The organism is Micromonospora hortensis (genome assembly GCF_022230935.1).
Lineage (GTDB): Bacteria > Actinomycetota > Actinomycetes > Mycobacteriales > Micromonosporaceae > Micromonospora > Micromonospora hortensis.
Genome location: NZ_JAKKFE010000071.1, coordinates 171,414 through 227,370 on the forward strand (window position 1 = coordinate 171,414; position 55,957 = coordinate 227,370).

The window sequence follows — 55,957 nt, forward strand, 5'->3', positions numbered from 1 at the left end:
ACCACCTCGTTCCGGGACATGCAGAGTCTGCTGGACCGGTTCAAGGCGACGGGGCGGCTCTCGACCAAGGCGCACAAGCAGCTGTCGAACAAGCTCGACGCTGTTCGCGCGTCCGAGGCGGCCGGCGACGACAAGGCTGCCGTCCGGCAGCTGACCGCGTTCCGGACGCTCGCCAGCGACGCCACGCTGGTGCCCGAGGCGGAGGTCCGGGACGTCCTGATCCGGGACGCCGACGCCATGATCGTTCGGCTCGGCGGCGCGGCCAGCAAGGCCGGGGTCAAGGCGAACGGCGGCGACTCGGTAAAGGGCACCGGGCGGCTCGGTGGCGATGCCACCCGGCTGGCACCCGGTCGTCAGCTCTGATCCGACGAGGCCCCTCCCCGGCGCTACGGCGTCGGGGAGGGGCCTCCCTCATCGGTAGGGAGGAGATGTCCGTGACGGGTATCCGCAAGATCCTGGCCGCCGTGTTCGTCGGACTGGCAGTGACCCTGTCCGCCGCCGCCCCGGCGGCAGCGCAGGCTGCTCAGGCCGCCCCGGCGGCGCAGGCTGCCCCGGCGGCGCAGGCTGCCCCGGCGGCGCAGGCTGCCCCGGCGGCGCAGGCTGACAAGCTCAAACTCACTGTGGCCGGCGACGGGGCTCAGGGCGTCACCATCCAGGCCACCTACGCCGATGGTCGCCGGCTGGAGCAGGTGGTGCGGTTGGTCCTCACCGCCACCGGCCCGGACGGGCAGCGGGTCGGGCCGGTGCAGCTCGAACCGCAGCCCGAGGGGCACGGTTTCTACAGCAGCGGCCCGGTGCTCTCCACCGGAACGTGGAAGGTGTCGGTGAACTCCCCCGCTCCACTTCAGAGCAAGGCCACCGCCACGGTGCAGGCGAAGGCGGCGCAGTCACCGCCGGCGCCCAAGCCGGTCGCGGTGACCGAGCCGGCGGACGGCGGCGGAGCGGACTGGTGGCCGTTCGCGGCGGCCGGTCTCGTGCTCATCGCCGCCGCCATGGGCGTGGCCATGCTGTTCGGCCGCCGCCGCACCAGCTAGACCGACCGGCGCACCAGCTGGTAGCCCGGCGCTCCGGCGCCCACGCACAGGACCGGGCCGGGCCGCGACGAGCGGCCCGGCCCGGTGTCGTTCGATCGGCTGGTGATCGACTCGGCCTCCTTGAAGTCGGGGCTTCCCGGACTGCAGGTCACCCCGACTTCAAGGAACGCGAGTGGATCATGCGCAACGCACGCGCGCGCGACGCAGCGCACGCACGCGCGACGCAGCGCACGCCCGCGCGCGACGCAGCGCACGCCCCGCAGCGCTCAGAGGACGGCGCGCAGCGCCGCCAGATCGTCGTCGCTGGGCTCCCAGACGCCAGCGGCGGCGTTGGCACGCACCTGCTCGGGCGTGGTGGCACCGGCGATCACCGAGGTCACCGCCGGCTGGGCGGCCAGCCCGCCGATCGCCACCTGGAGCATCGTCAGACCCCGCTCGGCCGCGTACGCCTCGATCGCCTCGATGGTGTCCCAGTCGGCTGCGGCGAGCCGCTCCGCGTACCGGCCACCGCCGGAGAGCCGGCTGCCGGCCGGCGGCTGAGCCTCGCGCTTGTACTTGCCGGTGAGCAGACCGTTGGCGAGCGGGAAGAACGGCAGCATGCCGAGGCCGAACCGCTCACAGGCAGGGATCACCTCGGCCTCCACCGAGCGCTCCACCAGGCTGTAGTGGTTCTGCGCGCTGATGAAGCGGGACCGACCGTTGGACGAGGCGACCCAGTCCGCGTCGGCGATCTGCCAGCCGGTGAAGTTGGAGTTGCCCAGGTAGCGCACCTTGCCGTCGCGGACCAGGTCGTCCAGGGCGGCGAGGGTCTCGTCGATCGGCGTGCCCGGGTCGGGCTCGTGCATCTGGTACAGGTCGATGTGGTCGGTGCCGAGCCGGCGCAGCGACGCCTCCACAGCGCGGGCGATGTAGCGCCGCGCACCCCGCGCGCCGTAGTCCGGCCCGTTGAGGCCGTTCATGTCCATGCCGAACTTGGTGGCCACCACCACGTCGTCCCGGCGTCCCTTGAGCGCCTGCCCGAGCAGTTCCTCGGAGCTGCCCTGCGGCTCGCCGTAGATGTCGGCGGTGTCGAAGAGGTTGATCCCGGCGTCCAGCGCGGCGTCCACCACCGCCCGGGTGCCGTCGAGGTCGAGTTTGCGGCCGAAGTTGTTGCAGCCGATGCCGACCACGGACACCACGAGCCCGGAGTCGCCCAGCCGGCGATAGGTCATTTGGTCGTTCATGAGACACCCTCGTCTTTAATCAGGTTGAGGTGCGGAATCAATGCACACGTTGCGCTGGTTATCGACATAACGTTGACCACCTCTGAGATCGTGCCGCCGGTTGTGGCGACGAAATGGCCATTGCTCCAAAAGATTGGCAGTCTGGATTTCCACCTCGAACGTCCCGGCACTATCTGCCGTCGAGATTTATAGTGATTGTTGTGATGGAGGTAGTGCGCTACACCTACCGGCTGCGCCCCGCCGCGACCGCGACGGCCGCACTGCTCGCCGAATGGGGCCGCTGCCGATTCCTATGGAACGAAGCCGTGCACCAGCAGGAGGTTGGCGCGAAGCCCACCTTCGGCGGGCTGTCCAAGATGCTCACTGAAGCCCGCGCCAGAAACGCTTGGCTGCGCGCCGGCTCGCAGGTCGCTCAGCAACAGACCCTGCGCACGTACGCGGCTGCGCCTTGCCGGTGGCATCAGCATGCCCGTCGTCTGGTCCCGGGACCTGCCGTCTCCGCCGACCAGCGTGCGCGTCTACCAAGACAGCCTTGGCCACTGGTACGCGTCGTTCGTCGTCCGCCGCGAGGCCGCCGCCACACCCGAGGCGTCCAAGTCGATCGGCGTTGACTGGGGCGTGAAGACCACCGCCACGACCACCGATGCCCGATTCGATTTGCCGCACCTCGGGCATCGCAAGCGGTGCGCCGCTGAGTTGGCCAGGGCGCAGCGGAAGATGGCCCGCCGACGCCGCCCGCAGGGCCATGCGCAGTCCAACGGCTACCGAAGGGCCAAGCGCGCGGCGGCGAAGTTGCACAAGAAAGCTGCCCGACAGAACATCCACGACTCCCGCCAGTGGGCGAAACGAGTCGTCGACCACCACCAGGTGATCGCCGTGGAAGACTTCAAACCGACGTTCCTGACCAGGTCCACGATGGCACGTAAAGCCGCTGACGCCGCGATCGGCACGGCGAAGCGGGAACTGATCCAGCAGGGCACGCGGGCGGGCCGAAAGGTGGTGCTGGTTCCGCCCGCCTACACAACCATGACGTGTTCCTCGTGCGCGGCGAGAGCCAAGCAGCGCATCGGTTTGAATGTCAGAATTTTCGAGTGCGCTGCCTGCGGTTTCACCGCCTGCCGCGACCTCAACGCCGCGAGGACGATCCTCGCCACGGTAGAGCGCGACCGTGCCGGTGCTGACGACGTAAGGCATGTGACCACCTCCCTTCGGGATGCGGGGTCGAATGCGGTCCGAGCCGGAAATCCCCTGGATTCATCCGTGGGTAAGCGTTAACTCAGTCACGAGATCCACCCTATGTCCACCGAGCGCAGGCCACCTCGGCGGCGGCTCAGCCGACCACCTCGGTGACCAGCTCACGGGCGGCTCCGACGGTGGCGGCCAGCTCGGCGGGGCGGCGGCCGACGGCGCCGAGCAGAGCCTGCGCCCGCTGCTCGAAGTGTGGCGGGGCCCCGGGCAGCCGCCCTGCGGCGGCGATCATCCCCTTCTCGTTGACCAACCACCGGCCCGCCCGGGCGTGCAGCACCTGGGCGAGCACCCCGATCGTCCGGAACAGGCAGCCGGCGACGTACCCGCTGTCCCCGCCGACGGCGGCCTTGGCCGCGCCGCTGAGCAGAAACCCGGCCTCCCAGCCGCCGGCCACCAGCGCGTCGGCCAACGCGGGCGGATAGTCCCGGGTCTGCTCCTTCAGCCGGGTCAGCTGGCCGGCCGGATCCGCCAGCACCTGGCACAGCGCCACTTCGCCGACGTAGGCGGACGAGTAGAAACCGAGTGGGTGCCCGGCCTGCACGCCGACCTCGTACCGGCCGACCTGGCAGTCCGTCCAGGTGCGGTGCACCCGGTCGAGATCCCGGTAGATCCAGTCCACGGCGACGCCGCCGATTCGCAGCCAACCACCACCGTCGACCCAGGGGCCCCAACCACCCGGGGCGGTGAGAACCACTTCGGGGTCATCCGCGACGGTCGCGGCCACCGCCCGCAACGCCGGCACGTCCAGCCCGTCCTTGTAGTACAGGCCCAGGTCCCAGTCGGAGTCGGGGCGGTGCTCGCCGCGGGCCCGGCTGCCACCGAGCGCCACGGCGACCACCCCCTCGACGCCGCAAAGGCGGTCGGGCAGGTCGGTGGGGATCACCCGACGTCCCAGACCGGTTCCGGGGTCTCCACCACCTCGCTGTCGCCCCGGAACAGCACGAACCTGTCGAACGAGCGGGTGAACCAACGGTCGTGGGTCACCGCGATGACCGTCCCCTCGAAGGCGTTCAGGCCCGTTTCGAGCGCTTCCGCGCTGGCCAGGTCGAGGTTGTCGGTGGGCTCGTCGAGCAGCAGCAGTGTCGCCCCGGACAGCTCCAGCAGCAGCACCAGGAATCGGGCCTGCTGTCCGCCGGAGAGCGTGCCGAAGCGCTGGTCGCCCTGCGCGGCCAGCTCGTAGCGACTGAGCACCCCCATCGCCGCGTGCCGGTCCATTCCGGTGCGGTGCTCGTCGCCGCGCCAGAGGATCTCGACGAGCGTCTTCGACATCAGCTCCGGCCGGTCGTGGGTCTGGGAGAAGTGCCCGGGGCGGACCCGGGCGCCAAGGCGGGCCATGCCCTCGTGCGTCACCGGCGTGAGCGCGCCCGCCCCGTCGACCGGTCCGTTCGCCGGGTCGGGGTCGGTGCCGCCACGGGCCAGCAACCGCAGGAAGTGCGACTTGCCGGTGCCGTTGGCGCCGAGCACCGCCACCCGGTCGCCGTACCAGATCTCCAGGTCGAAGGGGAATGTCAGGCCGTCGAGCTCCAGCTGCTCGCAGACGACCGCGCGCTTGCCGGTCCGCCCGCCGGACAGGCGCATCCGGATGTCCTGGTCCTTGGGGGGTACGGGCGGTGGCCCGGCCTCCTCGAACTTGCGCAGCCGGGTCTGCGCGGCCTGGTAGCGCGAGGCCAACCCGTCGTTGTACGCGGCCTTCTGCTTGTACATCAGCACCAGGTCACGCAGCTTCTGGTGCTCTTCGTCCCAGCGTCGGCGCAGCTCGTCGAGGCGGGCGTGCCGGGCCACCCGCGCCTCGTACCAGCTGGCGAAGCCGCCCGGGTGCACCCAGGCGCTGCCGCCCTCGACGGCGACCACCCGGTCGGCGCTCTGGGCCAGCAGCTCACGGTCGTGCGAGACGTAGAGCACCGACTTCGTCGACTCGCGCAGTCGCGCCTCCAGCCAGCGTTTGCCGGGCACGTCGAGGAAGTTGTCCGGTTCGTCGAGCAGCAGCACCTCGTCCGGGCCGCGCAGCAGCAGCTCCAGGGCGAAGCGCTTCTGCTGACCGCCGGAGAGGGTACGCACCGGACGCTCCCGTACGGCGTCCCACGGCTGGCCGAGCACTATTGTCGCGACGGTGTCGAAGAGCACCTCGGCGTCGTACCCGCCGGCCTCGCCCCAGGCACCGAGCGCATCGGCGTACGCCAGCTGGGCCTTGCCCGCGGCGTTGCTGAACTTGCCGTGGGCCTCGGCCGCCCGCATGGCCGCCTCGGTCTCGGCGAGCCGCCGGCCGGCGTCGCGAAGCGCCGGCGGGGCCAGCGACAGCGCCAGGTCGGCGAGGGTCGACTCGTCGCCGATCATGCCGATGAACTGGCGCATCACTCCCAGCCCACCGGCCCGTGCGACGACGCCGCTGCGTACCGGCAGGTCGCCGGCGACCATCCTCAGCAGCGTCGTCTTTCCCGCGCCGTTCGGCCCGACGAGGGCGACCTTGCTGCCCTCCCCGACCCGGAACGACACGTCGGCGAAGAGTTCCCGACCGTCGGGCAGGATGTGCCCGACCGCTGCCACGTCCACGTATCCCACGCCGGGATCCTGCCCCAACGAGGGTCGGGGGGTACATCCAATTACCGGGTGACGCGCAGCACCCGGAAGCCCTTTTGGCTGGCGTACCGCTCGACCTGCCAGCTCTGCTCGGTGAGCCAGCGTTGCAGCGAGTCGCCGCCGAGGTGCCGGGCGACTACCAGCCAGCCGACGCCGTCCGGGGCGAGTCGGGGCAGCCACCGCAGCAACAGGTCGTGCAACCCGTCCTTGCCGATTCGGATGGGCGGGTTCGACCAGATCTGGGCGAAGCGGAGGCCGTCCGGAACATCGTCGGGCGTGCTGACCCGGACCCGGTCGGCGGCGCCGACCCGAGCCGCGTTGGCGGCGGTCAGCTCGCGGGCCCGGGCGTTGACGTCGACGGCCCAGATGGTGCTGGCGGGCGCGAGGTCGGCCAGCACGCAGCTGATCGGCCCGAACCCGCAGCCGAGGTCGAGCAGGTCGCCGGTGGTGTCGGCGGCGGGCAGCTCGGCCTTGCGCAGCAGCACTGCGGTGCCCGGGTCGAGCCGGCTGGCGGAGAAGACCCCGCCGGCCGAGGCGAGCCGGTAGTCGCGGTCGGCGACGGAGAACTCGACCTCGCGCGCCGGGGCGTCGCTGGTGGGCTGAGCGGTGAAGTAGTGGTCGCCGGTCACCCGGCAATTCTCGCACCGGTCCGGGGCGGACCTGACGCGGCCCACAGGCACATTTCCCCAATATTACCCCCTAAAGGGACAATGGCTCCTACTCTAGGCGATATGGTGTATCGGTACCAGTCCGATGAGGACGCTTTCGAGGAGTACCCGGAGCCCGGGTCCGACCTGTCGGTGCTCGGCGCCGGTCCGCCCCCGGCGGCCGGGCCCTCTCCGTCGCGCTTCCCCACGCCGTCGCTGCCCCGGCCGAACCAGCTCTCGCTGCCCTCGTCACAGCCGGCGCCGGCTCGTGCCGATGTGCCGCAGCACGGGCCGGCCGCCCGCGCCGATGCGCCCCAGCCACTGCCGACACGCGCCGACATCCCACCCGCCCCACCGCGCAGCCAGATCTACACCTCGGCGACGTCGGCCGAGCCGCCCACCCGGCGCGGCGGCGGCCGACTGTGGCAGGTACTGATCGGCGGCGCAGCCGTCCTGGTGCTGCTCGCCCTCTGCGGCCTCGGCGCCGCCGCGCTGCTCAGCAACCGCAACGAGCAGCCGCAGAGCAACCCGACGTACCAGCCGAACGCCGCCCCGACGTCGGCACCGGCGGAACGGCTGGCCCTCGACTCCCGGGACACCGACCAGGCCCCGCTCACCGCAAAGGAACTCTTCCCCGGCAGGGAGTTGAAGCTCACCGCCGACCAGCCGAGCTACCAGGTGCTCAAGACACAGTCCAGCGGCAGTTGCGCCGTCGCCGCCACCGACGAGGTAGCCGACCTGCTGGTCCGGCTCGGCTGCAACCAGGTCGTCCGGGCGACGCTGAGTACGCCCGACGACAGCCACCTGGTCACCGCCGGCCTGTTCAACCTCACCGACAAGGTCAGCGCCGAACGAGCCCGAGACCGGCTCCGGCAACTGCTCGACGATCGGCAGGGCCGTTTCCGTGGCCTCACCGCCGACGACGGCGACGGCACCGACGTCCTGGCCAACGCTCCGGCACGCGTCGGCTGGCAGGTCCGAGGCCACTACCTGGCGTACGCGCTGGTGGTCCGCAAGGACGGGGCTGCGGTCAAGGCGGGTGACGCCAAGGTCCGCGAGATCCTGTTCGACATGATCGAGCTGCACCTCAGCCGGGGCGTGCTGCAGAGCCGGGCCGACGGTGGCACCGCCGCGCAACCGACGGCGGCACCTACCGGCAGCAACGCCAACCAGGGCGATCTGCCGGGCAACTGACAGTGCGGACGGTCAACCCTCGATCGGCACCCGCAACCGGCGGGTGAGGGTGGCGCGGTGGGCGTACTCGGCCGGATCTGCCGGGTAGCCGACGGCGACCAGGGTCAGCCCGCGCGCGGGGGCCACTGTCACCTCGCTGGACCGCTCCCGCTGGGTGAGCAGAGTTCCCGGCCACTCGACCGGGCGGCGGCCGTCCCCGGCCACCAGCATGGCCCCCACCAGGCTGCGCACCATCGCCTGGCAGAACGCGTCGGCCTGCACTGTGGCGACCAGGATGTCGTCCGGGTCGCGACGCCAGTCCAGCCGGGTCACCTCCCGCAGCGTGGTCGCGTGCTCCTTGCGCCGGCAGTACGCGGCGAAGTCGTGCTCCCCCACCAGCCCGGTCGCGGCGGCGTTCAGCGCGGCCAGGTCCAACGGCTTCGGCCAGGCCAGCACCTCGTGGCGGCGCAACGGCTCGGCACCGAAGGGCGCATCGGTGACCCGGTACTCGTAGCGCCGGAAGGTGGCCGAGAACCGGGCGTCGAAGTCGGCCGGCACCTCGGTCATCGCCCGTACCCGCACGTCGGTGGGGAGCAGCCGGGCCAGGCGACGCAGCAGCCGTCCCTCGTGCTGCCGCCACACGTCCACGGGCAGGTCCACGTGGCACACCTGCCCCGTGGCGTGCACACCCGCGTCGGTGCGCCCGGCCACCGTCAGGCCGGTGGCCGTACCGGCGCCCAGGACCAGGTCCAGGGTTTCGACGAGCACCCCCGCGACGGTGCGCCTGGTCGGCTGGGCTGCCCAGCCGGAGAAGTCGGTGCCGTCGTACGAGACATCCAGCCGCAGCCGGATCCGCTCGTCCACCTCGTACCTCCTGTTACGGGTCGGGCCCGACACCCCGATGGGGTGCCGGGCCCGACAATGCCCTTGATCAGGCCTTGTTCTCGGTGGCCTCGTCGCTGTCCTCGCGGGCGGCGTCGGTGTCACCGGACGCCGACACCGGCGCCTCGGAGTCCTGGTCGGCCGGAGCCGACTTCGGGGACTCGTCGGCCGGGGCGAGCGCCTCGACCTTGTCCTGCTGCGCGGCCTTGCGGGCGGCGGTCTTCTTGTTCACCTTCGGCTCGGCGACCTGAAGCTCCTCCACCAGCTCGATGATGGCCATCGGCGCGTTGTCACCCTTGCGCGGACCGGTCTTCACGATCCGGGTGTAACCGCCGGGGCGGTTGGAGTACCGGGGCGCGATCTGGTCGAACAGGGCGTAGACCACGTCCTTGTCCTTGACGACACCCAGCACCCGACGCCGCGAGGCGAGGTCACCGCGCTTGGCCTTCGTGATGAGCTGCTCGGCCAGCGGGCGCAGCCGCCGGGCCTTCGTCTCGGTGGTCTGGATCTTCCCGTGCTGGAACAGCGCGGTCGCCAGGTTGGCCAGCATCAGCCGCTCGTGCGAGGGGCTGCCGCCGAGGCGGGGGCCCTTGGTGGGCGTGGGCATTTTTGGTGCTCCTCAGTTGTGGCGGCAGCGCGGACTAGAGCTGCTCGGTCTCGCGGTAGTCGTCGGTGTCGTAGTCGGCCTCGCCGAAGGTGTCCACGACGTGCGCCGGGTCGAAGTTCGGAGCCGAGTCCTTCAGCCCGAGACCCATCCCGGCGAGCTTCATCTTGACCTCGTCGATCGACTTCTGACCGAAGTTGCGAATGTCGAGGAGGTCGGCCTCGGTACGCCCGATGAGCTCACCAACGGAGTTGATGCCCTCGCGCTTGAGGCAGTTGTAGGAGCGGACGGTGAGGTCCAGCTCCTCGATCGGCAGAGCGAGGTCCGCCGCCAGCTGGGCGTCCTGCGGGGACGGCCCGATGTCGATGCCCTCGGCGGTCTCGTCCAGCTCCCGGGCGAGCCCGAACAGCTCCACGAGCGTCGAACCGGCGGAGGCCAGCGCGGTACGCGGACCCATCGACGGCTTGGTCTCGACGTCGATGATCAGCCGGTCGAAGTCGGTGCGCTGCTCGACACGGGTCGCCTCGACGCGGTAGGTCACCTTCAGCACCGGCGAGTAGATCGAGTCGACCGGGATGCGGCCGATCTCGGCGCCGGACTGCTTGTTCTGCGCCGCCGTCACGTAGCCCCGGCCCCGCTCGACGGTCAGCTCCATGTCGAGCCGGCCCTTGCCGTTCAGGGTGGCGAGCTTGAGATCCGGGTTGTGCACCGAGACGCCGGCCGGCGGCTGGATGTCGCCCGCGGTCACGTCGCCCGGGCCCTGCTTACGCAGGTACATGCTGACCGGCTCGTCGTGCTCGGAGCTGACGCACAGCTCCTTGATGTTCATGACGAGCTCGACCACGTCCTCCTTGACACCGGGGATCGTGGTGAACTCGTGCAGCACACCGTCGATCTTGATCGAGGTGACGGCCGCGCCCGGGATCGACGACAGCAGCGTACGCCGCAGCGAGTTACCCAGGGTGTAGCCGAAGCCCGGCTCCAGCGGCTCGATGGCGAACCGGGACCGGGTCTCGTTGATCGACTCCTCGGAGAGGGAGGGTCGCTGGCTGATGAGCATCTTTTCTCTTCTCTTCCGGGGCGCCCGCTATTTGACGCCCACGACACAAACTGTTCCGGTGGCCCGCCCCGAAGGGCGGGCCACCGAACGAGCTCGGACTACTTGGAGTAGAGCTCGACGATCAACTGCTCCTGGACCTGCGTGTCGATGACCTGCCGGGCCGGGAGGGAGTGCACGAGCACCTTCATCTGGCTCGGGATGGCCTCAAGCCACGCCGGAACCGTCTTCGAGCCGGCCTGAGCCTGCGCGACGATGAACGGGGTGAGCTCCTTGCTCTTGCCCCGAACCTCGATGATGTCGTGCTCCTTGACGCGGTACGACGGGATGTCGACCTTCTTGCCGTTCACCGTGAAGTGACCGTGCTTGACCAACTGGCGGGCCATGTCCCGCGAGTGGGCGTAGCCGGCCCGGTAAACGACGTTGTCCAGCCGCGACTCGAGGATCTGCAGGAGGACCTCACCGGTCTTGGCCTGCTTGCCAACGGCTTCCTCGTAGTAACCGCGGAACTGCTTCTCCAGCACGCCGTAAACCCGACGGGCCTTCTGCTTCTCGCGGAGCTGGAGCAGGTACTCCGTCTCCTTCGTGCGGCCGCGGCCGTGCTGCCCGGGCGGGAACGGCCGGGACTCGAACGGGCACTTCGGACCATCGCACTTGCTGCCCTTGAGGAACAGCTTCATCTTCTCCCGCCGGCAACGGCGGCAGTCTGCACCGGTGTAACGAGCCATCTCTCTCTACCTCTCAGACCCGGCGACGCTTCGGCGGACGGCATCCGTTGTGCGGCTGCGGGGTGACGTCGGCGATCTGGCCGACCTCGAGGCCCACGGCCTGCAGCGAACGGATGGCGGTTTCCCGGCCGGAGCCGGGGCCCTTGACGAACACGTCGACCTTGCGCATGCCGTGCTCCATGGCGCGACGCGCGGCAGCCTCGGCGGCCAGCTGCGCAGCGAACGGAGTCGACTTGCGGGAGCCCTTGAAGCCGACCTGGCCAGCGGAGGCCCAGGAGATGACCGCACCGGTCGGGTCCGTGATGGACACGATGGTGTTGTTGAACGTGCTCTTGATGTGCGCCTGCCCGTGGGCGACGTTCTTGCGTTCCTTGCGCCGGACCTTCTTTACAGCGGCTCCGGCACGAGCCTTCGGTGGCATAAGTCTGTGCGCTCCTAGTTGACTTTCCGGATTGGGTTGCGGCCTGACCCACCTCGGCGGCGGCCGACCCCGTCATCCGGTCAAGAACTACTTCTTGCCGGGCTTCTTCTTGCCGGCGACGGTCCGCTTCGGGCCCTTGCGGGTCCGGGCGTTGGTCTTGGTCCGCTGGCCACGCACGGGCAGGCCCCGGCGGTGCCGGATGCCGGCGTAGCAGCCGATCTCAACCTTGCGGCGGATGTCAGCGGCGACCTCGCGGCGCAGGTCGCCTTCAACCTTGTAGTTGCCCTCGATGTGGTCGCGGAGCTGCACGAGCTCCTCGTCCGTGAGGTCCCGAGCGCGCTTGTCCGGCGAGATGCCGGTAGCGGCGAGTGTCTCCAGGGCGCGGGTGCGACCGACCCCGAAGATGTAGGTGAGCGCGATCTCCAACCGCTTTTCGCGGGGGAGATCCACGCCGACTAGACGTGCCATGTGCGGGCGTACTCCTTGTGATGTGTGGCGGAGGTGTGGACCCGTCCCACCCCGCTACCGGCCGTCCCGTCTTTCCGACGCCGTGAGCGCCGGCGACCGGGATCGGTCGCTGCCCGAGCGGGCCCCGGCCTCCGACCGGGGGTCAGCCACGCAGAGGTACGTCTGGCGTACCGCTCGCGGCTGGGACGAGCATGTGTGATGTGTGTGTCGCTGGGGATCCACCTGGACCAACGCCACCCGGCCGTGCTCCGGCCGGACGGGCTGAGTCAGCCCTGGCGCTGCTTGTGGCGCGGGTCGCTGCAGATGACCATGACCCGGCCGTGCCGGCGGATAACCCGGCACTTCTGGCAGATCCTCTTGACGCTCGGCTTGACCTTCACGGTTGCCTTACTTCCCATCTGGCCCGGGGACGCGCTACGCGACACCGGACGTCGAAGACGGACACGGGACTTCCCGGCCGTCGTCAGGACTACTTGTAGCGGTAGACGATGCGCCCGCGGGTCAGGTCGTACGGCGAAAGTTCGACGACGACCCGGTCCTCCGGAAGGATGCGGATGTAGTGCTGCCGCATCTTGCCGCTGATGTGAGCCAACACCTTGTGGCCGTTCGCGAGCTCCACCCGGAACATGGCGTTCGGCAGGGGCTCGATGACCCGACCCTCGATCTCAATGGCTCCGTCTTTTTTCGGCATGTCCTCCGCTGTCCTGACGTCGATTGCTCCGGGCGGCCCACAACGTCTTACACGGAATTCTGATCAGAATCAGAAGCCCGCGCCAGCCGCGGCTCCAGCTCCCACCGAAGCGCAGGGTGGGCATGCCGGAGTGGACGCTGTGCGCCGATCTGAAAGTGTACGCCGGCCTGCAGTCCCCCGCCAAACCGACCACCCACCAACCCGCGCGGCGCCCCGAACGGCCCCATCTCCACCGCCGTTGATCATGAAGTTATTGTCACGACACGCCGGGATCGGCGGCAATGACTTCATGATCAACAGGGGTCAGGGGGGCCCGTGCGGTCCGGGGTCAGGAGATTTCTGGGGGGCCGTCCGATTTGCGGGCGCGCTTTGCCTGCTTGCGCTCTCGGCGGCGTTGGCGCTTGACGGCCTGGCGTTGAGGCTCCTTCGCGGCCAGCCCTCCCACCGTGCGGACCAGCAGCACCGCGCCCCACGGCCCCGCCACCCAGGCCGGCCAGAAGTAGAGCAGGTCCTGGCTGAGCACCGACGTCACCGCCCAGATGGTCACCACGATGGGGATCACCCACAGGTACGGGGACCACACCTCGGCCAACCAGCGGGCGGTGACGCCCCTGCTGAAGGCCGGATCGAGCTCGTCGCCCAGCAGGCTCACCGTCGGCCCGGCAGCCGGCGCCAGGCTCGACCGCTGCGCCGGCGTCACCGGCGGCAGATCGGTCAGCAGAGCCTCAAGGTCGGCGTACGTGCGTGCCGCGTAGGCCCGCTGCAACCGCTCGTCGTACTCGTGCAGATCCAGTCGGCCCTCGTCGAGGGCGACCCGCAACCTGTCGGCGACCGCCGCACGGTCCGAGTCCGCGGCTCGCATCCCGTCGCGCCCGTCCATGCCGGCAAGCATGCCACCGTCGCGCCACTCCCGTCCGACCCCGGACGCCGGTCGATCATGAAGTTGTTGCCAGCCTCACCGGCGTGTCAGGGCAACAACTTCATGATCACCGGATCGCGGCGGGGCCGGGGCGGGGCTAGGGGGTCTTGGTGGCCGCGGGTTGGCGTGCCGTTACCAGGTCACCCAGGCGGGCCCGACCACCGTCGAACGCGGTGAGCACCCAGACGCCGTCCGGCAGCAGCGCCATCGAGTGCTCGACGTGCGCGGCCACCGAGCCGTCCCGGGTGACGACAGTCCACCCGTCGGCCAACTCGGCGGTACGTGGGGACGCCATGGTGATCATCGGCTCGATGGCCAGGGCCATCCCGGGGACCAGCCGCGGACCCTTGCCCGGCCGACCGTGGTTGAGCACGTGCGGGTCCTGATGCATCTCGGTGCCGATGCCGTGCCCGCCGTAGCCGTCGACGATGCCGTACCGGCCGCCCTTGCGGACAGCGGTCTCCACCGCGTGCGAGATGTCGGTGAGGCGGCCCTTGCCGCTGGCCGCACCACGCGCTGCGGCGGCGATGCCGGCCCACATCGCGTCCTCGGCGACCTCCGCCATCTTCAGCAGCGCCGGATCGACGTCACCGACCCCGACCGTGATCGCGGAATCGCCGTGCCACCCGTCCAGCACCGCCCCGCAGTCGATGGAGATCAGGTCACCGGCCTGGAGCACCTGCTTCGGCGACGGTATGGCGTGCACGATCTGCTCATTGACCGACGAACAGATCGACGCCGGAAAACCGTGGTAGCCCTTGAACGACGGAACGCCGCCCGCCTCGCGGATGGTCGCCTCGGCGATGGCGTCCAGATCGGCGGTGCTCACACCGGGGGCGACAGCCTCCCGCATCCGACGCAACGCCTCGGCCACCACCAGCCCGGCGGCCCGCATCTTCTCGATCTGGTCAGGGGTCTTCAGCTGGATGTCCAGCTGGGGACGACGCATGGAGCGGTTACCTTTCGTTGCCGAACAGCGGGGCACATAACGCGTACCCCGCTGTTCGCACTCTATCCGCCGTGGCCCGGCCGGACCTCAGCCGCCGTACGACCGCAACGCGTCGATGGCCCGGGTGGTGACGTCCTCCACCGGCCCGGTGGCGTCGATCCCGACCAGCTTGCCCTGAGCGCCGTAGTAGTCGACCAGGGGTGCGGTCTTCTCGCTGTATTCGCGGAGCCGCGTGGCGATCGTCTCCGGCTTGTCGTCGTCGCGCTGGAACAGCTCGGCGCCGCACCGGTCACAGATGCCGGGCCGGGTGGTGGCGTCGAACTCGACGTGCCAGATCTTGCCGCAGCCCCGGCAGGTACGCCTGCCGGAGAGCCGCCGGATCACCTCGTCGTCGTCGACGACCAGCTCCAGGACCAGATCCAGGGCGGTGCCCAGATCGGCCAGGAGCTTGTCCAGAGCGGCCGCCTGCGGAGTCGTTCGCGGGAAGCCGTCGAGCAGGAAACCCTCGCTGGCGTCGGGCTCGGCCAGCCGGTCCCGGACCATGTTGATGGTGACCTCGTCCGGAACCAGCTCGCCCGCGTCCATGTACCGCTTCGCCTCGACACCGAGCGGCGTGCCCTGGGTGACGTTCGACCGGAAGATGTCTCCGGTCGAGATCTTCGGCACCGAGAGGTGCGCGGCGATGAACTCGGCCTGCGTGCCCTTGCCCGCGCCCGGCGGGCCAACCAGAACGAGTCTCATCTACCGCAGGAACCCTTCGTAGTTCCGCTGCATGAGTTGGCTCTCGATCTGCTTCACGGTCTCCAGACCGACGCCGACCATGATGAGCACAGCGGTGCCGCCGAACGGGAAGTTCTGGTACTGCTGGTTGTCCAGCCAGATGAAGAAGAAGTTCGGCAGGATCGAGATGACGCCGAGGTAGAGCGCGCCCGGCAGGGTGATCCGGCTGAGGATGAAGTCCAGGTAGTCGGCGGTCGGCTTGCCCGGGCGGATGCCCGGCACGAACCCGCCGTACTTCTTCATGTTGTCAGCGACCTCGGTCGGGTTGAACGTGATCGAGACGTAGAAGTACGTGAAGAAGATGATCATCAGGAAGTAGACCGCGATGTAGATCGGGCTACTCGGGTTGACCAGGTTGTTCTGGATCCACGACTGGGTCTTGCCCGGGTCGGTCTGGTCGAAGAACTGCAGCGCCAACTGCGGCAGGTAGAGCAGCGACGAGCCGAAGATGACCGGGATCACACCCGCCTGGTTGACCTTGAGCGGGATGTAAGTCGAGGTGCCGCCGTACATCCGCCGACCGATCATCCGCTTGGCGTACTGCACCGGGATCCGGCGCTGCGCCTGCTCGATGAAGGTGACAGCGGTGATGACCACCAGGACCAGCGCGATGACCAGGGCGAACATGTCCCAGCCCTTGCTGGTCTTGATCTGCCAGCCCTCGCTGGGCAGCCGCGCCGCGATCGAGGTGAAGATCAGGACGGACATGCCGTTGCCGACGCCGCGGTCGGTGATCAGCTCACCGAGCCACATGACCATGCCGGTGCCGGCGGTCATCGTCATCACCAGGATGGTCAGGGTCAGCCAGTCCGGGATGCCGGTGCCGGTGGGGATGATCGGGAACTGGTCGCAGCGGTTCTGGAACAGCTGGCCCGAGCGGGCCAGGGCCACGAACGCCGAGGCCTGCAGCACACCGAGACCGAGGGTCAGGTAGCGGGTGTACTGGGTGATCTTCGCCTGACCGGCCTGGCCCTCCTTGCGGAGCTGCTCCAGGCGGGGGATCACGACGGTCAGCAGCTGCAAGATGATCGACGCGGTGATGTAGGGCATGATGCCCAGCGCGAAGACCGAGAGCTGTAGCAGCGCTCCGCCGGAGAAGAGGTTGAGAAGGTTCACCACCCCGGTGGTGTCACCCTGGATGGTGTCGAGGCACTTCTGCACGTTGCCGTACGAGACGCCCGGGCTGGGGAGCGTTGCACCCAGCCGGTAGACCGCGATGATGCCTACTGTGAACAGCAGCTTCTTGCGCAGGTCAGGCGTACGGAACGCACTGAGAAAGGCGGACAGCAACTTCTTCCTCCTGCGCGAGGCGGGCCGCCGGTGATCCCTGGCGGGTCGGGGTGGATCACGGGCGAGTGCCCGCAATCCATGGCTGGGATGGGACTCTAACAGCCTCACCCCGGTCCGGGCAGATGCGCCCGACTACATAAATCGAAACCGATGTTACCGGGCGCTCAGGCCCCAGGTAGACCACGGCGCCCGCCAGTTGCTCTCAACTGGACGGGCGCCATGGTCGTACGCCTTACAGCTCGGTGACGGAGCCACCGGCGGCAGCGATCTTCTCCTTGGCCGACGCACTGAACGCGTGCGCAGACACCTGGAGCGCCACACCGCCGAGGTCCCCGGTGCCGAGGACCTTGACCGGGTGACCCTTGCGGACGGCGCCGGACTCAACGAGCTCCAGCGGGCCGACCTGACCACCATTCGGGAACAGCTCAGCGAGTCGGTCCAGGTTGACAACCTGGAAGACCACCTTGAACTTGTTCTTGAAGCCCTTCATCTTCGGCAGGCGCATGTGGATGGGCATCTGCCCACCCTCGAACGCCGCCGAGATGTTCTTGCGGGCCTTGGAACCCTTGGTACCGCGACCAGCGGTCTTGCCCTTGGAACCCTCACCGCGACCCACACGGGTCTTCGCGGTCTTGGAACCGGGCGCCGGGCGCAGGTGATGCACCTTGATCGTCATTACTCGACCTCCTCGACCTTCACGAGGTGGCTCACAGTGAAGATCATGCCGCGGATCTCGGGCCGGTCCTCCTTGACCACCACGTCGTTGATCCGCTTGAGACCGAGCGAACGCAGCGACTCACGCTGGTTGTGCTTGGTCCCGATACCGGACCGGAGCTGGGTGACCTTCAGGCGTGCCATCAGTGCGCCACCCCCGCACGCGACGCCAGCATGGCGGCCGGCGCGACGTCCTCCACCGGCAGACCACGACGCGCCGCGACCTGCTCGGGGGACTCAAGCCCCTTCAGGGCCGCCACTGTGGCGTGCACGATGTTGATCGGGTTCGACGAACCGAGGCTCTTGGAGAGCACGTCGTGGATCCCAGCGCACTCCAGCACGGCACGCACCGGTCCACCGGCGATGACACCCGTACCGGCCGAGGCCGGCTTGAGCAGCACCACACCAGCGGCGTCCTCACCCGTCACCGGGTGCGGGATCGACTGACCGATCCGCGGGACCTTGAAGAAGTGCTTCTTGGCCTCCTCGACACCCTTGGCGATGGCCGCGGGCACCTCCTTGGCCTTTCCGTAGCCCACGCCGACCGTGCCGTCGCCGTCGCCCACGATCACCAGGGCGGTGAAGCTGAAGCGACGACCACCCTTCACGACCTTGGCGACGCGGTTGATCGCGACGACCCGCTCAAGGTGCGGGGTCTTCTCGACGGGCGCGTTTCCGCGGCCGCCCTCACGGCGGTTGTCGCGGCGACCACCCTCGTTGCCACCGGACCCGCCGCCACGGCGCTGTTGACCTGGCATCAGCAGCCTTCCTTCTCTCTCGTGACGGGGTTGTTAGAACTCGAGCCCGGCTTCGCGGGCGGCGTCGGCAAGCGCGGCGACTCGCCCCGCGTACCGGTTGCCGCCGCGGTCGAAGACGACCTTGGAGACGCCGGCGGCCTTGGCCCGCTCGGCGAGCAGCGCGCCCACCTTGCCAGCCAGGGCGCTCTTGTCGCCCTCCGCACCGCGCAGCGAGGCGTCCAGGGTCGACGCCGACGCCAGGGTGTGACCCTTGGTGTCGTCGACGACCTGGGCGACCATGTGCCGCAGCGAGCGGGTGACGACCAGGCGCGGACGCTCGGCCGTACCGCTGACGTTCTTGCGGACGCGGAAGTGTCGACGCGCACGCCCAACGGCGCGCTTGGCGGCGACACCGCGGCGGCGCTTGAGCAGCGTGGCGCTCACTTCTTACCTGCCTTTCCAGCCTTGCGGCGGATGACCTCGCCCTGGTACTTGACGCCCTTGCCCTTGTAGGGCTCCGGCGGGCGGATCTTCCGGATGTTGGCGGCGACCTCACCGACCTGCTGCTTGTCGATGCCAGCCACGTGGAACAGGGTCGGCCGCTCCACCGTGAAGGTGATGCCCGCCGGGGCGGGGACGACCACCGGGTGCGAGAACCCGAGCGCGAACTCGAGATCCGAACCCTTGGCGGTGACCCGGTAACCGGTGCCGGCGATCTCCAGGCTCTTGCGGTAGCCCTCGGTGACCCCGACGATCATGTTGGCAACCAGCGTACGGCTCAGGCCGTGGAGTTCCTTGGCCTTGCGCTCGTCGTTCGGCCGGTTGACGCTCAGCTGCCCATCCTCGGCCCGCTCGACCGTGATCGGCTCGGCGAGGGTGTGCTGGAGCTGGCCCTTGGGGCCCTTGACCTTGACGGTCTGCCCGTCGATCGTGATGTCGACGCCGGCTGGCACCGGGATCGACTTACGTCCAATTCGCGACATTTCTACCTGTCTCCCGTTACCAGACGAAGGCGAGGACTTCCCCGCCAACACTCCGCTTGCGGGCCTGCCGGTCGGTCAGCAGCCCCTGGGACGTCGAAATGATCGCCACGCCCAGCCCACCGAGCACCCGCGGGAGCCCGTCCGACTTGGCGTACACCCGGAGACCGGGCTTGGACACGCGCTTGATGCCGGCCAGGCTCCGCTCGCGGTTCTGGCCGTACTTCAGCTCGACGACCAGTCGCTTGCCGACGGCGCCCTCCTCGGGCTCCTCGACCGACCAGGTGGCGATGTAACCCTCGGCCTTCAGGACCTCGGCGATGTTCGCCTTGATCTTGGAGTAGGGCATCTTCACCTGATCGTGGTACGCCTGGTTGGCGTTACGCAGACGCGTGAGCATGTCTGCGATCGGGTCGGTCATCGTCATGGATTTCGTCAGCCTTTCTCGCCGGGGTTCCCGGGGCATCAGCCCCGGGCCTACGGCGAAGAGCAATACCTAATCGGTGCAGGAGTTCCCGGCCGACGGCCGGGACGCGGTCGCCCTTACCAGGAAGCCTTGGACACGCCCGGCAGCTCACCGCGGTGAGCCATCTCCCGGATGCAGACCCGGCAGAGCCCGAACTTGCGGTAGACCGCCTTCGGACGCCCGCACCGCTGGCAGCGGGTGTACGCGCGAACCGAGAACTTCGGCTTCGCGGCCGCCTTGATGATCAGCGCCTTCTTGGCCATCTCAGTTCTCCTTGAACGGGAAGCCCAGGAGCTTGAGCAGCGCCCGGCCCTCGTCGTCGGTCGTGGCGGTCGTGACCACCGTGATGTCCATGCCCCGCTGGCGATCGATCCGGTCCTGGTCGATCTCGTGGAACACCGACTGCTCGGTCAGACCGAACGTGTAGTTGCCGTGCCCGTCCAGCTTGCGCCCGTCCAGGCCGCGGAAGTCGCGGATACGCGGCAGCGCGATGGAGAGCAGCCGGTCCATGAACTCCCACATCCGGTCGCCGCGAAGGGTGACCTTCGCGCCGATCGGCATGCCCTCGCGGAGCTTGAACTGCGCGATGGACTTGGTCGCCCGCCGCACCTGCGGCTTCTGGCCGGTGATCGTGGCGAGGTCGCGGACCGCGCCGTCGATCAGCTTGGCGTCGCGAGCAGCCTCGCCGACACCCATGTTGACGACGATCTTGACCAGCCGCGGCACCTGCATGGGGTTGCCGTAGCTGCGCTGCTCACGCAGCTGCGCCACGATCTCGTTGCGGTACCGCTCCTTGAGGCGCGGCAGGGTCTTTTCGGTAGCCGTGGTCATCACAGGTCCTTACCGGTGCTACGCGCGATGCGGACCTTCTGGCCGTTGTCGTCGATCCGGTAACCGACGCGGGTCGGCTTGCCGTCGGAGTCCAGGACCTGCACGTTCGAGACGTGGATCGGGGCCTCCTGAGTGACGATGCCGCCGGTCTTGGCGCCACGCTGGGTCGTGCTGATGCGGGTGTGCTTCTTGACCCGGTTCACGCCCTCGACCAGGACCTTGTCCTGCCGCGGGTAGGCCTGAATGACCTTGCCCTTGGCACCCTTGTCCTTGCCGGCGATGACGACGACCGTGTCGCCCTTCTTGACCTTCACGGTCACAACACCTCCGGCGCGAGGGAAATAATCTTCATGAACCGCTTGTCCCGCAGCTCCCGGCCCACCGGGCCGAAGATACGGGTTCCACGCGGGTCCCCGCCGTCCTTGATGATGACGGCGGCGTTCTCGTCGAAGCGGATGTACGAGCCGTCCGGACGCCGCCTCTCCTTGGCCGTGCGAACGACGACAGCCTTGACGACGTCGCCCTTCTTCACACCGGCACCCGGGATCGCGTCCTTGACCGTGGCCACGATGACGTCGCCGATACTCGCGTAGCGCCGACCCGAGCCGCCGAGAACCCGGATGCACAGGATCTCCCGAGCACCCGTGTTGTCGGCGACGCGCAGTCGCGACTCCTGCTGAATCACGTCTATCTCCTATGTCTGCCGGTTCTCCGGCCGCCGTAGCGGCCGGAGCCTGGCGGAACCTACGCCCGACGCAACGCCGGGCGAGCTCGAGCCTTCGCTACTTGGCCTTTTCCAGGATCTCCACGATCCGCCAACGCTTGGTGGCGCTCAGCGGCCGGGTCTCCATGATGAGAACCCGGTCACCGGTGCCAGCGGCGTTCTGCTCGTCGTGCACCTTCAGCTTGGCCGTACGGCGCATGATCTTGCCGTACAACGCGTGCCGAACCCGGTCCTCGACCTCGACAACGACGGTCTTGTCCATCTTGTCGCTGATCACCAGGCCCTCGCGGACCTTGCGGCGCGACCGCGCGGCGGCGGTGGCGGTCTCTTCGGTCATGATGCAGTCACCTCAGTCGGCGCGGCCGAGAGCCCCAGCTCGCGCTCACGCATGATCGTGTAGATCCGGGCGATCTCCCGACGGATGACCTGCAGCCGCCGGTTGTTGTCGAGCTGCCCGGTTGCGGCCTGCACGCGGAGGTTGAACAGCTCCGCCTTGGCCTCCCGCAGCTTCGTGACCAGCTCCTCTTCGGAGAGCTCACGCAGCTCGGTCGCCTTAACGCCCGCTGCCATCAGGATTCACCCACTTCGCGCGTAACAATGCGGCACTTCATCGGGAGCTTGTGGATCGCGCGACGCATGGCCTCTCGCGCGGTCTGCTCGTTGGGGAAGGACATCTCGAAGAGAACCCGCCCCGGCTTGACGTTGGCGACCCACCACTCGGGCGAACCCTTACCGGAACCCATCCGGGTCTCGGCAGGCTTCTTGGTGAGGGCCTGGTCCGGGAAGATCGTGATCCAGACCTTGCCACCACGCTTGATGTGGCGAGTCATCGCGATACGTGCCGACTCGATCTGCCGGTTCGTCACGTACGCCGGCTCGAGAGCCTGGATCCCGAACTCGCCGAACACCACCCGGTTACCACCCTTGGACGCGCCACTGCGGTCCGGGTGGTGCGGCTTGCGGAAGCCCTTCGGGGGCTTGCGCGGCATCAGCATCTGTCAGCCCTCCTGCTGCGTTTCTGCCGGAGCAGCAGTGGCGGCGACAGCTGCGCTGTCGACCGGCTCGCCGCTCGGCGTCTCGGCCTGCTGCGCGATGGTGGTCGCAGCAGCCCGACCGGCCTCGGTGCCACCAGCCGTGGTGCCGGACGAACCCGACCGGCCACGGCGCGGACGCTCGGGACGGTCGCCGCGCTCACCACGACGCGGGCGGGACGGACCGGCCTCGGCCGGAGCTTCCCGGCCCGGGACGGCGTCGCCCTTGTAGATCCAGACCTTCACACCGATCCGACCGAACGTGGTACGGGCCTCGAAGAAGCCGTACTCGATGTTGGCCCGCAGCGTGTGCAGCGGAACCCGGCCCTCACGGTAGAACTCGGTCCGGCTCATCTCGGCGCCGCCGAGGCGACCCGAGACCTGAACCCGGATGCCCTTGCAGACCGGGTTCTTCATCGCCGACTGCATGGCCTTGCGCATCGCCCGACGGAAGCTGACCCGGCTGGACAGCTGCTCGGCCACGCCCTGCGCGACCAGCTGAGCGTCCGACTCGGGGTTCTTCACCTCGATGATGTTCAGCTGAACCTGCTTGCCGGTGAGCTTCTCAAGCTCGCCGCGGATCCGGTCGGCCTCCGCACCCTTACGGCCGATGACGATGCCCGGCCGGGCGGTGTGGATGTCGACCCGGACCCGGTCGCGGGTGCGCTCGATGTCGACCTTGGAAATCCCGGCACGCTCGAGGCCCTTGGACATCATGCGGCGGATCTTGACATCCTCGCCGATGTAGTCCTTGTAGAGCTTGTCCGCGAACCAGCGGGACTTCCAGTCGGTCGAGATGCCGAGCCGGAACCCAGTGGGGTGAACCTTCTGACCCATTACTCGGCGTCCTCCGTCTTGCTCTGCGCTTCGGCCGGTGCGGCCTCCGTGGCCGGGGCGGCCTTCTTCGCCGCGGCCTTCCTCGGCGCTGCCGGCGCGACCGCTTCGACCGCCACAGTGATGTGGCAGGTGCGCTTGCGGATTCGGTACGCCCGACCCTGCGCCCGCGGCTGGAACCGCTTCATCGTCGGGCCCTCGTCCACGAAGGCCTCGCTGACGAGCAGCGCGTCGGGGTCCAGCCGCTCGTTGTTCTCCGCGTTGGCGATCGCGCTAGCGAGCACCTTGTACACCTGCTCGCTCGCAGCCTGCGGCGCGAACTGCAGCACCGTGAGCGCCTCCTTCGCGGGCAGGCCGCGGACGAGGTTGACCACCCGGCGCGCCTTCATCGGCGAGATGCGCACGTGCCGCGCAACCGCCCGCGCGCCCGGAAGCACCGGAGCGTCGCCCTTTCCTGGCATCGCTGTAACCCCTTGTTCCCTCTATCCGTATGCCCGCGGCGTCAGCGCCGACGGCTCTTCCGGTCGTCCTTCTCGTGACCCTTGAAAGTGCGGGTCAGCGCGAACTCGCCGAGCTTGTGCCCGACCATCGCCTCGGTCACGAACACCGGGACGTGCTTGCGTCCGTCATGCACGGCGATCGTGTGCCCCAGCATCTCGGGGATGATCGTCGAGCGCCGCGACCAGGTCTTGATCACGTTCTTGGAGCCCTTGTCGTTCTGAACTTCCACCTTCTTGAGCAGGTGGTCGTCTACGAACGGGCCCTTCTTCAGGCTGCGAGGCATGTCTTATCTCCCTCAGCCGCGCTTACGCGTGGCGTAGCGGCGGCGGACGATCAGCCGGTCACTCGGCTGGCCCTTACGGCGGGTGCGGCCCTCGGGCTTACCCTGCGGGTTGACCGGGTGGCGACCACCGGAGGTCTTACCCTCACCACCACCGTGCGGGTGGTCGACCGGGTTCATGGCGACACCACGGACGGTCGGGCGCTTGCCCTTCCACCGCATCCGGCCGGCCTTGCCCCAGTTGATGTTCGACTGATCGGCGTTGCCGATCTCGCCGACGCTGGCGCGGCAGCGAACGTCCACCCGCCGGATCTCGCCGGACGGCATACGCAGGGTCGCGTACGCGCCCTCGCGGCCGAGCAGCTGGATGCCGACGCCGGCGGAACGGGCCAGCTTGGCCCCGCCACCCGGACGCAGCTCCACGTTGTGGATCGTGGTACCGACCGGGATGTTGCGCAGCGGCAGGTTGTTACCCGGCTTGATGTCGGCGCCCGGGCCGGACTCGACGCGGTCGCCCTGCTTCATGTCCTTCGGCGCGAGGATGTACCGCTTCTCGCCGTCGGCGTAGTGCAGCAGCGCGATGCGCGCCGTGCGGTTCGGGTCGTACTCGATGTGAGCGACCTTCGCCGGCACGCCGTCCTTGTCGACCCGCTTGAAGTCGATCAGACGGTACTGACGCTTGTGACCGCCACCGTGGTGCCGCGTGGTGATCCGGCCGTGGGCGTTACGCCCGCCCTTCTTCGGCAACGGAGCCAGCAGCGACTTTTCCGGCGTGGACCGGGTGATCTCGGCGAAGTCAGCGACACTCGAGCCACGTCGGCCCGGCGTCGTCGGCTTGTACTTACGGATAGCCATTGTCTACACCCCTCAGCTGACCGGGCCGCCGAAGGCCTCGATGCGGTCACCGTCAGCCAGCTTCACGATCGCCCGCTTGGTCGCCTTGCGCTGACCGAAACCGGTCTTGGTGCGCTTGCGCTTACCCTGGCGGTTGAGCGTGTTGACCGTCAGGACGCGGACGTTGAAGATCTGCTGGATAGCGATCTTGATCTCGGTCTTGTTCGCGTCCGGGTGCACCAGGAAGGTGTACCAGTTCCGGTTCAGCTCGCTGTAGCTCTTCTCCGAGACGACCGGCGCCACGATGATGTCGCGCGGGTCGGCGATCGTGCTCACTTGCCACCCTCCTCGGTGGTCTCGGCGGGCACGCCCAGGAACTCGTCCAGGGCGTCCTTGGTGAAGACCACGTCGTCGGCCACGAGCACGTCGTACGTGTTCAGCTGGCCGGACTCGATCAGGTGCACGCGCGGCTCGTTGCGCAGCGACACCCAGTTCAGCTCGTCGGTGCTGCTCAGCACGACCAGGACCCGACGGGCCTCGGTGAGCTTGGTCAGCGTGGCCAGGGCCGCCTTGGTAGACGGCTTCTCGCCCGAGACGAACGCCTCGACGACGTGCACCTGCCCGGCGCGGGCCCGGTCGGAGAGGGCACCCCGCAGAGCGGCGGCCTTCATCTTCTTCGGGGTCCGCTGGCTGTAGTCGCGCGGCACGGGACCGTGCACGACGCCACCGCCGGCGAACTGCGGCGCGCGGATCGAGCCCTGCCGGGCGCGACCGGTGCCCTTCTGCTTGTACGGCTTCTTGCCGCCACCGGCGACCTCGCCGCGGGTCTTGGCCTTGTGCGTGCCCTGTCGGGCCGCCGCGAGCTGGGCCACCACGACCTGGTGCATCAGCGCGACGTTGGCCTGCACGTCGAAGATGTCCTCCGGCAGCTCCACGGAGCCGCTGGTGGTGCCTTCGACGGTGCGCACGTCAACGGTGGTCACTTGGCCGCACCGCCCTTCTTCACCTTGCTCTTGGCCGCGGTACGGACCAGAACGAGCGCGCCCTTGGGACCAGGAATGGCACCCCGGACGAGCAGCAGGTTGTTCTCGGTGTCGACCGCCTGGACGGTGAGGTTCTGCACGGTGTACCGAACGCCACCCATACGGCCGGCCATCCGGGTGCCCTTGAAGACACGACCCGGAGTGGCGCAGGCGCCGATGGAGCCGGGCGAGCGGTGCTTGCGCTCGACGCCGTGGCCGGCGCCCAGGCCGTGGAAGCCGTGCCGCTTCATCGGGCCGGCGTAGCCCTTGCCCTTGGTCTTGCCGGTGACGTCGATGGTGACGCCGGCCGGGAACTCCTCGACAGTGACTTCCTGGCCGAGCGAGTATTCCCCAGCGTCAGTGGTGCGCAGCTCGACGATGTGCCGGCGCGGCGCCACGTCCGCCTTGGCGTAGTGCCCGCTGATCGGCTTCTTGACCTTGCGCGGGTCGATGGTGCCGTACGCGAGCTGGACCGCGGAGTAACCGTCCTTCTCGGCGCTACGAACCTGGCTGATGACGCACGGGCCGGCCTCGACCACGGTCACGGGAACAACACGGTTGTTCTCCCAGACCTGGGTCATGCCGAGCTTGGCGCCCAGGATCCCCTTGACTTGCCTGTCCATTTGTCCGGTCCCTACAGCTTGATCTCGATGTCGACGCCAGCCGGCAGGTCGAGGCGCATGAGCGAGTCGACCGTCTTCGGGGTCGGGTCGATGATGTCGATCAGCCGCTTGTGCGTGCGCATCTCGAAGTGCTCGCGCGAGTCCTTGTACTTGTGCGGCGAGCGGATAACGCAGAAACGGTTGATCTCCGTGGGCAGCGGCACCGGGCCCGCGACCTGCGCCCCGGTGCGCGTCACCGTCTCGACGATCTTCCGAGCCGAGGAGTCGACGACCTCGTGGTCATAGGCCTTGAGCCGGATGCGGATCTTCTGTCCCGCCATGGTGGCTTCTGTTCCTTCTCTCGATGCCGCTGTGTTGCGGGCGCCTGTACCGGCTGGCACAGGCCCACTTCGCCGACCCCCGCGGTCGGGCGTGTCGCGCCCTCGGGCCGAGCTCCGCCCCTAGGTACCGGAGTGGTGCCGACCGCACGGGGGGTCAAGGCGCCGATCGCATTACCGCGACCTGAACGCCGTGCGAGGGTGGTTGGCGACTGGGCCGCCAACCACCCTACGCTCGACTGCCTCGCCACCCGGAGGTTCAGCGAAAGCCGAACACAGGCGACGAACTGTCGTTACGCAACCTGACTAGTATGCCGCACGACCGGCGGCGGGTCTAATCGGGGTTACCTAGTTCACTTGTTAATCTTGGTGACGAACCCGGCGCCGACGGTGCGGCCACCCTCGCGGATCGCGAACTTGAGGTTCTCCTCCATGGCGATGGGCTGGATCAGCTTCACCGACATGGACGTGTTGTCACCCGGCATGACCATCTCGGTGCCCTCGGGGAGGGTGACGACACCGGTGACGTCAGTGGTCCGGAAGTAGAACTGCGGGCGGTAGTTCTGGAAGAACGGGGTGTGACGGCCACCCTCCTCCTTGGAGAGGATGTAGACCGTCGCCTCGAACTCCGTGTGCGGGGTGTTCGAGCCCGGCTTCACGACGACCATGCCGCGCTCGACCTCGTCGCGCTTGGTACCACGCAGCAGCAGACCGACGTTCTCGCCTGCGCGGGCGTCGTCCAGGGTCTTCCGGAACATCTCGATCGCGGTGACCTTGGTCTTGAAGCTCTTCTCCTTGATACCGACGAGCTCGACATCCTCGTTCGGCAGGAGAACGCCGCGCTCCACGCGACCGGTGACGACGGTGCCACGACCGGTGATCGTGAAGACGTCCTCAACCGGCATCAGGAACGGCTTGTCAACCTCGCGCTCCGGCTGCGGGATCGAGGTGTCGACAGCGGTCATCAGGTCCAGCAGCTTGCCGGTCCACTCGGGGTCACCCTCGAGGGCCTTCAGCGCCGAAACCCGAACGACCGGCAGGTCGTCACCCGGGTACTCCTGCGAGGAGAGCAGCTCACGGACCTCGAGCTCGACGAGCTCCAGGAGCTCCTCGTCATCGACCATGTCGCTCTTGTTGAGCGCCACGACGATGTACGGCACACCGACCTGACGGGCCAGCAGCACGTGCTCGCGGGTCTGCGGCATCGGGCCGTCGGTCGCCGCGACCACCAGGATCGCGCCGTCCATCTGCGCGGCACCGGTGATCATGTTCTTGATGTAGTCGGCGTGCCCAGGGCAGTCGACGTGCGCGTAGTGCCGCGACTCGGTCTGGTACTCGACGTGCGCGATCGAGATCGTGATGCCGCGGGCCTTCTCCTCCGGCGCCTTGTCGATCTCGTCGAACGGCGTGTAGGGGTTCAGGTCCGGGTACTGGTCGTGCAGGACCTTGGTGATGGCCGCCGTCAGCGTCGTCTTACCGTGGTCGATGTGACCAATGGTGCCGATGTTGACGTGCGGCTTAGTCCGCTCGAACTTAGCCTTCGCCACTGGTGTCCTCCTGTGGACTTCTTGGTTCGTACGCCCGGCGCGCCGGTCGGCGCTTAGGACTCTGTCGACAGCCTTTCCGGCCTGACGGCCGGAGAGCCTTTGTGGGTTCTGCGGCGATGAAGCCTACAGGCCCGGTCTCACGCGATCCGATCGTGGTGGCCGCGGGCGGGTGAACCCTCCCGCGACCAACCACGAATCACCAGCTCAGAGCGCTACTCGCCCGTTGCCTTGGCGATGATCTCCTTCGCGACGCTCTGCGGAACCTCGGCGTAGGAGTCGAACTGCATGCTGTAGCTAGCCCGGCCCTGGGTCTTCGACCGCAGGTCGCCGACGTAGCCGAACATCTCCGACAACGGCACCAGGGCCCGGACGATGCGGGCGCCGCTGCGCTCCTCCATCGCCTGGATGATGCCGCGGCGGGAGTTGAGGTCACCGATGACGTCACCCATGTTCTCCTCAGGAGTGGTGACTTCAACGGCCATCATCGGCTCGAGCAGTGCCGGATCGGCCTTGCGGGCCGCGTCCTTCATCACCATCGAGCCGGCGATCTTGAATGCCATTTCCGACGAGTCGACCTCGTGGTACTGGCCGTCCAGCAGGGTCAGCTTCACGCCGACCAGCGGGAAGCCCGCCAGGATGCCGTACTGCAGCGCGTCCTGCGCACCGGCGTCCACCGAGGGGATGAACTCCCGGGGGATGCGGCCGCCGCTGACGGCGTTCGCGAACTCGTAGGTCGGCGAGTCGTTGTCCAGCGGAAGCGGCTCGACGCTCACGATCACGCGGGCGTACTGGCCGGAACCACCGGTCTGCTTCTTGTGGGTGTACTCGACCTTGTCCACCTTGCGGCGGATGGTCTCGCGGTACGCCACCTGCGGCTTGCCGACGTTCGCCTCGACGTTGAACTCGCGGCGCATCCGGTCGACCAGGATGTCCAGGTGCAGCTCACCCATGCCGGAGATGACCGTCTGACCGGTCTCCTCGTCCAGCTGGACGCGGAAGGTCGGGTCCTCCTCGGCCAGGCGCTGGATGGCAGTGCCCAGCTTCTCCTGGTCGGACTTGGTCTTCGGCTCGATCGCCACCGAGATGACCGGCTCCGGGAAGGTCATGGACTCCAGGATGACCGGGTTCGCCGGGTCGGAGAGAGTGTCGCCGGTGGTGGTCTGCTTGAGACCCTGCACGGCGATGATGTCGCCGGCCTGCGCCGACGGACGCTCTTCCCGCTTGTTGGCGTGCATCTGGTAGATCTTGCCGATCCGCTCCTTGCGGTCCTTGGTGGAGTTGACCACCTGGGAACCGGAATCGAGCGTGCCGGAGTAGACCCGCACGTAGGTGAGCTTGCCCAGGTGCTTGTCCGTCTGGATCTTGAAGGCCAGGCCGGAGAAGGGCTCCGTGTTGGACGGCTTACGCAGCAGCGGGGTCTCGCCGTCGGTGGCCGTACCCTCGATCGCCGGAACGTCCAGCGGCGACGGCAGGAAGTCGACCACGGCGTCGAGCATGGGCTGAACGCCCTTGTTCTTGAACGCCGAGCCGCAGAGCACCGGGTTGGCCTTGCCGGCGATGGTGGCACGCCGGATGGCGGCCTTGATCTCCGCGTCGGGGATCTCCTCGCCCTCCAGGTACTTCTCCATCACCGCGTCGTCGACGTCGGCGAGGGTCTCCATCAGCTTCTCGCGCCACTCGGCCGCGGAGTCGGCCAGCTCGGCCGGGATCTCCTCAACCGCGTAGTCCTCACCCTTCTGGGTCTCCCCGCGCCAGGTGAGCGCGCGCATGCCGATCAGGTCGACGACACCGATGTGGTCACCCTCGAGCCCGATCGGGATCTGGAGCACCAGCGGGGTGGCGTTCAACCGGTCGATCATCATCTGCACGCAGCGGAAGAAGTCGGCGCCGGTCCGGTCGAGCTTGTTGACGAAGCACATACGCGGGACGTTGTACTTGTCGGCCTGCCGCCAGACGTTCTCCGTCTGCGGTTCCACGCCGGCGACACCGTCGTAAACCGCTACCGCACCATCCAGGACCCGCAGCGACCGCTCGACCTCGACCGTGAAGTCGACGTGGCCAGGCGTGTCGATGATCTGGATCGTGTGGTCTTTCCACTCACACTTGGTAGCAGCGGAGGTGATGGTGATACCACGCTCCTGCTCCTGCTCCATCCAGTCCATGACGGCAGCGCCCTCGTGGACCTCACCGATCTTGTACGTGATGCCGGTGTAGAACAGGATTCGCTCGGTGGTCGTGGTCTTACCGGCATCGATGTGCGCCATGATGCCGATGTTGCGTACCTTGGCGAGCGCGTCTGCGGCGGCCACTTCAATCCCTACTTATCGTCGTCTCGACTCAACTGGTGGCGGTTCCGGCGCCCGGAGGCGCCGGAACCAGGGTGTTACCAGCGGTAGTGCGCGAAGGCCTTGTTCGACTCGGCCATCTTGTGCGTGTCCTCGCGCCGCTTGACGGCGGCACCGAGGCCGTTGCTCGCGTCCAGCAGCTCGTTCATCAGCCGCTCGACCATGGTCTTCTCGCGCCGGGCGCGGGAGTACGTGACCAGCCAGCGCAGGCCCAGGGTGGTCGCCCGGGTCGGGCGGACCTCGACCGGAACCTGGTAGGTGGCGCCACCGACACGACGGCTGCGCACCTCGAGGGTCGGCTTGACGTTGTCCATCGCCCGCTTGAGGGTGACGACCGGGTCGGTGCCGGACTTCTCGCGGCAGCCCTCGAGGGCCGCGTACACGATGGACTCGGCGAGCTGACGCTTGCCGCGGAGCAGGATCTTGTTCACCAGCTGGGTGACCAGCGGCGAGTTGTACACCGGGTCAGCGACCAGTGGCCGCCGCGGAGCGGGTCCCTTACGCGGCATGTCAGCTCTTCTCCTTCTTCGCGCCGTAACGGCTGCGCGCCTGCTTGCGGTTGCGGACACCCTGGGTGTCCAGCGAGCCGCGAACGATCTTGTAACGCACGCCGGGGAGGTCCTTCACCCGACCGCCGCGAACGAGCACGATCGAGTGCTCCTGCAGGTTGTGACCGACGCCGGGGATGTAGGCGGTCACCTCGATCTGGCTGCTGAGCTTCACGCGAGCGACCTTGCGCAGCGCCGAGTTCGGCTTCTTCGGGGTGGTGGTGTACACGCGGGTGCACACGCCGCGCCGCTGAGGGGAACCCTTCAGCGCCGGGGTCTTGGTCTTGGTCGTCTTCGCCTGGCGGCCCTTTCGGACCAGCTGCTGGATCGTGGGCACCGGGTTTCTCCGCTCCCTTCGGCCGCATCCGCGGCCGCGCCGTCTGCTCGTTAGCCGGCCTGATGACCGGCTCTCCTACATTCCGACCAGGGTCGCCTTGCGGAGACCCCGGCACCCGCGGTCGGGCGTGTCGCCCTCGTCACGGCCCCGTTGCGACGCTCTCGCGTTCGTACCGGGTTTTGTCACCGGCGCGCGGGTCGCCCCGCCCCGGATCTTTGGCTTGTCGTGCCGCCGTCCGTAAGCCGGAAACAGCGCACGCACGAGTTGCCCGGGCATGCCCGGGCACAAGGGGAAAGAGTACCTACCACAACCGCCCAGGTCAAAACGGAATGGCCCGGCGACTGTCTCACACCCGCCGGCCGGATCTCGTCCTGCCCCGTCGCCCGCGATGGGCACCTACGAATACAAGTGTACCGGCTTCCCCGTAGAAGCACCCATCGCCCCCGGGGTGACCGGAAGCCTTCCGCGGAAAACCCCCGTCAGGTGCCGGATCTCTCGGTGACGACCCTCACGTCAGCGTGAGAAGCAGGGCAAGACCCAGGCCCAGCAGGCTGAGCAGCGCCCCCGCCGCGCCGCAGCTGATCCCGGCCATCGCCAGCCCGCGGCCGGTGAACTGGACCGCGGATGGCACCGTCGGCCGCCGGATCTGCCGCCGGCCGAGCAGCCCGATGACGACCGCCGCCCCGCCGGCCAGCACACCCAGCGCAGCGAACGCCCCGGAGGCCCAGGCCCCGCCGTCGTTCTTGAAGGCCACTCCGAAGCAGATCACCAGCAGTGAGACCAGGAGTGAGGCGATCCCCGCCACCAGCGCCCCGATGGCCAGCCCGGACGTGACCGGTGGCACGTCCAGGTGCACGACGCCGAACGGCGTACCCGAAACGGCCTCCACCCGCTTCGGCGGCCGGCGCTGGTCGTCGGTGGGCGGCGGTACCGGACGACCCGGCGTGCCACCCCACCCGGGGCCGTGCCCCGGCGGCGGCGGACCCCAGCCGGGCGCCGCCCCGGGCCCGGACGACGGCGGGCCCCAGCCGTACGACGCAGCCGGCCCAGACGAGGACGGACCCCACCCCGGCGGCGCAGACGACGACGGACCCCACCCAGCCGGCACACTCGGCGCGGACGAGGACGGACCCCAGCCGTACGGCGCTCCCGATCCAGCCGTCGGCGGGCCCCAGCCGGGCGGCACACCCGGCCCGGAGGTGGGCGGGCCCCAGCCCTGCGGCGTCGAGGTCGGTGCGCTGGAGACCGGGTACGGCTGGTCGGAGCCGGGCGTCGCGGTCGTGCCCCAGCCGTTCGGACCCCAACCGGGGGGCGGCGCAGCAGGAGGCGGCGGGCTCGGGATGGACACCGGTGGGTGCGTCTCGCCGCTCGGACCGGGTCGCGCCCAGTCGCTCGGCTCGGATGGCGGAGCCGGCGGGTCCGGCGGGCCGGCCGGTTCGTCCGCAGGGGGCCGCGCCGGTTCCGTCACGAGGTCCTCCTGTCGAAAGGCCGCCACCGCCACACGGCGGACATCGGCCAGGCTACCGCCGCGAGCGCCGCCGCCCGCGCCGGGCGCGGTCACCGGTGGCTCAGTCCATGTTCGCCGGGTAGTCGTGGCCGAACGGGGCACCGGCCAACCGGACCACCCCGATGACCACCGCGGCCACCACACTGACCGCGACCAGCACCAGGCCGGTCCAGGCCATCCACTCCCCGCGTCGCAGCCAGACGGCGCCGGTCAGGAAACCCCCCGAGGCGTACGCCTCCCGACGCGCCTGCCGGGCCAGTTGCAGCGCCACGGTGGCCGGCACCACGCCACCGATGAACAGCCCGGTCAACATGCCGAGCAGGCCCAGCGCGAAGACCGCCCGCGCCTTCGTGGCGCGGGCCGGGTCCGGGTCCAGCGGGTGGCGCACGCCCTGTTGGGCGACGGACACCTGCCCGGGTGCGGTCGTCATCCCCCCATCATGCCGAACCAGGCCCAGGGGTGGGTGGGCACGGACACGACGAGGCCCCCGGCTTTCACCGGGGGCCTCGTCGTGTGACTGGTGCTTAGCGGTACGACCCGAAGTCGAAGTCGTCCAGCGGCACGGCCTGCCCACTGGCCGGCCCGAACCCGTAGTCGGTCTCCGGGTAACCGGTCATCGAGTAGACCTTGGCCTTGGCCTCCTCGGTCGGCTCGACCCGGACGTTGCGGTACTTGCTGATGCCGGTACCGGCCGGGATGAGCTTTCCGATGATCACGTTCTCCTTGAGGCCGACCAGCGAGTCGCTGCGCGAGTTGATCGCAGCGTCGGTCAGCACCCGGGTGGTCTCCTGGAAGGAGGCCGCCGAGAGCCAGGAGTCGGTGGCCAGCGAGGCCTTGGTGATACCCATCAGCACCGGACGACCGGCGGCGGGCTCGCCGCCCTCCGAGACGAGCCGGCGGTTCTCCGACTCGAACAGCGCCCGGTCGACGAGCACACCCGGCAGGAACTCGGTCGAGCCGGAGTCGATGACCGTCACCCGCTTGAGCATCTGGCGGATGATGATCTCGATGTGCTTGTCGTGGATGAGCACACCCTGCGAGCGGTAGACCTCCTGGACCTCACTGGTCAGGTGGACCTGGACCGCCCGCGGACCCATGATCCGCAGCAACTCGTGCGGGTCGATGGTGCCCTCGGTCAGCTTCTCGCCGACCGCGACGTGACCGCCGTCGTGGGTACGGAGCTTGACGCGCTTGGAGATCTTGTCGTAGACGATCTCTTCGCTGCCGTCGTCCGGCACCACGATGATCTTGCGCGAGCGCTCGCCATCCTCGATCCGGATCCGACCGGGGGTGTCGGCGATGGGCGCCTTACCCTTCGGGACCCGAGCCTCGAAGATTTCCTGAACACGCGGCAGACCCTGGGTGATGTCCTCACCCGCGACACCACCGGTGTGGAAGGTACGCATCGTCAGCTGCGTACCGGGCTCACCGATGGACTGGGCGGCGATGATGCCGACCGCCTCGCCGATGTCGACCGACTTACCGGTCGGCAGCGACCTGCCGTAGCAGGCCGCGCAGACGCCCAGCTTCGACTCGCAGGTGAGCACGCTGCGCACCCGGACCGTCTCCACACCAGCGGCGACGATCTTGTCGACCCCGATGGAGTTGATGTCCTGACCGCGCTCGGCCACCACGGTGCCGTCCGGCCCCTTGATGTCGTCGGCGAGGGTCCGGGCGTGCACGCTGGTCTCGGCGTGGGTGTGGACGACGAGCTTGCCGTCCAGCTTCTCGCCGATCTGCATCGGGATCGCCCGGTCGGTGCCGCAGTCCTCTTCGCGGATGATGACGTCCTGCGAGACGTCCACCAGACGACGGGTCAGGTAACCCGAGTCGGCGGTCCGCAGCGCGGTGTCGGCGAGACCCTTACGGGCACCGTGCGTGGAGATGAAGTACTCCAGCACGGACAGACCCTCCCGGTAGCTGGCCTTGATCGGCCGCGGGATGATCTCACCCTTGGGGTTGGCCACCAGACCACGGATCGCCGCGATCTGCCGGAGCTGGAGCAGGTTACCGCGAGCACCCGAGTTGATCATCTTCCACAGCGGGTTCTCCTGCGGCAGCGCGGTGTCCATCTCCTTGGCGACCTCGTTGGTCGCCTTGGTCCAGATCTCGATGAGCTCGCCGCGACGCTCCTCGGCGGTCATCAGACCACGCTGGTACTGCTTGTCGATCTGGTCGGCGTCCTTCTCGTACTTCGCCAGGATCTCCGCCTTGCGCGGCGGAGCGATGACGTCCTCCATGCCGATCGTCACGCCGGACCAGGTGGCCCAGTGGAAACCGGCCTCCTTGAGCCCGTCCAGGGTGGCGGCCAGCGCCACCTTGGGGAAGCGCTCGGCGAGGTCGTTGACGATCGCGGAGAGCTGACCCTTGCGGATCTCGTAGTTCACGAAGCGGTAGCCCTGCGGCAGCGTCTCGTTGAACAGCACCCGACCCAGGGTGGTCTCCACGGTCAGCGGGTCACCCTCGACCCAGCCCTCCGGGGCGCTCCACGCCTCGGAGCCGTTGCCGTTGTCGACACCGACCACGCCACGCAGGCGGATCTTCACCGGCGCCTGCAGGTGCAGCTCGCCGTTGTCGAAGGCCATCCGCGCCTCGGCGTCCGAGCTGAACGCCCGGCCCTCGCCCTTCTCACCGGCGGTGAGGTGGGTGAGGTGGTACAGACCGATGACCATGTCCTGGGTAGGCATGGTGACCGGCTTACCGTCGGCCGGCTTGAGGATGTTGTTCGACGACAGCATCAGGATCCGCGCCTCGGCCTGAGCCTCGGCGGACAGCGGCACGTGCACCGCCATCTGGTCACCGTCGAAGTCGGCGTTGAACGCGGTGCAGACCAGCGGGTGGATCTGGATGGCCTTGCCCTCGACCAGCTGCGGCTCGAAGGCCTGGATGCCCAGGCGGTGCAGGGTCGGCGCCCGGTTGAGCAGCACCGGGTGCTCGCCGATGACCTCTTCCAGCACGTCCCACACGACCGGGCGCTGACGCTCGACCATCCGCTTGGCGGACTTGATGTTCTGTGCGTGGTTCAGATCCACCAGCCGCTTCATCACGAAGGGCTTGAACAGCTCCAGCGCCATCTGCTTGGGCAGACCGCACTGGTGCAGCTTGAGCTTCGGGCCGACCACGATGACCGAACGGCCGGAGTAGTCGACGCGCTTGCCCAGCAGGTTCTGGCGGAACCGGCCCTGCTTGCCCTTGAGCATGTCGGACAGCGACTTGAGCGGGCGGTTACCCGGGCCGGTGACCGGCCGGCCGCGACGGCCGTTGTCGAACAGCGCGTCGACGGCCTCCTGGAGCATCCGCTTCTCGTTGTTGACGATGATCTCGGGCGCGCCGAGGTCGATCAGTCGCTTGAGGCGGTTGTTCCGGTTGATCACGCGGCGGTACAGGTCGTTCAGGTCGGAGGTCGCGAAGCGGCCACCGTCGAGCTGCACCATCGGGCGCAGGTCCGGCGGGATGACCGGGACGCAGTCCAGCACCATGCCGAGCGGCGAGTTGCGGGTGTTCAGGAACGCCGCGACGACCTTGAGCCGCTTGAGCGCCCGGATCTTCCGCTGGCCCTTGCCGGACCGGATGGTCTCCCGCAGGCTCTCGGCCTCGGCGTCGAGGTCCATGTTCTGGACCAGCGCCTTGATCGCCTCGGCGCCCATGGAACCGGTGAAGTACTCACCGAACCGGTCGCGCAGCTCGCGGTAGAGCAGCTCGTCGGTGACCAGCTGCTTCGGCTCCAGCTTGCGGAAGGTGTCCAGCACCTCGTCCAGGCGGTCGATCTCGCGCTGGGCCCGGTCGCGGATCTGGCGCATCTCGCGCTCTCCGCCCTCCTTGACCTTGCGCCGGACGTCCGCCTTGGCACCCTCGGCCTCCAGCTCGGCCAGGTCGGCCTCGAGCTTGGCGGCGCGCTTCTCGATCTCCGAGTCGCGGCTGTTCTCGGACTGCCGCTTCTCGGCCAGGATCTCGTTCTCGATCGTCGAGAGGTCGCGGTGACGCGACTCCGCGTCCACGCTCGTCACGACGTACGAGGCGAAGTAGATGATCTTCTCGAGGTCCTTGGGAGCGAGGTCCAGCAGGTAACCCAGCCGGCTCGGAACACCCTTGAAGTACCAGATGTGGGTCACCGGAGCGGCGAGCTCGATGTGCCCCATCCGCTCACGGCGGACCTTGGAGCGAGTCACCTCGACGCCGCAGCGCTCACAGATGATGCCCTTGAACCGGACGCGCTTGTACTTACCGCAGTAGCACTCCCAGTCCCGCTGCGGACCGAAGATCTTCTCGCAGAAGAGCCCGTCCTTTTCCGGCTTCAGGGTGCGGTAGTTGATCGTCTCAGGCTTCTTGACCTCGCCGTGCGACCACTGACGGATGTCGTCGGCGGTGGCGAGACCAATGCGCAGCTCGTCGAAGAAGTTGACGTCGAGCACTATGTCCCCTATGTCGTCGTCTGTACTGCTAATTCTCGGGTGGGGTCGGGGGCCGGCGAGCCGGCCCCCGACCGCTCACCTCAGACCTCTTCGACCGAGCTCGGCTCGCGCCGGGACAGGTCGATGCCCAGCTCCTCAGCGGCCCGGAACACCTCGTCGTCGGTCTCGCGCATTTCCAGGGCCACACCGTCGCTGGAGAGAACCTCAACGTTGAGGCACAGCGACTGCAGCTCCTTGAGCAGCACCTTGAACGACTCCGGGATGCCCGGCTCCGGGATGTTCTCGCCCTTGACGATGGCCTCGTAGACCTTCACTCGGCCGAGCACGTCGTCGGACTTGATCGTGAGCAGCTCCTGCAGGGCGTAGGCAGCGCCGTACGCCTGCATCGCCCAGCACTCCATCTCACCGAAACGCTGACCACCGAACTGCGCCTTACCACCCAGCGGCTGCTGCGTGATCATCGAGTACGGGCCGGTCGAACGAGCGTGGATCTTGTCGTCGACCAGGTGGTTGAGCTTCAGGATGTAGACGTAGCCGACAGCGATCGGGTCCGGCAGCGGCTCACCGGAACGACCGTCGAACAGCTGCGCCTTGCCGGTACGACCGATCAGCTGCTTGCCGTCCCGGTTGGGCAGGGTCGACTCGAGCAGACCGGAGATCTCCTCCTCGCGAGCACCATCGAAGACCGGGGTGGCCACGTTGGTGTCGCCCTCGGACTCGTGCGCGTCGATCGAGCGCAGCTGACGCTTCCAGTCGGCGTCGTCACCCTCGACCTTCCAACCGGTCTTGGCGACCCAACCGAGGTGGGTCTCCAGCACCTGGCCGATGTTCATCCGGCTCGGCACACCGAGCGGGTTGAGCACGATGTCGACAGGGGTGCCGTCCTCGAGGAACGGCATGTCCTCGATCGGCAGGATCTTCGAGATGACACCCTTGTTGCCGTGCCGGCCGGCGAGCTTGTCGCCGTCCTGGATCTTGCGCTTCTGGGCGACGTAGACCCGGACCAGCTCGTTGACACCCGGCGGCAACTCGTCGCCGTCCTCGCGGGAGAACGTGCGCACACCGATGACCGTGCCGGTCTCGCCGTGCGGCACCTTCAGCGAGGTGTCCCGAACCTCACGCGCCTTCTCACCGAAGATCGCGCGGAGCAGGCGCTCCTCCGGGGTCAGCTCGGTCTCACCCTTGGGCGTGACCTTGCCGACCAGGATGTCACCGGGGACGACCTCGGCGCCGATCCGGATGATGCCGCGCTCGTCGAGGTCAGCGAGCATTTCCTCGCTGACGTTCGGGATGTCGCGGGTGATCTCCTCCGGACCGAGCTTGGTGTCCCGGGCGTCGACCTCGTGCTCCTCGATGTGGATCGAGGTGAGCACGTCCTGCTGCACGAGGCGCTGCGACAGGATGATCGCGTCCTCGTAGTTGTGGCCCTCCCAGCACATGAACGCCACCAGCAGGTTGCGTCCGAGTGCCATCTCGCCCTCGTCGGTGCACGGACCGTCGGCGATGACCTGACCGGCCTCGACGCGGTCGCCCTCGAAGACGACCGGCTTCTGGTTGACGCAGGAGCCGGCGTTGGAGCGGCGGAACTTGTGCAGCAGGTACGTCCGGCGGTGGCCGTCATCCTGGTGGATGGTGACGTAGTCGGCGCAGAGATCCTCGATCACACCGCCGACCTCGGCGACCACCACGTCGCCAGCGTCGACAGCGGCCCGGTACTCCATGCCCGTACCCACGAGCGGCGCCTCGGCCTTGACCAGCGGCACCGCCTGGCGCTGCATGTTCGCGCCCATCAGTGCCCGGTTGGCGTCGTCGTGCTCGAGGAACGGGATCATGGCGGTCGCGACCGAGGTCATCTGCCGGGGCGAGACGTCCATGTAGTCGACGGCACCGGGGAGGACGTCCTCGGTCTCGCCGCCCTTACGACGGCAGAGCACCCGCTCCTCGGCGAACGTGCCGTCAGCCTTCAGGCGCGCGTTGGCCTGGGCCTTGACGAACCGGTCCTCCTCGTCCGCGGTCAGGTAGTCGATCTGGTCGGTGACCCGACCCTCGACGACCTTCCGGTACGGCGTCTCGATGAAGCCGAACGGGTTGACCCGGGCGAAGGTGGACAGCGCGCCGATCAGGCCGATGTTCGGGCCTTCCGGCGTCTCGATCGGGCACATCCGGCCGTAGTGGGACGGGTGCACGTCGCGGACCTCGAAGCCGGCCCGCTCCCGGGACAGACCACCCGGGCCGAGCGCGCTCAGCCGACGCCGGTGGGTCAGGCCCGCCAGCGGGTTGGTCTGGTCCATGAACTGGGACAGCTGGGACGTCCCGAAGAACTCCTTGATCGCCGCCACCACCGGGCGGATGTTGATCAGGGTCTGCGGGGTGATCGCCTCGACGTCCTGCGTGGTCATCCGCTCGCGGACGACCCGCTCCATCCGGGAAAGGCCGACCCGAACCTGGTTCTGGATCAGCTCGCCCACGGTACGGAGGCGCCGGTTGCCGAAGTGGTCGATGTCGTCGGCCTCGTAGCCGTCCTCACCGGCGTGCAGCCGGCACAGGTACTCCACGGTGGCGACGATGTCGTCCTCGGTCAGCGTGCCGGTGGTGATCGGCACGCCAACTTCCAGCTTCTTGTTGAACTTGTAGCGCCCGACCTTGGCGACGTCGTACCTCTTCGGGTTGAAGAAGAGGTTGTCGAGCAGGGTCTGGGCGTTCTCGCGCGTCGGCGGCTCGCCAGGGCGCAGCTTGCGGTAGATGTCGAGCAGAGCCTCGTCGGCGCCGGCGATGTGGTCCTTCTCGAGCGTGGTCATCATCAGCTCGGACCAGCCGAACTTCTCACGGATCCGCTCGGCCGACCATCCGATGGCCTTGAGCAGGACGGTGACGGCCTGCCGACGCTTGCGGTCGATGCGTACGCCGACCGTGTCGCGCTTATCGATGTCGAACTCCAGCCAGGCACCCCGACTCGGGATGACCTTGACGCTGGAGAGGTCGCGGTCGGAGGTCTTGTCCGGCTGCTTGTCGAAGTACACGCCCGGAGAACGGACGAGCTGGCTGACCACGACGCGCTCGGTGCCGTTGATGACGAAGGTGCCCTTGGGCGTCATCATCGGGAAGTCACCCATGAACACCGTCTGGCTCTTGATCTCGCCAGTGGTGTTGTTGGTGAACTCCGCGGTCACGAAGAGCGGAGCGCAGTAGGTCAGGTCCTTCTCCTTGCACTCCTCGATCGAGGCCTTGACCTCGTCGAAGCGCGGCGCCGAGAAGGAGAGTGACATGGTGCCGGAGAAGTCCTCAATGGGACTGATCTCTTCAAGGATCTCCGCGAGACCCGATCGTGCGTGCGGGTCGTCCGCCGACCGGCCCTGCCAAGCCTCGTTGCCGACGAGCCAGTCGAAGGACTCGTTTTGGATGGCAAGGAGGTTGGGGACCTCGAGGTGTTCGGTGATCCTGCCGAATGAAACTCGGCGGGGAGCGAATGCGCTCGACGTACGACTGGTCTTCGCAGGGCGGGAAGCTGCCAAGATGCGTCCTTCCGAGGACCGGTGCTGCAGAACGGCTGGTACGCGTGCACTCCAATGACCCCACCAGAAATATCCGTAAACGGACATTTCCGAGCAGGGGTCAAGTCGGAAGGCAGCGCAAACTAGCAGTGTAGCCGAGAGGCTAACCGCTGTCCAGCCCACCCCGCAGGTTGTTTGCGGAGCGCGCCTCGGCCCCCGTCAACCGGGGTCTGCCGGGCCGCTCAGAACGCAACTCCCCACTGGGCCGCTCGGGTTACAGCGGCTGATGGTGCCGCCGCTGTCATACCCACGTCGTGGCCGTCGCAAGCGCGGTGTCTTGCTGGTGTCAGCGTGCCTGGCAGCCCCGGGCCGCGTCAAGGGCCGGTATCCGGGTTGTCCCTTGTTTCCCACTGGAGGGCGACCCGCCACGCTCGTTCGGGTCAAGGGTACCCATTGTTGGAGCGCAGCTCAGGACCGGTCGCGGCCAGATCCACAAACACGGCGGGCGGTGATCCGTGTCGGATCACCGCCCGCCGTGACGCGATGGTGTCCCAGCTCACGAGCCGGGTACGCGTTTGTGGAACGTCAGGTCACTTGAGGGTGACCTTGGCGCCTTCACCCTCGAGCTTGGCCTTCGCCTTGTCGGCGGTCTCCTTGTTGACCTTCTCCAGGATGGCCTTCGGCGCGGACTCGACCGCGTCCTTGGCCTCCTTGAGGCCCAGGCCGGTCAGCTCACGCACGACCTTGATGACCTGGATCTTCTTGCCACCGTCAGCCTCGAGGATGACGTCGAACTCGTCCTGCTCCGGCTCGGCCTCGGCCGCGGCGGCGCCGCCGCCACCCTGGGCGATCGCGACCGGAGCGGCAGCGGTGACCTCGAAGGTCGTCTCGAACTGCTTCACGAACTCAGAGAGCTCGATCAGCGTCATCTCCTTGAACGCGTCGAGCAGCTCGTCGGTGCTGAGCTTCGCCATATCTGGCGTCCTTTCCTGATTCTGTTAAGTAAGAACTGGTGCGCCGTGGGGGCCTCAGGCCGCCTCGGCGCCCTCCTTCTCGCGCTTGTCCTGCAGTGCAGCCGCCAGACGGGCGGTCTTCGACAGCGGGGCCTGGAACAGGGCCGCGGCCTTGCTCAGGTTGCCCTTCATCGCGCCGGCCAGCTTGGCCAGCAGCACCTCGCGGGACTCAAGGTCGGCGAGCTTCGTGACCTCGGCCGCGGTGATGGCCTTGCCCTCGAAGACACCGCCCTTGATGACGAGCTTCGGGTTGGCCTTCGCGAAGTCGCGAAGCCCCTTCGCCGCCTCGACGACGTCGCCCGAAACGAAAGTCAGCGCGGTAGGACCGGTGAACAGCTCGTCGAGGCCGGTGATGCCCGCGTCCGTCGCAGCACGCTTGGCCAGCGTGTTCTTCGCGACCGTGTAGCTGGTATCGGCGCCGAGCGAGCGCCGAAGCTGGGTGAGCTGGGAAACCGTCAGACCGCGGTACTCGGTCAGCACGGTGGCGCCCGAACTGCGGAAGCTCTCGGTCAGCTCAGCGACGGCCGTGGCCTTGTCGGCCCGGATCGGCTTGTCCGCCATGTCCCTCCTCTCTCGTTACTCGAGGCTGGTCCCTGTCTCGGCCGAAGCCGGAACGGGGGCGGAGGCGACGCGACAACGAAAAAGCCCCGGCGCAGGGCGCACGGGGCGAGGGCCGGCGGATCGTCATGGTCGGCGGACCATGCTCACTGCCGAGTTACGCTTGCCGCCCTACGCGGGTCGCCCGTCGTCGCGGGACCTTCGACCGTGCCGAAGCACGGTGACCAGCGGTCTTTGGGTGGTTCCTCATCCATGAGAACACGGATGACGGTTGAAGAGTACGCGCCCCGACCAGCAGCGCCAAATCGCGCCCGGTGAGCCACGTCACCCGTGCCAGCGGCGGTCAGCCCTGCGCCCGCCGACGCCACAGGTATCCGCCGACGACAGCGGCGCTCCAGGCCAACGCCCACCCACTCAACCCCAGCAGTGTCAGCCCGGCGGCGTCGCCGGCGGTGGTCCGAGCGGCCGCCATGATCGGCGGCGCCAGCCAGGGGGCCACCGAGCCGGTCAGGCCGAACACCACAGCGCCGACCCCGCCCAGGGCCAACACCGCGACGCCGTACCCGGCGCCGCCCACCGACGCCCGGCTGGCCAGCGCCCCAAGGGCAACCGCAGCGGGTACGACCAGCACGTGCGCCCACAATCCCAGCGCGAGCCCGACCGGAATCGACCGGTCCCCCGGGTCGACCGGGCCGGACACCCCGCCGACCAGCCACGGAAAGAGCAGCGCGACGGCCACCGTCACCAGCGCCGCCACCGCGGCGGCGAGCAGCCCGGCCAACCGCTCCCGGGCCACCCCGACCGTCACCTGCGCCAGCCGACGCTGCACGTCCGGCTCGACGTCCAACAGGATCTTGGTTTGCCAGGCGAGCACCGGAAAGAGCACCACCGCGGAGACCCCGTACGCCTCCGCCGGCTGGGCCCGCCCACCGCCGTAGAGGGTGCCGAGCGTGATCAGGCCGGCGAGCAACGGCGCCAACGCCCGGCCGGTGCGCAGGAAACCGGCCAACCGCATGCGGACCAGGGCGCTCACCGGGTCTCCCCCGCTGCCGACTCGACAGTGACGTCAGCGGCCTGGGGTGCGGCGGTGGAGGCGTCGGAGCGTACCCGCAGCACCTGATGGCCCTCGGCGCGCAACCGGGCGACGGTGCCGGCGACCCGCGCGGCCGGCACCGCGACCTCGACCACAGCGATCGTCTCGTCCGTCGACGACGTCTCCTCGGTGAGCGAGCCGTCGGCCACCAACCAGCGGCGCGCGGCCGGGAGCCGGACCGTCTCGCCGCGATGGTCACTGACCAGGACTGACCCGTCGGCGGCGAGCACCTCGGCGATCAGCTCGGGCACCAACTCACGGGTGGTGGCGTCCAGCCCCTCCCAGGGCTCGTCGAGCACCAGCAGGCCCGGTGGGCGCAGCAGCGCCTGGGCGAGGCCGACCTTCTGCGCGGTGCCCTTGGACAGCTCCGGCAACCGGACCGAGCGGAAGGCGGACAGCCCGAGCCGGTCCGTCCAGGAGGTCACCGCCTCGTCGGCCGCGGCGCTGCCCAGCCCTGCCACCCGGGCCATCCCGGTCAGATAGCGGGTCACAGTGAACGGTTGGTCCGCGGGAAAACGCTCCGGCACCCAGCCCACCCGTGCCGGCCGGTCGGTGACCCGGCCCCGGCCCGGGTGGAGGACCCCTGCGGCCACCTGGAGCAGTGTCGACTTGCCCACCCCGTTACGGCCCAGCACGATCGCCACCTCGCCGGGACCGATCCGCACGTCGATGCCGTGCAGCACCCACGGCCCCCGCCGGTGGTACCGCAACCAGACGTTCTCCAGGCGCATGGCGTCGAGCCTGCCACACCGGGAACGCGCCGGGGCGCCGCCACTGTCGTGGCGGCGCCCCGGCGGAGCGATCTGTCGACTCAGGCGTCGGCCTGGTCCTCCCGAAGGTTCTTCACCAGGTTCGGGTCGACCGGGACGCCCGGGCCCATCGTGGTGGTCAGGATGACCTTGCGAAGGTACTTGCCCTTGGCCGCGGACGGCTTGGCACGCAGCACCTCGTCGAGCACCGCAGCGTAGTTGTCCACCAGCTGGGTCTCCGTGAAGGAGGCCTTGCCGATGATCAGGTGCAGGTTGGAGTGCTTGTCCACCCGGAAGGTGATCTTGCCGCCCTTGATGTCCGACACCGCCTTGGTGACGTCCATGGTCACCGTGCCGGTCTTCGGGTTCGGCATGAGACCGCGCGGGCCCAGGATCCGCGCGATCCGGCCGATCTTGGCCATCTGGTCCGGCGTGGCGATCGCCGCGTCGAAGTCCAGCCAACCACCCTGGATGCGGGCGACCAGCTCATCGGTGCCCACCTCGTCCGCACCGGCGGCGACGGCCTCTTCGGCCTTCGCGCCGCTGGCGAACACGATCACGCGGGCGGTCTTACCGGTGCCGTGCGGCAGGTTGACCACGCCGCGGACCATCTGGTCCGCCTTGCGGGGGTCGACGCCGAGGCGCATGGCGACCTCGACCGTGGCGTCGAACTTGACGTTGGTGGTCTCCTTGGCCAGCTTCACGGCCTCGGTGGGGGTGTAGAGCTTCGACCGGTCGATGACATCGGCGGCCTTGCGGTAGCTCTTGCTGCGCTGCATTGCTGATTACTCCTGTGGTCTCTGGCGGGCCGCTCGGCGCGAGCCCTCCCACGGTTTGGGTCGAAGGCCGGGGCCGACGTCAGTCGTTGACGGTGATGCCCATCGACCGGGCGGTGCCGGCGATGATCTTCTCGGCCTGGGCGATGTCGTTGGCGTTGAGGTCGGCCATCTTCTTCTCGGCGATCTCACGCAGCTGGGCGCGGCTGACCGAGCCGACCTTCTCGGACTGCGGAACACCCGAACCCTTCTGCACACCGGCGGCCTTGATCAGCAGCCGGGCAGCGGGCGGGGTCTTCAGCACGAACGTGAAGGACCGGTCCTCGAACACGCTGATCTCGGCGGGGACGATGTCGCCCCGCTGAGACTCGGTCTGCGCGTTGTAGGACTTGCAGAACTCCATGATGTTCACGCCGTGCTGGCCGAGCGCGGGGCCGACCGGCGGCGCCGGCGTGGCCTGGCCCGCCGGCAGCTGAAGCGTGAACGTCTTGACGAGCTTCTTCTTCGGAGGCATGTCACTTCCTGGGGCTTGGAGCTGGGAAAATGCGGCTGTCGCCGCCCTCGGGCGCGCACGGTCAGCGCGGTGCGACAGCGGCGACATTCAAGAGTAGCGCAGGCCGCAGCCCACTCGTCCGCCGAGGTCGAGCGAGAGCGCGTACGCCGACGTCGGCGGCGGGCCGGGCCCGCCGCCGACGACCAATCAGATCTTGGCGACCTGGTTGAAGTTGAGCTCCACCGGAGTCTCACGACCGAAGATCGACACCAGCACCTTGAGCTTCTGCTGGTCGGCGTTGATCTCGCTGATCGTGGCCGGCAGCGACGCGAACGCGCCGTCGGTGACGGTGACGGAGTCGCCCACCTCGAAGTCGAGGACCTTGATCTCCGGCTTCGACTTCTTCTGCTCGGTCTCGACAGCCGGCGCCAGCCACTTCAGCACCTCGTCGAGCGAGAGCGGAGCAGGCCGGTCGGCCCGGTCGGTCGCACCGACGAAGCCGGTCACACCCGGGGTGTTCCGGACACAGGAGTACGACTCGGCGGTCAGCTCCATCCGAACCAGGATGTAACCCGGGAAGACCTTGGCCTGGATCTGCGAACGCTTACCGTTCTTGACCTCGACCTCTTCCCGGGTCGGCACCTCGACCTGGTAGATGAAGTCCTCCATGTCGAGGCTCGTGATCCGGGTCTCGAGGTTGGTCTTGACCTTGTTCTCGTAGCCGGCGTACGAGTGCACCACGTACCAGTCACCCGGCGCGTAGCGCAGCTTCTGCCTCAGCTCCGCGACGGGGTCGTAGTCCTCGTCCGGTGCGGGCTCGGTCGTAGGGAACTCCGGCTCGCTGGCGGCCTCAACCGACTCGTCACCAGCCGCCGTCGCGACCGTGGACTGCTCGTCCACCGGTCCGGCGGTCTCGTCGTACTCAGGCACGCTCGCTCACTTCCGTCACTATGGCTGGAGGCAGCCGGTCAGTCCGAGTTGCCAAAGACAAACAACACGACCTTGGCGAAGCCGAAGTCCAGCACACCCACGATCGTCAGCATCACCGCGACGAACGCCACCACCACGGCGGTGTAGGTCAGCAACTCCTTGCGGGTCGGCCAGATGACCTTACGCAGTTCAGCTACGACCTCGCGGAAGAACCGGGCGATGCGGCCGAAGACGCCCACCCGACCCGTTTCCGACCGCGTGGTCGGCCGGCTGTCTGCCGACTCCGCCCGGGCACGGGACCGCGTGGCGGTGCCCCCCCGGGAAACCGGCTCGTCCGCGCCGGAGGCGTCGTCGTCGGCCACGTCGTCGACGACCTCGTCGTCCAGACGATCGTCGCCGTCGTCGTCGCGCCGCTTGTTGTCGGCCACTTCGCCCTCCGTCGCGGAATCTGGGGTCGCACGCCGAGTGGCGTACGCGGCGCTGGTCACGCCGGCCGGACCCAACCGTCCCGCGACGGGCCGCGGCCGGTGGATCACCCGGAGGGCCCCGATTGCCTCGGAGCCACCCCGCCGATGCCACCACCACGGGCCGGACGCCGCCAAGTGGCGGCGCGACCCACGGGAACGGTCAGGCCTGAGGCGCAGGGGTGACAGGACTTGAACCTGCAGCCTGCGGTTTTGGAGACCGCTGCTCTGCCAATTGAGCTACACCCCTATGTGGCAACACTCGCCCCACGCGGCCACAGACGACCGTGCAGGGGTCACTTGCCCCACGGCGGACCAGTGTACGGGTAGCCGCCCGACTTTCCCAACCGGTCTCTCCGCCACGCGTGGCGGGCACCGTTCAGCGCGCCGTCCGGATGGTTGCCCGCGCCTGCGACAGCACCTTCTCACCCAGGCAGGTGGCGGTCACCTCGAGTCGGGTCAGGCCGTCCTCGGTCACCTCGCGGACCCGCGCGGTCACCTCGATCTCAGTCCCCTGGTCATCGTCGGGAACCACCACCGGCCGGGTGAAACGCACGCCGTACTCGACCACCGCGTCTGGCGACCCGGCCCACTCCGTGACCGCCCGCCCGACCAGCGCCATTGTGAACATGCCGTGGGCGATCACCCCCGGCAGACCCACTTTGGTGGCGACCCGGTCGCTCCAGTGGATCGGGTTGAAGTCGCCCGAGGCACCGGCGTAGCGGACCAGGTCCGCCCGGGTCACCTGAAACGTCTGTGCTGGCAACTCCATCTCAGGCCTCCCCGCGAATGACATACCTGGCCCAGACCGCGACGACGGGTTCCCCGCCGACGGTGCTCACGTCGGTGCGCGTGGTCAGGAAGCCGTGCCCACCCCTGGTGCTGACGTCCTCGATGGTGTTGGTGCAGACCAGCTCGTCGCCGGCGACCACCGGCCGGGTGTACGCGAACCGCTGGTCGCCGTGCACCAGACGGCTGTAGTCGACGCCCAGGGCCGGGTCTTCGATGATCTGGCTGCTCGCGGCCATCGTCACGATCACCGGAAAGGTCGGCGGGGCGACCACGTCCGGGTGGCCCAGCGCCCGCGCGGCCTCCGGGTCGTGGTGCGCCGGGTCGGTGGCGCCGATGGCGCTGGCGAACTCGCGGATCTTTTCTCGGCCCACCTGGTAGGGGGCGGTCGGCGGATACGTCCGGCCGACGAAGGAAGGGTCCAGAGGCATGCCGCGAACCTACACGGAAAGCCCAATCGCCGACCTGATCGGTAGGCGGCGGTGGAGCCGCACCAAACCGGTCAGATCGGCGATCGGAAAGCTTCGACAACGGCCGGCCCTGAGGCCGGCCAGCAGTCAGCGGGTCTCGCGGTGGACCGTGTGCCGACCGTCACGCGGGCAGAACTTCTTCAGCTCGATGCGGTCGGGGTCGTTGCGCCGGTTCTTGCGCGTGATGTAGTTGCGCTCCTTGCACTCCACACACGCCAAAGTGATCTTCGGCCGGACATCGGTAGCCTTCGCCACGGCGGAGTGCCTTCCTCGCTAACGGAAACAACTACGACGCGCCAGCCTAGACGCTGACAGCGCGGACATGCAAAGTGGGCGCCAGAAGCGCCCATTCTTACGACCACCGGCAACGAGCCCGGAAGACGAGAGTAGCGGTGGCCGGACTTGAACCGGCGACACAGCGATTATGAGCCGCTTGCTCTACCATCTGAGCTACACCGCTGCGATGGGTCCAGCTGAACCCTCGAGCCCCCTTACGGAATCGAACCGTAGACCTTCTCCTTACCATGGAGACGCTCTGCCGACTGAGCTAAGGGGGCCTGCGCGATCTTCCCCGTGGGGCGCGCAGGAGTAAGAGTACACGGCCCGAGTCGACAGGTGAAATCGGATCCCCGGTGATCGTCCGCGCCCTGTTCAGGGCACGACACGCAGGCGCGGCAGCTCTCCGTTCGAGGCCGTCTCCGGCTCCACCTGGGCGCCGAACCAGGCGGCCAACCGCTCGTACGGCAGCGGCCGGCTGAACAGGAAGCCCTGCCCGATCTCGCAGCCGATGTCCTGGAGAAGCTCCAGGGTCAGCTCGCTCTCCACCCCCTCGGCCACCACCGCCAGGCCGAACTGCTGGGAGAGGGTGACCACCGCGTTGACGATCGCCAGGTCCCCCGGGTCGGTCGCCATTCCCTGCACGAAGGAGCGGTCCACCTTCACCTCGTGCACCGGCAGCCGGCGCAGGTGCGCCAGGGACGAGTCACCGGTGCCGAAGTCGTCCACCGACAGCCGTACGCCGAGATCCCGCAGCCGTTGCAGGGTGGGGATGGGCCGGTCCGTGCCGTCCAGCACCCCCGACTCGGTGATCTCCAGGGTGAGGCGCTGCGCCGGCACCTTGTACTCGGTCAACAGCTCCTGGACCCGGTCCGGGAAGTGCTGGTCGATGAGCGTACGAGCCGAGAGGTTGACCGCGATGGGCAGCGGCTGGTCGGCCAGCGCCCAGTCCCGGCTGCGTCGAAGGCCCTCCCGGAGCACCACCTCGGTGAGCCGGCTCAACTGGCCGGTGTGCTCGGCCACCGCCACGAAGTCCTCGGGCGCGACAGTGCCGTGCGCCGGGTGTTCCCAGCGGGCCAGACACTCCACACCCACCAGGCGCCGGTCCCGCAGGGTCACCTTGGGCTGGAAGTAGACCTCCAGCTCGTCCTTGTCCAGTGCCTGACGCAGGTCGCCGGCCAGACCCAACCGGCGCAGCGAACGGGACTCCAGCGCGGGATTGAACAGCTGCACGCTGCCCGGCACCGACTTGGCCGCGGTCGCGGCGAGGTCGACCCGGAGCAGCAGGGTCGCCGCGTCGCTGCCGTGATCCGGGTGTACGGCCACCCCGACGGCAGTGTCCACGTCGAGGGTGAGCGCGTCGAAGACCATCTCGTCGCGGATCTGGTCGCGCAGTTGGGCGGCCAACTCGAGCGCGGCCTCAGCGCTCTCCAACCGCAGCGTCACCAGGAACTCGTCCCCGCCGGCACGGCCGACCAGAGCCGACGACGGCGCGCTGGCCCGCAACCGCGTGGCGACCTCGATGAGGACCTTGTCCCCGGCCGCGTGCCCCAGGGACTCGTTCACCTGGCGCAGCCCGTCGACGTCGAAGAGCAGCAGCGCCACCACCTCGCCCGGCGCGCGGATCTTGACCGACTCGTCCAGCGCTCCGGTGATGCGGCGCCGGTTGGGCAGCCCGGTCAACGTGTCGTGGTGCGCATCGTGCCGAAGCCGGTCGACCAGCCGCGAATTCTCGAGCGCCACAGCGGCGTGGGCGGCCACGGTCTGGAAGACCGGGATGTCAGCGGCCGTGAAGTGGCCGACGTCGCTGAGTCGGTTGACCACCTCGAGCGTGCCGATGACCGCTTGGCCCGACCGCAGTGGCACCGCGATGACGTCCTTGACCTTATGACTGTCGAGCGCCAGCCGGACATCCTCGTCATCGTCGAAGGCCCGGCCGGCGGCCACCGTACGACCGGACTCCCGGGCACGCTCGCGCACGATCGGAGGCGTGACCGCGACGTCGAGGAGGCCGCGGTCATCAAGCCTGGCACTCAGCAGCACCTCGAGGTGGCGTCCCTGAGCCGGCAGCCAGAGCGTGGCGTACTCGGCTTGCATGAGGGCCCGGACCCGCTCCAACAACGCGTCTACCAGACCGCCGTCCTGACCGCTCTCGCTGATCGCCCGGGTCAGTTCGTACATGTTGCCGAGGGTGCGGTGCTGCCGAAGGAACTGGGCATACGAGCGATAGACCAGCACGACCGCGACAGCCAACACCGCGATCAGCAACACGGACCACAGGTTGGACTCGATCGCCATCAGGATCACCAGCCCGACGACGCTGTTGATCGCACAGATCAGCTGCGGGGCCGTACCGTTGCGAATCAGCTCCCACCCTGCCTGCCAGCCGTGCAGCAGCGAGACGACAGCACTGATGGCCGCCAACGACGTGAGGCTGTTGACGCTCACCACCGCGAAGAGGACGGCCCATGTCTTCGGGCCCACCTCGTCGCCGACGGGAGGCAGTGCCAGCAGGACGACTCCCGCCAGTGAGGCAGCCACCGCGGCACGGGCGAGGTTGAACCAGACCTTCGGAGCGCTGAGGCGTCGGCGAAGCTGGCCGATCAGAGCGGCCAGGACAGCGATCAGTACGACCGTCAGGGGCGGCAGGTAGAAGAAGGCCAGTAGCAGCGGAATCTCGATGACGATGACTTCGAGCGCCTGCCGACGCACCACAATCTGGAGCACCTGGGTGCTGGCTGCCACCATGACGGCGAAAAGGACCACCGCCCCGAGGAGATTACCCGGGGGTGGTGGCCCGGCCAGCGCGAGGACGAGCGAGCAGATGATGGCCAAGACGGCCAATGGTCCCGTGATCAGCCAGGCCTGCTCGTTGGATCTACGGGCTGGGGGCGAGCCAGGCTTCATTCCGCTCCCTCGCTGGGTGGTGCGGAGCGGCCCCTATCGGGCTACGGCAACGCCCTTGTCAACGGCCGGAGCACCCCACGAGAAGTCAAACTGCTGAAAAGTGGTAGTCGCGCCGAGGAAGGAACCCGCGAACGCGACCACGGCCGCGAACGCGAGGGCGGCGCGAAGGCGGCGAGGCGTCCGACCATACATCAGCGTGCTCCTGTCGGGGGGTCAGAACAAGAATCGGTGCCCCTGATCGTGCCACAGTCGAAACCACCCGCAAAGCCCACGTACGGCGGATCGGCATGGCCGACTGGGCAAAGCCAGGCCGCCATGTAACCACCGCGTAATAAGGGGCAGACAGAGCGTCTACAGAACGCGATGGGCGACTCCCCGTTGGCACATGGTGCGGCTTCCAGCTAAGGCGGCGATTCGGAACTTTGCCCTTGGTGGCCCAGAGGCGACAAATCCCTTGATGCCTGGCCCTTCGGACCTAGGGTCAGGGTCCGTTGGGAGTTGCGAGGTCGAGGCTGGGGCTGTGGCGTCCACCGCGTATGTGCGGCCGTTCACCCTCCACGTGCCACCGAGGGGTCAGAGTAGCTGGACTCTCCCGCCGAGGGGAGTGACACGCAGAGGATTTGCTCGATGCGGTGATCCGGGAACTGGCGGCCGCAGGTCGTGGCGACCGGCGTCGGCGGCGGAGAAGACCGGCCACAATGAGATGGTCGAACGTCTGGTACCGCCCTCCTCGTGGCCGCCTTGACGTTCGCACCAACCGCCGGCGCCGCGTCCGCCGCGCCCGGCCCTTGCCTCTCACCGAGGTGTCCGACATCAACGAGCACGGCCAGATCTCCGGCTGGCTGTACCTGCCACCGGACGGCTTCCACGCCATCCGGTGGCACAGCGGCCGGATCACCGACCTCGGCGCCGGCCCGTTCAACCGCAGCAACACGTACGCCCTCAACGACCGCGGCTGGATAGTGGACTCAGCCGGACTAGGCCGGACAGACGACAACGGCCCCCGATCAGCATCTCTGCTGGTCAGGGGCCGTTGTCTGCACCTGGTGGCGGGTAGAGGATTCGAACCTCTGAAGCTTTCGCGACGGATTTACAGGGCGTCAGCGATCTTGTACCAGTCAGCCGCGCTGAGCTGCCGCTTCTCTGATCCTGGCGGGTGCCGGTTGGGTGACCGCCCACCATCTGCCCACGCCCTCCAGCCGGAGGGAGCCCAACAGGCCACCTCAACGCCGAGCCAGCTTCACGTGATCCTTGTCCGGTCCGTCAGGACAAGCTGGATTTTTTTTAAAAGCTCGCCCGACCCAGCCGACGCTGCTGCCTGTGCGCCCAGTGCCCCGAGCGCCCCAGCCAAGCCAAGCATCCAAACCTGTGCGGGAGCGGGTGCACTTCCTGGCGCAGCGAGCACCATGCACACCGAGGACCCGCCAGCCAGGAGGGCGGACAGTCCCCCGATGGTCAACCTTCGAGAAACGCGCACGTCCCGACTCTGCCATAGCCCGTCCACCCAGCCGGGTCACCCGAGCGCTTCGCCGATCTTGTCGTTCATGGTGTCGTCTCCCCCGTCGATGCAGTTGGCGTAGACGCGGAGCAGGACCGCGACGCCGTGGCCCAGGCGCCGGGCTACCTCAGTCGGCGGGACGCCGGCATTCAGCCAGAGCGAGGCCGCCGCGTGCCGCAGGTCGTAGGGCCGACGTACGAGCGGCGAGGCGACCTGCGATTCGGTCAGCGCCTTCTCGCGGGCGAGCTTCCACCACCGGTCGTAAACCGACTCGGAGAGCGGCCCACCGTGCAGGCCCCGGAAGAACCGACCGTCCGGGCCAACGCCGTGATTCTCGACGTGCGCACAGAGCAGCTCGACGAGCCGAGGCGGGATCGGGACCGTACGAGTCTCGGCCCTCCCCCGGTGCTTGAGTCCGCGTCGCTCGTGGGAGCCGCCGTCATCGGTCCAGTGCGACCCGGCGCGCGGCGAGGTGCCGGCGAGCACCAGGCGGCCCCAGCGATATTCGATCTTCTCGTGCTCGCAGGACCGGGAACTCTTGACCGCCGCCAGGTCGTCGAAGTTGGCCCCGCAGTCGGCGCACCGGCCGGCGAGGTCGCAGTCCTCCCGCCGCAGATCGGCCGCCTCAGAGGGGCGCATGCCCGCGTAGTACAGGCAGCCGAAGAAAGCGGTGACCTTGTCAGCTCGTTTGCCGAGAGATTTCACCGCCTCCAGCAGCGTGGCGACCTGGGCCGGGTTCGCCACCACCCGCCGGTCGATCGACTGCGCCACCTCGGGGGCGGTCCACTGGACCCGGTCGACCGGATTGGAAGCGATCAGCTCCAGCTCGACGGCGTACCCGAGGACGTTGTAGAAGGTGGCCCGCTTCCGCTGGACGGTGGAGGCAGCCGCGGGCTTGCCGTCGAGGCGTACGCAGAGGCTGTCGAGGACGCGGCGGACCATCGCGGGCGAGTCCAGCTCGACGACCGGCAGGGACGCGGTTTCCAGCCAGGCGAGCGCCGCCGCGTGGTCGGCGGGGATCTCCTCGGGCCAGCGGCGTGGGTTGAGGCCGTAGAGGTACAGCGCCTCGCGGAGCAGGGCGTCAGTCGGTCGGCCCCGCTTCGCCGGGCGGGTCAGGGTCACCGTGATCGAGGTCAGCGCTTCGACGATCGAGCGTCGAGTCTTGGCCGCCGCCCGGGGCCATTTCATCTCGACGTACGCGCGGCTGTGCGCGTACCAGGTGGTGGGGTTCTTGGTTCTGGCCTCGGAGACCGGGCGGCCGGTGGTCGGGTCGAAGGGCTCCCCCGCGTTGGCCGCCTGGACCAGCTCGGCGCGGAACGAGTGCGCCAGGGCTTTGGTACGGAACATGTCCTCGAAGCGTTGGCCGCTTACCGCCCAGCGGACCCGCCACGGTCGAGCCTTCCGGTCGGCGCGCTTGGCGATCTCCCAGATCTGGACCTCGTAGCTCTTCATGCGGCGTCCTGCTCAAGGTCGCCGAGCCACCGGCCGAGCGCCGACCGGCGGACCCGCAGCTGCCCGTTCGGGAGCTTGATCACCCGTGGTCCCTTGCCGGTCTGGCGCCAGTAGAACCAGGTCGAGCGCGGGACGCGCAGCTCGGCGAGCACTTCCGGCACGGTCAACAACTCCTCGTTCACTGCGTTTCCTCCCCGTCGTGCTGTGCGCTGTGCTGAGGTGCCGAGAGATCTGAGGACCCCTGCGCGGCTCGGTCCTTGGCGGCGAGCAGTTCGGATCGCCAGCGGGCGCGTTCGCTGATCGACCGCATGAGTCGGTGGGTCATCGGGCCGACGTCGGGGTCGTCGGGTCGGGCGAGTTCCCAGGCGTGCCGGACCCGTTCGGTGGTGTCGCCCTGGTCGTCGACGAGCTGGGTGCCGTCGGTGGTGACGCCGAGCAGTGCCCGGACCCAGGCCCGAGCGTCGTGCTTGTGGTCGGCGAGGGTCTTGCCGGACCAGTCGCGGGAGATGAGGATGCGCCGGCCACCGATGCCGAGGGTGTCGCGCTGGTGGACCTTGCCCTTGCAGCGGCCGGGCTTGAGCTTGGCGTGTGCCTTCTTCGGCTGGACGCCGTAGAGCAGCCAGTTGGCGCACCGGTCGGTGCAGGGGGTGAGCTGGAGTTGCTGCCAGAGCCGGTCGAGGTGCTTGCGTTGCCGGTCGGTGGTCGCCTTGTGGCAGTCGCCGGTGTGCTTGGTGATGTATTTCGTGACGTACCGGATGGTCCGTTCGGCGTCCTCGGTGCCGGGCATGACGCCGCGGGCGTCGACCTGGGCGCCGAAGCGCACGACGTGCACCGGATCCGCGTCCGGGTCGTCGTCGATGGCGTCGAGGGCTTCCGTCCAGGTGGTCAGTGGCTCGCGGGTGTCCGGGTCGACCCATGCCGCTGCCTGCTCGTCCCAGATCGGGAGTCGGTCGAGGGTGTAGCGCTGGACGTCGACCGAGGGCCACCACACCTGGTGGTAGGTCGCCGCCGCCACGGTACGGAGCACGTCGCGAGGGATGGTGCCTCGGATAGCGAAGTGGGCGTGCGGGGCGAGTCGGCGTTGCGGCTCGACGCAGCCGGCGTACTGGACGTTCCAGCCCTCGCACCGCCGGAGGTTCTGCCAGAACCGGTCGAGCAGTCGGGGGAAGTGCACGGCGTCCCAGGCTGCGCGGCGGTAGTCGTACCGGTTTGGGTTGACCGGTGTGCCGTCGGGGCGGACCGGGCCGTACGAGTCGAGGGTGAGGGTGAGCCACATCGACGGTTGGTAGGTGGAGCCGTCCGGGGCGATGTAGGTCTTGCCGACGGTGCGACGCTCGACCTTGCGCCGAGGCAGTTCGGGGGCGTCCTGGCGCCGCTTGGTGGAGCGCTTGCGCCGTGGCCCGGGCTCGTCGTCCTGGTCCTCGTCGTCGGTAGCGTGCGGTGGTCCGACGCGCCCGCGTAGGCCCTCAGCGGCGATGGCTTCCTCTACCTCGCGGATTGCCTCGTCGAGGTCGGTCACCTGGTCCCACTGGGCGGCGCGTACTGCCTCGTCGCGGGAGAACTCCAGGTGTGCGCGGAACAGGACAAGGGACTTCTGCGCCTCGGTTGCGGGTTCCGGGCCGGGTAGTGGTTCGTCGTCGCGGTGCCAGCCCTCGCGGATCTGGGCTTGCCGTAGCCGGCGGTTTTTCTTGGCGCACGGCGGGCACTTGTCCTCGCG

At 68.5% G+C, this 55,957-nt stretch carries 64 protein-coding genes and 3 tRNA genes (2 of these 67 only partly in view); 4 read left to right on the plus strand and 63 right to left on the minus strand.

Annotated elements, in window-relative coordinates:
- Positions 1-363, plus strand: partial view of a ThuA domain-containing protein gene (locus tag NIE111_RS31405; protein WP_238687824.1) — the 3' portion only. 5,469 nt of this gene lie to the left of the window's left edge; the window shows 363 of its 5,832 coding nt (coding positions 5,470-5,832); the start codon falls outside the window, past its left edge; the stop codon is at positions 361-363.
- 71 nt (positions 364-434) lie between these two features.
- Positions 435-1,034, plus strand: coding sequence for a hypothetical protein (locus tag NIE111_RS31410; protein ID WP_238687825.1), 600 nt, complete (start codon positions 435-437; stop codon positions 1,032-1,034).
- A 266-nt stretch (positions 1,035-1,300) separates the two neighbouring features.
- On the opposite strand, the gene NIE111_RS31415 is transcribed toward NIE111_RS31410, so the two are convergent.
- Entirely contained in the window at positions 1,301-2,245 is a 945-nt protein-coding gene (locus NIE111_RS31415) for an aldo/keto reductase (protein ID WP_238687864.1), read from the minus strand.
- A 333-nt stretch (positions 2,246-2,578) separates the two neighbouring features.
- On the opposite strand from NIE111_RS31415, the gene NIE111_RS31420 reads away from it, so the two are divergent.
- On the plus strand, positions 2,579-3,532 hold the full coding sequence (locus tag NIE111_RS31420; RefSeq protein ID WP_274531903.1) for an RNA-guided endonuclease InsQ/TnpB family protein: 954 nt from the start codon (positions 2,579-2,581) through the stop codon (positions 3,530-3,532).
- Positions 3,533-3,587: 55 nt separating this feature from the next.
- Here the strand turns inward: NIE111_RS31420 and NIE111_RS31425 are convergent, their stop codons facing one another.
- From NIE111_RS31425 to NIE111_RS31435, 3 genes are read right to left on the minus strand one after another with little or no spacing between them, the layout of a single operon-like run.
- Positions 3,588-4,388, minus strand: coding sequence for a nucleotidyltransferase domain-containing protein (locus tag NIE111_RS31425; RefSeq protein ID WP_238687827.1), 801 nt, complete (start codon positions 4,386-4,388; stop codon positions 3,588-3,590).
- A complete protein-coding gene (locus NIE111_RS31430; RefSeq protein WP_238687828.1) occupies positions 4,385-6,064 on the minus strand; it encodes an ABC-F family ATP-binding cassette domain-containing protein in 1,680 nt (559 codons plus the stop codon). Before NIE111_RS31430 ends, NIE111_RS31425 begins: the two co-directional genes overlap by 4 nt.
- A gap of 41 nt (positions 6,065-6,105) precedes the next feature.
- Positions 6,106-6,711 (minus strand): class I SAM-dependent methyltransferase, encoded by a 606-nt coding sequence (locus NIE111_RS31435; RefSeq protein WP_238687829.1) that lies wholly within the window; start codon positions 6,709-6,711, stop codon positions 6,106-6,108.
- Positions 6,712-6,813: 102 nt separating this feature from the next.
- Here NIE111_RS31435 and NIE111_RS31440 point away from each other — a divergent pair, with 102 nt between their 5' ends.
- Positions 6,814-7,923, plus strand: a complete 1,110-nt coding sequence (locus tag NIE111_RS31440; protein WP_238687830.1) for a hypothetical protein — start codon at positions 6,814-6,816, stop codon at positions 7,921-7,923.
- Between the two features lie 12 nt (positions 7,924-7,935).
- On the opposite strand, the gene truA is transcribed toward NIE111_RS31440, so the two are convergent.
- The 59 genes from truA to NIE111_RS31735 all read right to left on the minus strand — a co-directional run.
- Complete coding sequence (truA, locus tag NIE111_RS31445; RefSeq protein ID WP_238687831.1) at positions 7,936-8,766, minus strand: tRNA pseudouridine(38-40) synthase TruA; 831 nt, start codon at positions 8,764-8,766, stop codon at positions 7,936-7,938.
- 67 nt (positions 8,767-8,833) lie between these two features.
- On the minus strand, positions 8,834-9,391 hold the full coding sequence (rplQ, locus tag NIE111_RS31450) for a 50S ribosomal protein L17 (RefSeq protein ID WP_238687832.1): 558 nt from the start codon (positions 9,389-9,391) through the stop codon (positions 8,834-8,836).
- A 34-nt stretch (positions 9,392-9,425) separates the two neighbouring features.
- Positions 9,426-10,448 carry a DNA-directed RNA polymerase subunit alpha gene (locus NIE111_RS31455; protein WP_007465227.1) on the minus strand — a complete coding sequence of 341 codons (1,023 nt, stop codon included), beginning with the start codon at positions 10,446-10,448 and terminating at the stop codon, positions 9,426-9,428.
- A 98-nt stretch (positions 10,449-10,546) separates the two neighbouring features.
- Positions 10,547-11,173, minus strand: a complete 627-nt coding sequence (rpsD, locus tag NIE111_RS31460) for a 30S ribosomal protein S4 (protein ID WP_030489600.1) — start codon at positions 11,171-11,173, stop codon at positions 10,547-10,549.
- Between the two features lie 13 nt (positions 11,174-11,186).
- On the minus strand, positions 11,187-11,594 hold the full coding sequence (rpsK, locus tag NIE111_RS31465; protein WP_030329919.1) for a 30S ribosomal protein S11: 408 nt from the start codon (positions 11,592-11,594) through the stop codon (positions 11,187-11,189).
- 87 nt (positions 11,595-11,681) lie between these two features.
- Positions 11,682-12,062, minus strand: a complete 381-nt coding sequence (gene rpsM / locus NIE111_RS31470; RefSeq protein ID WP_030329917.1) for a 30S ribosomal protein S13 — start codon at positions 12,060-12,062, stop codon at positions 11,682-11,684.
- Between the two features lie 266 nt (positions 12,063-12,328).
- The gene (gene rpmJ, locus NIE111_RS31475) at positions 12,329-12,442 is read right to left on the minus strand and encodes a 50S ribosomal protein L36 (protein WP_088952025.1); all 114 of its coding nucleotides are present in this window, start codon (positions 12,440-12,442) and stop codon (positions 12,329-12,331) included.
- An 89-nt stretch (positions 12,443-12,531) separates the two neighbouring features.
- Positions 12,532-12,753 (minus strand): translation initiation factor IF-1, encoded by a 222-nt coding sequence (gene infA / locus NIE111_RS31480; protein ID WP_007073013.1) that lies wholly within the window; start codon positions 12,751-12,753, stop codon positions 12,532-12,534.
- A gap of 328 nt (positions 12,754-13,081) precedes the next feature.
- Positions 13,082-13,633, minus strand: coding sequence for a DUF1707 SHOCT-like domain-containing protein (locus NIE111_RS31485; RefSeq protein WP_238687833.1), 552 nt, complete (start codon positions 13,631-13,633; stop codon positions 13,082-13,084).
- A 136-nt stretch (positions 13,634-13,769) separates the two neighbouring features.
- Positions 13,770-14,621 (minus strand): type I methionyl aminopeptidase, encoded by an 852-nt coding sequence (map, locus tag NIE111_RS31490; protein WP_091402377.1) that lies wholly within the window; start codon positions 14,619-14,621, stop codon positions 13,770-13,772.
- A gap of 87 nt (positions 14,622-14,708) precedes the next feature.
- Entirely contained in the window at positions 14,709-15,362 is a 654-nt protein-coding gene (locus NIE111_RS31495; protein ID WP_088950228.1) for an adenylate kinase, read from the minus strand.
- Positions 15,363-16,691, minus strand: coding sequence for a preprotein translocase subunit SecY (gene secY / locus NIE111_RS31500; protein ID WP_238687834.1), 1,329 nt, complete (start codon positions 16,689-16,691; stop codon positions 15,363-15,365).
- 232 nt (positions 16,692-16,923) lie between these two features.
- On the minus strand, positions 16,924-17,367 hold the full coding sequence (gene rplO, locus NIE111_RS31505; protein ID WP_030329906.1) for a 50S ribosomal protein L15: 444 nt from the start codon (positions 17,365-17,367) through the stop codon (positions 16,924-16,926).
- On the minus strand, positions 17,367-17,549 hold the full coding sequence (gene rpmD, locus NIE111_RS31510; protein WP_007465262.1) for a 50S ribosomal protein L30: 183 nt from the start codon (positions 17,547-17,549) through the stop codon (positions 17,367-17,369). The genes rplO and rpmD overlap by 1 nt, the downstream gene beginning before the upstream one ends.
- Positions 17,549-18,163 (minus strand): 30S ribosomal protein S5, encoded by a 615-nt coding sequence (gene rpsE, locus NIE111_RS31515; protein WP_074314587.1) that lies wholly within the window; start codon positions 18,161-18,163, stop codon positions 17,549-17,551. Before rpsE ends, rpmD begins: the two co-directional genes overlap by 1 nt.
- Positions 18,164-18,196: 33 nt before the next feature.
- A complete protein-coding gene (gene rplR / locus NIE111_RS31520; protein WP_091402381.1) occupies positions 18,197-18,586 on the minus strand; it encodes a 50S ribosomal protein L18 in 390 nt (129 codons plus the stop codon).
- Entirely contained in the window at positions 18,583-19,125 is a 543-nt protein-coding gene (rplF, locus tag NIE111_RS31525) for a 50S ribosomal protein L6 (RefSeq protein WP_091402383.1), read from the minus strand. The genes rplR and rplF overlap by 4 nt, the downstream gene beginning before the upstream one ends.
- A 16-nt stretch (positions 19,126-19,141) precedes the next feature.
- Positions 19,142-19,549 carry a 30S ribosomal protein S8 gene (rpsH, locus tag NIE111_RS31530; protein ID WP_007465270.1) on the minus strand — a complete coding sequence of 136 codons (408 nt, stop codon included), beginning with the start codon at positions 19,547-19,549 and terminating at the stop codon, positions 19,142-19,144.
- A gap of 116 nt (positions 19,550-19,665) precedes the next feature.
- Positions 19,666-19,851 (minus strand): type Z 30S ribosomal protein S14, encoded by a 186-nt coding sequence (locus tag NIE111_RS31535; protein ID WP_007465272.1) that lies wholly within the window; start codon positions 19,849-19,851, stop codon positions 19,666-19,668.
- A gap of 1 nt (position 19,852) precedes the next feature.
- A complete protein-coding gene (gene rplE / locus NIE111_RS31540; RefSeq protein WP_091402385.1) occupies positions 19,853-20,419 on the minus strand; it encodes a 50S ribosomal protein L5 in 567 nt (188 codons plus the stop codon).
- Entirely contained in the window at positions 20,419-20,739 is a 321-nt protein-coding gene (gene rplX / locus NIE111_RS31545) for a 50S ribosomal protein L24 (RefSeq protein ID WP_172899047.1), read from the minus strand. Before rplX ends, rplE begins: the two co-directional genes overlap by 1 nt.
- Positions 20,736-21,104 (minus strand): 50S ribosomal protein L14, encoded by a 369-nt coding sequence (gene rplN / locus NIE111_RS31550; RefSeq protein WP_007465279.1) that lies wholly within the window; start codon positions 21,102-21,104, stop codon positions 20,736-20,738. The genes rplX and rplN overlap by 4 nt, the downstream gene beginning before the upstream one ends.
- A 97-nt stretch (positions 21,105-21,201) precedes the next feature.
- On the minus strand, positions 21,202-21,480 hold the full coding sequence (rpsQ, locus tag NIE111_RS31555) for a 30S ribosomal protein S17 (protein WP_030489590.1): 279 nt from the start codon (positions 21,478-21,480) through the stop codon (positions 21,202-21,204).
- A complete protein-coding gene (gene rpmC / locus NIE111_RS31560) occupies positions 21,477-21,713 on the minus strand; it encodes a 50S ribosomal protein L29 (protein ID WP_007465283.1) in 237 nt (78 codons plus the stop codon). The genes rpsQ and rpmC overlap by 4 nt, the downstream gene beginning before the upstream one ends.
- The gene (gene rplP, locus NIE111_RS31565; protein ID WP_053653940.1) at positions 21,713-22,138 is read right to left on the minus strand and encodes a 50S ribosomal protein L16; all 426 of its coding nucleotides are present in this window, start codon (positions 22,136-22,138) and stop codon (positions 21,713-21,715) included. The genes rpmC and rplP overlap by 1 nt, the downstream gene beginning before the upstream one ends.
- Before the next feature lie 3 nt (positions 22,139-22,141).
- Positions 22,142-23,011 carry a 30S ribosomal protein S3 gene (rpsC, locus tag NIE111_RS31570; RefSeq protein WP_091402401.1) on the minus strand — a complete coding sequence of 290 codons (870 nt, stop codon included), beginning with the start codon at positions 23,009-23,011 and terminating at the stop codon, positions 22,142-22,144.
- Positions 23,011-23,469: a 50S ribosomal protein L22 gene (rplV, locus tag NIE111_RS31575; protein WP_007465297.1), complete on the minus strand. Its 459-nt coding sequence runs from the start codon at positions 23,467-23,469 to the stop codon at positions 23,011-23,013. The genes rpsC and rplV overlap by 1 nt, the downstream gene beginning before the upstream one ends.
- Before the next feature lie 41 nt (positions 23,470-23,510).
- Positions 23,511-23,792, minus strand: coding sequence for a 30S ribosomal protein S19 (gene rpsS / locus NIE111_RS31580; RefSeq protein ID WP_007465299.1), 282 nt, complete (start codon positions 23,790-23,792; stop codon positions 23,511-23,513).
- A 12-nt stretch (positions 23,793-23,804) separates the two neighbouring features.
- Positions 23,805-24,644 carry a 50S ribosomal protein L2 gene (gene rplB, locus NIE111_RS31585; RefSeq protein WP_053653944.1) on the minus strand — a complete coding sequence of 280 codons (840 nt, stop codon included), beginning with the start codon at positions 24,642-24,644 and terminating at the stop codon, positions 23,805-23,807.
- Between the two features lie 12 nt (positions 24,645-24,656).
- Positions 24,657-24,959, minus strand: coding sequence for a 50S ribosomal protein L23 (gene rplW, locus NIE111_RS31590; RefSeq protein WP_007465304.1), 303 nt, complete (start codon positions 24,957-24,959; stop codon positions 24,657-24,659).
- Positions 24,956-25,606: a 50S ribosomal protein L4 gene (gene rplD, locus NIE111_RS31595; RefSeq protein WP_030489587.1), complete on the minus strand. Its 651-nt coding sequence runs from the start codon at positions 25,604-25,606 to the stop codon at positions 24,956-24,958. The genes rplW and rplD overlap by 4 nt, the downstream gene beginning before the upstream one ends.
- Entirely contained in the window at positions 25,603-26,268 is a 666-nt protein-coding gene (rplC, locus tag NIE111_RS31600) for a 50S ribosomal protein L3 (protein ID WP_091402403.1), read from the minus strand. Before rplC ends, rplD begins: the two co-directional genes overlap by 4 nt.
- Before the next feature lie 11 nt (positions 26,269-26,279).
- Positions 26,280-26,588, minus strand: a complete 309-nt coding sequence (rpsJ, locus tag NIE111_RS31605) for a 30S ribosomal protein S10 (protein WP_007073037.1) — start codon at positions 26,586-26,588, stop codon at positions 26,280-26,282.
- 350 nt (positions 26,589-26,938) lie between these two features.
- A complete protein-coding gene (tuf, locus tag NIE111_RS31610) occupies positions 26,939-28,132 on the minus strand; it encodes an elongation factor Tu (protein WP_030489585.1) in 1,194 nt (397 codons plus the stop codon).
- 212 nt (positions 28,133-28,344) lie between these two features.
- Positions 28,345-30,441, minus strand: coding sequence for an elongation factor G (fusA, locus tag NIE111_RS31615; protein WP_266304404.1), 2,097 nt, complete (start codon positions 30,439-30,441; stop codon positions 28,345-28,347).
- Positions 30,442-30,515: 74 nt separating this feature from the next.
- The gene (gene rpsG / locus NIE111_RS31620) at positions 30,516-30,986 is read right to left on the minus strand and encodes a 30S ribosomal protein S7 (protein WP_007465317.1); all 471 of its coding nucleotides are present in this window, start codon (positions 30,984-30,986) and stop codon (positions 30,516-30,518) included.
- Position 30,987: 1 nt separating this feature from the next.
- Positions 30,988-31,362, minus strand: a complete 375-nt coding sequence (gene rpsL / locus NIE111_RS31625) for a 30S ribosomal protein S12 (RefSeq protein ID WP_007465318.1) — start codon at positions 31,360-31,362, stop codon at positions 30,988-30,990.
- A 508-nt stretch (positions 31,363-31,870) separates the two neighbouring features.
- Positions 31,871-32,251 (minus strand): hypothetical protein, encoded by a 381-nt coding sequence (locus tag NIE111_RS31630; protein ID WP_238687835.1) that lies wholly within the window; start codon positions 32,249-32,251, stop codon positions 31,871-31,873.
- Between the two features lie 679 nt (positions 32,252-32,930).
- Entirely contained in the window at positions 32,931-33,299 is a 369-nt protein-coding gene (locus NIE111_RS31635; RefSeq protein WP_238687836.1) for a hypothetical protein, read from the minus strand.
- Positions 33,300-33,393: 94 nt separating this feature from the next.
- Positions 33,394-37,281: a DNA-directed RNA polymerase subunit beta' gene (locus tag NIE111_RS31640; protein WP_091402411.1), complete on the minus strand. Its 3,888-nt coding sequence runs from the start codon at positions 37,279-37,281 to the stop codon at positions 33,394-33,396.
- A gap of 80 nt (positions 37,282-37,361) precedes the next feature.
- Positions 37,362-40,793, minus strand: a complete 3,432-nt coding sequence (rpoB, locus tag NIE111_RS31645; RefSeq protein ID WP_238660443.1) for a DNA-directed RNA polymerase subunit beta — start codon at positions 40,791-40,793, stop codon at positions 37,362-37,364.
- 569 nt (positions 40,794-41,362) lie between these two features.
- Positions 41,363-41,746, minus strand: coding sequence for a 50S ribosomal protein L7/L12 (gene rplL / locus NIE111_RS31650; protein ID WP_238687837.1), 384 nt, complete (start codon positions 41,744-41,746; stop codon positions 41,363-41,365).
- A gap of 54 nt (positions 41,747-41,800) precedes the next feature.
- Complete coding sequence (rplJ, locus tag NIE111_RS31655) at positions 41,801-42,346, minus strand: 50S ribosomal protein L10 (protein WP_112584808.1); 546 nt, start codon at positions 42,344-42,346, stop codon at positions 41,801-41,803.
- A 340-nt stretch (positions 42,347-42,686) separates the two neighbouring features.
- A complete protein-coding gene (locus tag NIE111_RS31660; protein ID WP_238687838.1) occupies positions 42,687-43,376 on the minus strand; it encodes a hypothetical protein in 690 nt (229 codons plus the stop codon).
- Complete coding sequence (locus NIE111_RS31665; protein ID WP_238687839.1) at positions 43,373-44,167, minus strand: ABC transporter ATP-binding protein; 795 nt, start codon at positions 44,165-44,167, stop codon at positions 43,373-43,375. The genes NIE111_RS31660 and NIE111_RS31665 overlap by 4 nt, the downstream gene beginning before the upstream one ends.
- Before the next feature lie 80 nt (positions 44,168-44,247).
- Positions 44,248-44,964 (minus strand): 50S ribosomal protein L1, encoded by a 717-nt coding sequence (gene rplA, locus NIE111_RS31670; protein WP_238687840.1) that lies wholly within the window; start codon positions 44,962-44,964, stop codon positions 44,248-44,250.
- A gap of 79 nt (positions 44,965-45,043) precedes the next feature.
- Positions 45,044-45,475: a 50S ribosomal protein L11 gene (rplK, locus tag NIE111_RS31675; RefSeq protein WP_091402426.1), complete on the minus strand. Its 432-nt coding sequence runs from the start codon at positions 45,473-45,475 to the stop codon at positions 45,044-45,046.
- A 186-nt stretch (positions 45,476-45,661) separates the two neighbouring features.
- Positions 45,662-46,384, minus strand: a complete 723-nt coding sequence (nusG, locus tag NIE111_RS31680; protein WP_238667527.1) for a transcription termination/antitermination protein NusG — start codon at positions 46,382-46,384, stop codon at positions 45,662-45,664.
- Between the two features lie 38 nt (positions 46,385-46,422).
- Positions 46,423-46,812, minus strand: coding sequence for a preprotein translocase subunit SecE (secE, locus tag NIE111_RS31685; protein WP_091403530.1), 390 nt, complete (start codon positions 46,810-46,812; stop codon positions 46,423-46,425).
- A 213-nt stretch (positions 46,813-47,025) separates the two neighbouring features.
- Positions 47,026-47,098 (minus strand) — tRNA-Trp (locus NIE111_RS31690).
- Between the two features lie 129 nt (positions 47,099-47,227).
- Complete coding sequence (locus tag NIE111_RS31695; protein WP_091402431.1) at positions 47,228-47,620, minus strand: MaoC family dehydratase; 393 nt, start codon at positions 47,618-47,620, stop codon at positions 47,228-47,230.
- Between the two features lies 1 nt (position 47,621).
- Positions 47,622-48,068: a MaoC family dehydratase N-terminal domain-containing protein gene (locus NIE111_RS31700; RefSeq protein WP_091402433.1), complete on the minus strand. Its 447-nt coding sequence runs from the start codon at positions 48,066-48,068 to the stop codon at positions 47,622-47,624.
- Positions 48,069-48,194: 126 nt separating this feature from the next.
- Complete coding sequence (gene rpmG, locus NIE111_RS31705; RefSeq protein WP_007073056.1) at positions 48,195-48,362, minus strand: 50S ribosomal protein L33; 168 nt, start codon at positions 48,360-48,362, stop codon at positions 48,195-48,197.
- A 132-nt stretch (positions 48,363-48,494) separates the two neighbouring features.
- Positions 48,495-48,567, minus strand: a tRNA-Met gene (locus NIE111_RS31710).
- 24 nt (positions 48,568-48,591) lie between these two features.
- Positions 48,592-48,664, minus strand: a tRNA-Thr gene (locus tag NIE111_RS31715).
- A 94-nt stretch (positions 48,665-48,758) separates the two neighbouring features.
- A complete protein-coding gene (locus NIE111_RS31720; protein WP_238687841.1) occupies positions 48,759-51,290 on the minus strand; it encodes a putative bifunctional diguanylate cyclase/phosphodiesterase in 2,532 nt (843 codons plus the stop codon).
- 1,513 nt (positions 51,291-52,803) lie between these two features.
- Positions 52,804-54,240: a tyrosine-type recombinase/integrase gene (locus tag NIE111_RS31725; RefSeq protein WP_238687842.1), complete on the minus strand. Its 1,437-nt coding sequence runs from the start codon at positions 54,238-54,240 to the stop codon at positions 52,804-52,806.
- Positions 54,237-54,422 carry a helix-turn-helix transcriptional regulator gene (locus tag NIE111_RS31730; RefSeq protein ID WP_030329852.1) on the minus strand — a complete coding sequence of 62 codons (186 nt, stop codon included), beginning with the start codon at positions 54,420-54,422 and terminating at the stop codon, positions 54,237-54,239. The genes NIE111_RS31725 and NIE111_RS31730 overlap by 4 nt, the downstream gene beginning before the upstream one ends.
- Positions 54,419-55,957, minus strand: the 3' portion of a protein-coding gene (locus NIE111_RS31735) for a replication initiator (protein ID WP_238687843.1). It continues 216 nt past the right edge of the window; 1,539 of the gene's 1,755 nt are visible here — the last part of the coding sequence; the start codon falls outside the window, past its right edge; it ends in the stop codon at positions 54,419-54,421. Before NIE111_RS31735 ends, NIE111_RS31730 begins: the two co-directional genes overlap by 4 nt.

Coding starts and splice junctions, on each gene's coding strand:
- NIE111_RS31415 (WP_238687864.1), bottom strand. CDS start 2,245: ATGACCTATCGCCGGCTGGGCGACTCCGGGCTCGTGGTGTCCGTGGTC.
- NIE111_RS31440 (WP_238687830.1), top strand. CDS start 6,814: ATGGTGTATCGGTACCAGTCCGATGAGGACGCTTTCGAGGAGTACCCG.
- rplQ (WP_238687832.1), bottom strand. CDS start 9,391: ATGCCCACGCCCACCAAGGGCCCCCGCCTCGGCGGCAGCCCCTCGCAC.
- NIE111_RS31455 (WP_007465227.1), bottom strand. CDS start 10,448: ATGCTCATCAGCCAGCGACCCTCCCTCTCCGAGGAGTCGATCAACGAG.
- rpsD (WP_030489600.1), bottom strand. CDS start 11,173: ATGGCTCGTTACACCGGTGCAGACTGCCGCCGTTGCCGGCGGGAGAAG.
- rpsK (WP_030329919.1), bottom strand. CDS start 11,594: ATGCCACCGAAGGCTCGTGCCGGAGCCGCTGTAAAGAAGGTCCGGCGC.
- rpsM (WP_030329917.1), bottom strand. CDS start 12,062: ATGGCACGTCTAGTCGGCGTGGATCTCCCCCGCGAAAAGCGGTTGGAG.
- infA (WP_007073013.1), bottom strand. CDS start 12,753: ATGCCGAAAAAAGACGGAGCCATTGAGATCGAGGGTCGGGTCATCGAG.
- NIE111_RS31485 (WP_238687833.1), bottom strand. CDS start 13,633: ATGGACGGGCGCGACGGGATGCGAGCCGCGGACTCGGACCGTGCGGCG.
- map (WP_091402377.1), bottom strand. CDS start 14,621: ATGCGTCGTCCCCAGCTGGACATCCAGCTGAAGACCCCTGACCAGATC.
- NIE111_RS31495 (WP_088950228.1), bottom strand. CDS start 15,362: ATGAGACTCGTTCTGGTTGGCCCGCCGGGCGCGGGCAAGGGCACGCAG.
- rplO (WP_030329906.1), bottom strand. CDS start 17,367: ATGACGATCAAGGTGCATCACCTGCGCCCGGCGCCCGGTTCCAAGACC.
- rpmD (WP_007465262.1), bottom strand. CDS start 17,549: ATGGCACGCCTGAAGGTCACCCAGCTCCGGTCCGGTATCGGGACCAAG.
- rpsE (WP_074314587.1), bottom strand. CDS start 18,163: ATGCCAGGTCAACAGCGCCGTGGCGGCGGGTCCGGTGGCAACGAGGGT.
- rplF (WP_091402383.1), bottom strand. CDS start 19,125: ATGTCGCGAATTGGACGTAAGTCGATCCCGGTGCCAGCCGGCGTCGAC.
- rpsH (WP_007465270.1), bottom strand. CDS start 19,549: ATGACGATGACCGACCCGATCGCAGACATGCTCACGCGTCTGCGTAAC.
- NIE111_RS31535 (WP_007465272.1), bottom strand. CDS start 19,851: ATGGCCAAGAAGGCGCTGATCATCAAGGCGGCCGCGAAGCCGAAGTTC.
- rplE (WP_091402385.1), bottom strand. CDS start 20,419: ATGACCACGGCTACCGAAAAGACCCTGCCGCGCCTCAAGGAGCGGTAC.
- rpsQ (WP_030489590.1), bottom strand. CDS start 21,480: ATGACCGAAGAGACCGCCACCGCCGCCGCGCGGTCGCGCCGCAAGGTC.
- rpmC (WP_007465283.1), bottom strand. CDS start 21,713: ATGGCAGCGGGCGTTAAGGCGACCGAGCTGCGTGAGCTCTCCGAAGAG.
- rplP (WP_053653940.1), bottom strand. CDS start 22,138: ATGCTGATGCCGCGCAAGCCCCCGAAGGGCTTCCGCAAGCCGCACCAC.
- rpsC (WP_091402401.1), bottom strand. CDS start 23,011: ATGGGTCAGAAGGTTCACCCCACTGGGTTCCGGCTCGGCATCTCGACC.
- rplV (WP_007465297.1), bottom strand. CDS start 23,469: ATGCCAGGAAAGGGCGACGCTCCGGTGCTTCCGGGCGCGCGGGCGGTT.
- rpsS (WP_007465299.1), bottom strand. CDS start 23,792: ATGCCTCGCAGCCTGAAGAAGGGCCCGTTCGTAGACGACCACCTGCTC.
- rplB (WP_053653944.1), bottom strand. CDS start 24,644: ATGGCTATCCGTAAGTACAAGCCGACGACGCCGGGCCGACGTGGCTCG.
- rplC (WP_091402403.1), bottom strand. CDS start 26,268: ATGGACAGGCAAGTCAAGGGGATCCTGGGCGCCAAGCTCGGCATGACC.
- rpsJ (WP_007073037.1), bottom strand. CDS start 26,588: ATGGCGGGACAGAAGATCCGCATCCGGCTCAAGGCCTATGACCACGAG.
- rpsG (WP_007465317.1), bottom strand. CDS start 30,986: ATGCCGCGTAAGGGACCCGCTCCGCGGCGGCCACTGGTCGCTGACCCG.
- NIE111_RS31635 (WP_238687836.1), bottom strand. CDS start 33,299: ATGACGACCGCACCCGGGCAGGTGTCCGTCGCCCAACAGGGCGTGCGC.
- rplL (WP_238687837.1), bottom strand. CDS start 41,746: ATGGCGAAGCTCAGCACCGACGAGCTGCTCGACGCGTTCAAGGAGATG.
- rplJ (WP_112584808.1), bottom strand. CDS start 42,346: ATGGCGGACAAGCCGATCCGGGCCGACAAGGCCACGGCCGTCGCTGAG.
- NIE111_RS31665 (WP_238687839.1), bottom strand. CDS start 44,167: ATGCGCCTGGAGAACGTCTGGTTGCGGTACCACCGGCGGGGGCCGTGG.
- rplA (WP_238687840.1), bottom strand. CDS start 44,964: ATGCAGCGCAGCAAGAGCTACCGCAAGGCCGCCGATGTCATCGACCGG.
- rplK (WP_091402426.1), bottom strand. CDS start 45,475: ATGCCTCCGAAGAAGAAGCTCGTCAAGACGTTCACGCTTCAGCTGCCG.
- NIE111_RS31695 (WP_091402431.1), bottom strand. CDS start 47,620: ATGGAGTTGCCAGCACAGACGTTTCAGGTGACCCGGGCGGACCTGGTC.
- NIE111_RS31700 (WP_091402433.1), bottom strand. CDS start 48,068: ATGCCTCTGGACCCTTCCTTCGTCGGCCGGACGTATCCGCCGACCGCC.
- NIE111_RS31720 (WP_238687841.1), bottom strand. CDS start 51,290: ATGAAGCCTGGCTCGCCCCCAGCCCGTAGATCCAACGAGCAGGCCTGG.
- NIE111_RS31725 (WP_238687842.1), bottom strand. CDS start 54,240: ATGAAGAGCTACGAGGTCCAGATCTGGGAGATCGCCAAGCGCGCCGAC.